General features: G+C 37.6%; 64 protein-coding genes (2 of these 64 only partly in view). 22 read left to right on the forward strand and 42 right to left on the reverse strand.

Annotated elements, in window-relative coordinates:
- From AC106K_RS21640 to AC106K_RS21680, 9 genes are all read right to left on the reverse strand, one after another.
- Window positions 1–689, reverse strand: the 5' portion of a protein-coding gene (locus tag AC106K_RS21640; protein WP_482447514.1) for an ATP-grasp domain-containing protein. 46 nt of this gene lie to the left of the window's left edge; the window shows 689 of its 735 coding nt (coding positions 1–689); the start codon lies at window positions 687–689; its stop codon lies off the left edge, out of view.
- A gap of 12 nt (window positions 690–701) precedes the next feature.
- Entirely contained in the window at window positions 702–2,105 is a 1,404-nt protein-coding gene (locus tag AC106K_RS21645; RefSeq protein ID WP_482447515.1) for a nucleoside recognition domain-containing protein, read from the reverse strand.
- Window positions 2,106–2,617: 512 nt separating this feature from the next.
- Entirely contained in the window at window positions 2,618–3,127 is a 510-nt protein-coding gene (locus AC106K_RS21650) for a DUF6973 domain-containing protein (RefSeq protein ID WP_482447516.1), read from the reverse strand.
- Between the two features lie 54 nt (window positions 3,128–3,181).
- Window positions 3,182–4,036: an acetyl-CoA carboxylase, carboxyltransferase subunit beta gene (accD, locus tag AC106K_RS21655; protein WP_047095043.1), complete on the reverse strand. Its 855-nt coding sequence runs from the start codon at window positions 4,034–4,036 to the stop codon at window positions 3,182–3,184.
- 103 nt (window positions 4,037–4,139) lie between these two features.
- Window positions 4,140–5,210 (reverse strand): class II fructose-bisphosphate aldolase, encoded by a 1,071-nt coding sequence (gene fbaA, locus AC106K_RS21660; RefSeq protein WP_482447518.1) that lies wholly within the window; start codon window positions 5,208–5,210, stop codon window positions 4,140–4,142.
- A 70-nt stretch (window positions 5,211–5,280) separates the two neighbouring features.
- On the reverse strand, window positions 5,281–6,147 hold the full coding sequence (locus AC106K_RS21665; RefSeq protein WP_047095041.1) for an NAD kinase: 867 nt from the start codon (window positions 6,145–6,147) through the stop codon (window positions 5,281–5,283).
- A gap of 1 nt (window position 6,148) precedes the next feature.
- Window positions 6,149–6,802: a CBS domain-containing protein gene (locus AC106K_RS21670; RefSeq protein WP_482447520.1), complete on the reverse strand. Its 654-nt coding sequence runs from the start codon at window positions 6,800–6,802 to the stop codon at window positions 6,149–6,151.
- Window positions 6,803–6,989: 187 nt separating this feature from the next.
- Window positions 6,990–7,520 carry an RNA methyltransferase gene (locus tag AC106K_RS21675; RefSeq protein WP_482447521.1) on the reverse strand — a complete coding sequence of 177 codons (531 nt, stop codon included), beginning with the start codon at window positions 7,518–7,520 and terminating at the stop codon, window positions 6,990–6,992.
- Between the two features lie 5 nt (window positions 7,521–7,525).
- Window positions 7,526–8,146, reverse strand: coding sequence for a toxin-antitoxin system YwqK family antitoxin (locus AC106K_RS21680; RefSeq protein WP_482447522.1), 621 nt, complete (start codon window positions 8,144–8,146; stop codon window positions 7,526–7,528).
- Between the two features lie 55 nt (window positions 8,147–8,201).
- On the opposite strand from AC106K_RS21680, the gene AC106K_RS21685 reads away from it, so the two are divergent.
- Entirely contained in the window at window positions 8,202–8,801 is a 600-nt protein-coding gene (locus tag AC106K_RS21685) for a hypothetical protein (protein WP_482447523.1), read from the forward strand.
- 12 nt (window positions 8,802–8,813) lie between these two features.
- Here AC106K_RS21685 and AC106K_RS21690 read toward each other — a convergent pair whose 3' ends face one another.
- Window positions 8,814–9,692 carry a bestrophin family protein gene (locus AC106K_RS21690; protein WP_482447524.1) on the reverse strand — a complete coding sequence of 293 codons (879 nt, stop codon included), beginning with the start codon at window positions 9,690–9,692 and terminating at the stop codon, window positions 8,814–8,816.
- A gap of 247 nt (window positions 9,693–9,939) precedes the next feature.
- Between AC106K_RS21690 and AC106K_RS21695 the strand changes: the two genes are divergently transcribed.
- A complete protein-coding gene (locus AC106K_RS21695) occupies window positions 9,940–10,815 on the forward strand; it encodes a cupin-like domain-containing protein (protein WP_482447525.1) in 876 nt (291 codons plus the stop codon).
- 233 nt (window positions 10,816–11,048) lie between these two features.
- On the opposite strand, the gene AC106K_RS21700 is transcribed toward AC106K_RS21695, so the two are convergent.
- The gene (locus tag AC106K_RS21700; RefSeq protein ID WP_482447526.1) at window positions 11,049–11,579 is read right to left on the reverse strand and encodes a GNAT family N-acetyltransferase; all 531 of its coding nucleotides are present in this window, start codon (window positions 11,577–11,579) and stop codon (window positions 11,049–11,051) included.
- A gap of 126 nt (window positions 11,580–11,705) precedes the next feature.
- Here AC106K_RS21700 and mutS point away from each other — a divergent pair, with 126 nt between their 5' ends.
- The gene (gene mutS / locus AC106K_RS21705) at window positions 11,706–14,294 is read left to right on the forward strand and encodes a DNA mismatch repair protein MutS (RefSeq protein ID WP_482447527.1); all 2,589 of its coding nucleotides are present in this window, start codon (window positions 11,706–11,708) and stop codon (window positions 14,292–14,294) included.
- Between the two features lie 36 nt (window positions 14,295–14,330).
- Here mutS and AC106K_RS21710 read toward each other — a convergent pair whose 3' ends face one another.
- Genes AC106K_RS21710 through AC106K_RS21720 form a run of 3 tightly spaced genes read right to left on the reverse strand, consistent with a single transcriptional unit; the run spans window position 14,331 to window position 14,899 of the window.
- Window positions 14,331–14,489 carry a hypothetical protein gene (locus AC106K_RS21710; protein ID WP_482447528.1) on the reverse strand — a complete coding sequence of 53 codons (159 nt, stop codon included), beginning with the start codon at window positions 14,487–14,489 and terminating at the stop codon, window positions 14,331–14,333.
- Between the two features lie 31 nt (window positions 14,490–14,520).
- The gene (locus AC106K_RS21715) at window positions 14,521–14,685 is read right to left on the reverse strand and encodes a bacteriocin (RefSeq protein WP_482447529.1); all 165 of its coding nucleotides are present in this window, start codon (window positions 14,683–14,685) and stop codon (window positions 14,521–14,523) included.
- Between the two features lie 49 nt (window positions 14,686–14,734).
- On the reverse strand, window positions 14,735–14,899 hold the full coding sequence (locus AC106K_RS21720) for a hypothetical protein (RefSeq protein ID WP_482447531.1): 165 nt from the start codon (window positions 14,897–14,899) through the stop codon (window positions 14,735–14,737).
- A 139-nt stretch (window positions 14,900–15,038) separates the two neighbouring features.
- On the opposite strand from AC106K_RS21720, the gene AC106K_RS21725 reads away from it, so the two are divergent.
- The 5 genes from AC106K_RS21725 to AC106K_RS21745 all read left to right on the forward strand — a co-directional run bounded on the left by AC106K_RS21725 (window position 15,039) and on the right by AC106K_RS21745 (window position 18,132).
- Entirely contained in the window at window positions 15,039–15,527 is a 489-nt protein-coding gene (locus AC106K_RS21725; protein WP_482447532.1) for a TlpA family protein disulfide reductase, read from the forward strand.
- A gap of 10 nt (window positions 15,528–15,537) precedes the next feature.
- A complete protein-coding gene (locus AC106K_RS21730) occupies window positions 15,538–16,191 on the forward strand; it encodes a thioredoxin family protein (protein ID WP_482447533.1) in 654 nt (217 codons plus the stop codon).
- Between the two features lie 222 nt (window positions 16,192–16,413).
- Window positions 16,414–16,590 carry a bacteriocin-like protein gene (locus tag AC106K_RS21735; protein WP_156172950.1) on the forward strand — a complete coding sequence of 59 codons (177 nt, stop codon included), beginning with the start codon at window positions 16,414–16,416 and terminating at the stop codon, window positions 16,588–16,590.
- A gap of 78 nt (window positions 16,591–16,668) precedes the next feature.
- Window positions 16,669–17,520, forward strand: coding sequence for a GLPGLI family protein (locus AC106K_RS21740; protein WP_482447534.1), 852 nt, complete (start codon window positions 16,669–16,671; stop codon window positions 17,518–17,520).
- Window positions 17,521–17,730: 210 nt separating this feature from the next.
- Window positions 17,731–18,132, forward strand: coding sequence for a ribosomal maturation YjgA family protein (locus AC106K_RS21745; protein ID WP_482447535.1), 402 nt, complete (start codon window positions 17,731–17,733; stop codon window positions 18,130–18,132).
- A gap of 10 nt (window positions 18,133–18,142) precedes the next feature.
- Here AC106K_RS21745 and AC106K_RS21750 read toward each other — a convergent pair whose 3' ends face one another.
- The 5 genes from AC106K_RS21750 to AC106K_RS21770 are packed head-to-tail and all read right to left on the reverse strand — an operon-like array spanning window position 18,143 to window position 21,774.
- A complete protein-coding gene (locus AC106K_RS21750; RefSeq protein ID WP_482447536.1) occupies window positions 18,143–19,063 on the reverse strand; it encodes a YARHG domain-containing protein in 921 nt (306 codons plus the stop codon).
- Window positions 19,060–19,698 carry a DUF2306 domain-containing protein gene (locus AC106K_RS21755; protein WP_482447537.1) on the reverse strand — a complete coding sequence of 213 codons (639 nt, stop codon included), beginning with the start codon at window positions 19,696–19,698 and terminating at the stop codon, window positions 19,060–19,062. Before AC106K_RS21755 ends, AC106K_RS21750 begins: the two co-directional genes overlap by 4 nt.
- A gap of 3 nt (window positions 19,699–19,701) precedes the next feature.
- Window positions 19,702–20,115 (reverse strand): hypothetical protein, encoded by a 414-nt coding sequence (locus AC106K_RS21760; RefSeq protein ID WP_482447538.1) that lies wholly within the window; start codon window positions 20,113–20,115, stop codon window positions 19,702–19,704.
- A 13-nt stretch (window positions 20,116–20,128) separates the two neighbouring features.
- Window positions 20,129–20,542: an energy transducer TonB gene (locus tag AC106K_RS21765; RefSeq protein ID WP_482447539.1), complete on the reverse strand. Its 414-nt coding sequence runs from the start codon at window positions 20,540–20,542 to the stop codon at window positions 20,129–20,131.
- 29 nt (window positions 20,543–20,571) lie between these two features.
- On the reverse strand, window positions 20,572–21,774 hold the full coding sequence (locus AC106K_RS21770; protein ID WP_482447540.1) for a BaiN/RdsA family NAD(P)/FAD-dependent oxidoreductase: 1,203 nt from the start codon (window positions 21,772–21,774) through the stop codon (window positions 20,572–20,574).
- A 114-nt stretch (window positions 21,775–21,888) separates the two neighbouring features.
- Between AC106K_RS21770 and AC106K_RS21775 the strand changes: the two genes are divergently transcribed.
- The 5 genes from AC106K_RS21775 (at window position 21,889) to AC106K_RS21795 (ending at window position 26,845) form a co-directional block, all read left to right on the forward strand.
- On the forward strand, window positions 21,889–22,383 hold the full coding sequence (locus AC106K_RS21775; protein ID WP_047098130.1) for an acyl-CoA thioesterase: 495 nt from the start codon (window positions 21,889–21,891) through the stop codon (window positions 22,381–22,383).
- A gap of 88 nt (window positions 22,384–22,471) precedes the next feature.
- A complete protein-coding gene (gene thiL / locus AC106K_RS21780; RefSeq protein ID WP_482447541.1) occupies window positions 22,472–23,524 on the forward strand; it encodes a thiamine-phosphate kinase in 1,053 nt (350 codons plus the stop codon).
- 98 nt (window positions 23,525–23,622) lie between these two features.
- The gene (locus tag AC106K_RS21785; protein WP_482447542.1) at window positions 23,623–24,444 is read left to right on the forward strand and encodes a helix-turn-helix domain-containing protein; all 822 of its coding nucleotides are present in this window, start codon (window positions 23,623–23,625) and stop codon (window positions 24,442–24,444) included.
- A 167-nt stretch (window positions 24,445–24,611) separates the two neighbouring features.
- The gene (locus AC106K_RS21790; protein WP_482447543.1) at window positions 24,612–25,823 is read left to right on the forward strand and encodes a multidrug effflux MFS transporter; all 1,212 of its coding nucleotides are present in this window, start codon (window positions 24,612–24,614) and stop codon (window positions 25,821–25,823) included.
- Window positions 25,824–25,936: 113 nt separating this feature from the next.
- The gene (locus AC106K_RS21795; protein ID WP_482447544.1) at window positions 25,937–26,845 is read left to right on the forward strand and encodes a DUF6268 family outer membrane beta-barrel protein; all 909 of its coding nucleotides are present in this window, start codon (window positions 25,937–25,939) and stop codon (window positions 26,843–26,845) included.
- An 87-nt stretch (window positions 26,846–26,932) separates the two neighbouring features.
- Here the strand turns inward: AC106K_RS21795 and AC106K_RS21800 are convergent, their stop codons facing one another.
- The 9 genes from AC106K_RS21800 to AC106K_RS21840 form a co-directional block, all read right to left on the reverse strand.
- A complete protein-coding gene (locus AC106K_RS21800) occupies window positions 26,933–27,667 on the reverse strand; it encodes a LytR/AlgR family response regulator transcription factor (RefSeq protein WP_482447545.1) in 735 nt (244 codons plus the stop codon).
- A complete protein-coding gene (locus AC106K_RS21805) occupies window positions 27,648–28,712 on the reverse strand; it encodes a sensor histidine kinase (protein ID WP_482447546.1) in 1,065 nt (354 codons plus the stop codon). The genes AC106K_RS21800 and AC106K_RS21805 overlap by 20 nt, the downstream gene beginning before the upstream one ends.
- Before the next feature lie 79 nt (window positions 28,713–28,791).
- A complete protein-coding gene (locus AC106K_RS21810) occupies window positions 28,792–29,388 on the reverse strand; it encodes a porin family protein (RefSeq protein ID WP_482447547.1) in 597 nt (198 codons plus the stop codon).
- 159 nt (window positions 29,389–29,547) lie between these two features.
- The gene (locus AC106K_RS21815) at window positions 29,548–29,790 is read right to left on the reverse strand and encodes a hypothetical protein (protein ID WP_156172948.1); all 243 of its coding nucleotides are present in this window, start codon (window positions 29,788–29,790) and stop codon (window positions 29,548–29,550) included.
- Between the two features lie 187 nt (window positions 29,791–29,977).
- Entirely contained in the window at window positions 29,978–30,544 is a 567-nt protein-coding gene (locus AC106K_RS21820) for an energy transducer TonB (protein ID WP_185290000.1), read from the reverse strand.
- A gap of 2 nt (window positions 30,545–30,546) precedes the next feature.
- Complete coding sequence (gene pepT, locus AC106K_RS21825) at window positions 30,547–31,794, reverse strand: peptidase T (protein ID WP_482447548.1); 1,248 nt, start codon at window positions 31,792–31,794, stop codon at window positions 30,547–30,549.
- A 171-nt stretch (window positions 31,795–31,965) separates the two neighbouring features.
- On the reverse strand, window positions 31,966–32,898 hold the full coding sequence (locus tag AC106K_RS21830; protein ID WP_482447549.1) for a hypothetical protein: 933 nt from the start codon (window positions 32,896–32,898) through the stop codon (window positions 31,966–31,968).
- Between the two features lie 115 nt (window positions 32,899–33,013).
- Window positions 33,014–33,670, reverse strand: a complete 657-nt coding sequence (locus tag AC106K_RS21835) for a hypothetical protein (protein WP_482447551.1) — start codon at window positions 33,668–33,670, stop codon at window positions 33,014–33,016.
- Window positions 33,671–33,855: 185 nt separating this feature from the next.
- Window positions 33,856–34,788 (reverse strand): hypothetical protein, encoded by a 933-nt coding sequence (locus AC106K_RS21840; RefSeq protein ID WP_482447552.1) that lies wholly within the window; start codon window positions 34,786–34,788, stop codon window positions 33,856–33,858.
- A gap of 276 nt (window positions 34,789–35,064) precedes the next feature.
- Here AC106K_RS21840 and AC106K_RS21845 point away from each other — a divergent pair, with 276 nt between their 5' ends.
- Together AC106K_RS21845 and AC106K_RS21850 are read left to right on the forward strand one after the other, a co-directional pair.
- Entirely contained in the window at window positions 35,065–35,913 is an 849-nt protein-coding gene (locus AC106K_RS21845) for a hydroxymethylglutaryl-CoA lyase (protein WP_482447553.1), read from the forward strand.
- 157 nt (window positions 35,914–36,070) lie between these two features.
- Entirely contained in the window at window positions 36,071–36,904 is an 834-nt protein-coding gene (locus AC106K_RS21850; RefSeq protein ID WP_482447554.1) for a sulfurtransferase, read from the forward strand.
- 72 nt (window positions 36,905–36,976) lie between these two features.
- Here AC106K_RS21850 and AC106K_RS21855 read toward each other — a convergent pair whose 3' ends face one another.
- The 5 genes from AC106K_RS21855 to AC106K_RS21875 are packed head-to-tail and all read right to left on the reverse strand — an operon-like array spanning window position 36,977 to window position 39,046.
- Complete coding sequence (locus tag AC106K_RS21855; protein WP_482447555.1) at window positions 36,977–37,129, reverse strand: hypothetical protein; 153 nt, start codon at window positions 37,127–37,129, stop codon at window positions 36,977–36,979.
- A gap of 13 nt (window positions 37,130–37,142) precedes the next feature.
- Window positions 37,143–37,469, reverse strand: coding sequence for an SUF system Fe-S cluster assembly protein (locus AC106K_RS21860; protein ID WP_047098097.1), 327 nt, complete (start codon window positions 37,467–37,469; stop codon window positions 37,143–37,145).
- A gap of 3 nt (window positions 37,470–37,472) precedes the next feature.
- Complete coding sequence (locus AC106K_RS21865; protein WP_482447556.1) at window positions 37,473–38,174, reverse strand: 3'-5' exonuclease; 702 nt, start codon at window positions 38,172–38,174, stop codon at window positions 37,473–37,475.
- A gap of 18 nt (window positions 38,175–38,192) precedes the next feature.
- On the reverse strand, window positions 38,193–38,540 hold the full coding sequence (locus AC106K_RS21870) for a tRNA-binding protein (protein WP_482447557.1): 348 nt from the start codon (window positions 38,538–38,540) through the stop codon (window positions 38,193–38,195).
- Window positions 38,537–39,046, reverse strand: a complete 510-nt coding sequence (locus AC106K_RS21875; RefSeq protein WP_482447558.1) for a hypothetical protein — start codon at window positions 39,044–39,046, stop codon at window positions 38,537–38,539. The genes AC106K_RS21870 and AC106K_RS21875 overlap by 4 nt, the downstream gene beginning before the upstream one ends.
- A gap of 282 nt (window positions 39,047–39,328) precedes the next feature.
- On the opposite strand from AC106K_RS21875, the gene AC106K_RS21880 reads away from it, so the two are divergent.
- Window positions 39,329–39,628 (forward strand): hypothetical protein, encoded by a 300-nt coding sequence (locus tag AC106K_RS21880; protein ID WP_482447559.1) that lies wholly within the window; start codon window positions 39,329–39,331, stop codon window positions 39,626–39,628.
- Between the two features lie 101 nt (window positions 39,629–39,729).
- On the forward strand, window positions 39,730–40,068 hold the full coding sequence (locus tag AC106K_RS21885) for a hypothetical protein (protein ID WP_482447560.1): 339 nt from the start codon (window positions 39,730–39,732) through the stop codon (window positions 40,066–40,068).
- A 77-nt stretch (window positions 40,069–40,145) separates the two neighbouring features.
- Here the strand turns inward: AC106K_RS21885 and AC106K_RS21890 are convergent, their stop codons facing one another.
- From AC106K_RS21890 to AC106K_RS21915, 6 genes are all read right to left on the reverse strand, one after another.
- A complete protein-coding gene (locus AC106K_RS21890) occupies window positions 40,146–41,156 on the reverse strand; it encodes a trypsin-like serine peptidase (RefSeq protein WP_482447562.1) in 1,011 nt (336 codons plus the stop codon).
- Between the two features lie 69 nt (window positions 41,157–41,225).
- A complete protein-coding gene (locus AC106K_RS21895) occupies window positions 41,226–42,071 on the reverse strand; it encodes a caspase family protein (RefSeq protein WP_482447564.1) in 846 nt (281 codons plus the stop codon).
- Between the two features lie 781 nt (window positions 42,072–42,852).
- Entirely contained in the window at window positions 42,853–43,497 is a 645-nt protein-coding gene (locus AC106K_RS21900) for a response regulator transcription factor (protein WP_482447565.1), read from the reverse strand.
- On the reverse strand, window positions 43,494–44,264 hold the full coding sequence (locus AC106K_RS21905) for a sensor histidine kinase (protein ID WP_482447567.1): 771 nt from the start codon (window positions 44,262–44,264) through the stop codon (window positions 43,494–43,496). The genes AC106K_RS21900 and AC106K_RS21905 overlap by 4 nt, the downstream gene beginning before the upstream one ends.
- Window positions 44,265–44,277: 13 nt before the next feature.
- Window positions 44,278–44,922 carry a hypothetical protein gene (locus AC106K_RS21910; RefSeq protein ID WP_482447568.1) on the reverse strand — a complete coding sequence of 215 codons (645 nt, stop codon included), beginning with the start codon at window positions 44,920–44,922 and terminating at the stop codon, window positions 44,278–44,280.
- An 11-nt stretch (window positions 44,923–44,933) separates the two neighbouring features.
- Complete coding sequence (locus AC106K_RS21915; protein WP_482447570.1) at window positions 44,934–45,497, reverse strand: hypothetical protein; 564 nt, start codon at window positions 45,495–45,497, stop codon at window positions 44,934–44,936.
- A 324-nt stretch (window positions 45,498–45,821) separates the two neighbouring features.
- Here AC106K_RS21915 and AC106K_RS21920 point away from each other — a divergent pair, with 324 nt between their 5' ends.
- A complete protein-coding gene (locus AC106K_RS21920) occupies window positions 45,822–46,691 on the forward strand; it encodes an ATP-grasp domain-containing protein (protein WP_482447571.1) in 870 nt (289 codons plus the stop codon).
- 68 nt (window positions 46,692–46,759) lie between these two features.
- Here AC106K_RS21920 and AC106K_RS21925 read toward each other — a convergent pair whose 3' ends face one another.
- Together AC106K_RS21925 and AC106K_RS21930 are read right to left on the reverse strand one after the other, a co-directional pair.
- The gene (locus AC106K_RS21925; RefSeq protein ID WP_482447572.1) at window positions 46,760–47,242 is read right to left on the reverse strand and encodes a hypothetical protein; all 483 of its coding nucleotides are present in this window, start codon (window positions 47,240–47,242) and stop codon (window positions 46,760–46,762) included.
- Window positions 47,243–47,439: 197 nt separating this feature from the next.
- Window positions 47,440–48,264 carry a universal stress protein gene (locus AC106K_RS21930; protein ID WP_482447573.1) on the reverse strand — a complete coding sequence of 275 codons (825 nt, stop codon included), beginning with the start codon at window positions 48,262–48,264 and terminating at the stop codon, window positions 47,440–47,442.
- 230 nt (window positions 48,265–48,494) lie between these two features.
- On the opposite strand from AC106K_RS21930, the gene AC106K_RS21935 reads away from it, so the two are divergent.
- Window positions 48,495–49,613: a sensor histidine kinase gene (locus AC106K_RS21935; protein ID WP_482447574.1), complete on the forward strand. Its 1,119-nt coding sequence runs from the start codon at window positions 48,495–48,497 to the stop codon at window positions 49,611–49,613.
- Window positions 49,610–50,374 carry a LytR/AlgR family response regulator transcription factor gene (locus AC106K_RS21940; protein ID WP_482447575.1) on the forward strand — a complete coding sequence of 255 codons (765 nt, stop codon included), beginning with the start codon at window positions 49,610–49,612 and terminating at the stop codon, window positions 50,372–50,374. The genes AC106K_RS21935 and AC106K_RS21940 overlap by 4 nt, the downstream gene beginning before the upstream one ends.
- 237 nt (window positions 50,375–50,611) lie before the next feature.
- On the opposite strand, the gene AC106K_RS21945 is transcribed toward AC106K_RS21940, so the two are convergent.
- Window positions 50,612–51,205 (reverse strand): porin family protein, encoded by a 594-nt coding sequence (locus tag AC106K_RS21945; protein ID WP_482447577.1) that lies wholly within the window; start codon window positions 51,203–51,205, stop codon window positions 50,612–50,614.
- Between the two features lie 305 nt (window positions 51,206–51,510).
- Between AC106K_RS21945 and AC106K_RS21950 the strand changes: the two genes are divergently transcribed.
- Both AC106K_RS21950 and AC106K_RS21955 read left to right on the forward strand, forming a co-directional pair.
- Entirely contained in the window at window positions 51,511–52,629 is a 1,119-nt protein-coding gene (locus tag AC106K_RS21950) for an efflux RND transporter periplasmic adaptor subunit (RefSeq protein ID WP_482447578.1), read from the forward strand.
- 29 nt (window positions 52,630–52,658) lie between these two features.
- Window positions 52,659–55,389, forward strand: the 5' portion of a protein-coding gene (locus AC106K_RS21955; protein ID WP_185289968.1) for an efflux RND transporter permease subunit. 428 nt of this gene lie beyond the right edge of the window; 2,731 of the gene's 3,159 nt are visible here — the first part of the coding sequence; its start codon is at window positions 52,659–52,661; the stop codon falls past the right edge of the window.

Genomic DNA, 55,389 nt, shown 5'->3' on the forward strand with positions numbered 1-55,389 from the left:
GCAGAAAGGAATTTAGCATAATGAGAAGAAGAAATCCCATAGGTGCCCAGAGAGTGCCCATCATTGACTTCTACCAATAGGGTTTCTCCTTTTTCATTCACTCCGAAATCCAGAGCATAAGCCTGTGGTTGGGAATGAAATGCAGAGATCGCATCCTGAACTGTTTTCAGGTCTATTTTCGTATCCCAGTCTCCTTTATATCTTCTGATGTCCAGAATTTCTTTATAACGGATAAAACACCTCCATTCCGTTTTGAAGTCAACCAGGTCAGAACACCAGATGCTGATGTCGTTTCCCGGATCAATCAACCCGATGAAATCCATTTCGTTTTTGATTACTTTCCCAGCAAAAAGTTTGGTTTCTGTTTGTGGCTTTATGAAGATATTCCAGTTTCTGTTGTGGTATGTTTCATTGATGGTGGAGCTCCAGATTTTTCTTTTCAGGAAAGGGGTCAATTCTTCAGGATAATCAATTTCTTTAGAATTCCGGATGATATTCAGGTTTTGTAACCGCTTTCTGACATTCAAAATGCCACCTACGACAATATGTTCCGGATTTGTATCCGTAATCTCATCGGCATCGGTAAATTTTTGAATTTCAAATCCAAAATTTTTAAAACCTTCATAGGCTATAAAAGCGTTGACATTGTAAAATTCTCCGTTTTGGTCTGTCTGGATGTAAGCTTTCATGGGGTTCAAAAATTATGCAAAAAACAGGTACGCTAATGCAATTGAAGTTATAATACCTACTAAATCAGCCAGAAGCATTGCTACTACTGTATATCTTGTGTTCTTTATGGCTACGGCTCCAAAGTATACCGCAATTACGTAGAAGGTTGTATCTGAGCTTCCCTGAAGAACGGCTGCCAGTTTACCCTGGAAGCTGTCTGCTCCAAAGGTCGCCATTGTGTCTACCATCATTCCTCTTGCTCCGGAACCTGATAAAGGCTTGATCAGTGCTGTAGGAAGTCCGTCCACAAATCTAGGATCAAGGCTCGCTGCATTGGCCACCCATTTCATTCCGTCTATGATCACATCGAAAACCCCTGAAGTTCTTAGCAAAGAAATAGCGATCAGCATTCCAACCAGATAGGGAATAATCTTGACACAGGTGGTGAACCCTTCTTTTGCGCCTTCAATAAAGGCATCAAAAACGTTGATCTTTTTATAAACAGCTCCAAGTACGATGGCGAGGAAAATAAAGAGAATAAGGCCGTTGCTTAATACTTTGCTGAAATCATCAAGTTCATCCTTGCTCAATTGTACAAGATAGACCACCAATAACCCGATAATAGCTGAAATTCCACCTACATAAGCAATAACTACCGGGCGAAGAAGATTGATCTTTTGGTATAAAGAAACAATGATCATGGCCGCCAGAGTAGCCGCAAAAGTAGCAATCATACAAGGCAGGAATATATCAGTAGGAGTTTTGGATCCCATCGAAGCCCTGATGGCAATGATTGATACGGGAATCAGTGTCATTCCTCCGGCGTGGAGGCACAGAAACATGATCTGTGAATTGCTGGCTGTATCTTTATTGGGGTTTAAGGTCTGTAAACTTTCCATGGCTTTCAACCCGAAAGGAGTAGCTGCATTGTCCAGGCCAAGCAAATTGGCACTGAAATTCATCAGCATATGCCCGAATGCCGGGTGGTTTTTAGGAATGTCCGGAAACAGTTTTGAGAAAAAAGGCTGAATGAAACGGCTCAGAAGGTTGATTCCGCCCGCTTTTTCAGCAATACTCATGAATCCCATAAAGAGGGTCATGATTCCAATTAATCCAATACATATCTTTACCGCAGTTTCTGAGGTTCCGATGACACCGTCAGCTTCCTGAACACGGTAAACCTTTACATTCTGTTTTAAAGAATCTGTTTTATAATGAATTCTGCCATCTGCAAAATCATTTTTCTTCATCAGGCTGTCCTTGATAACGGGAGAGAGTGTATTCATAGGTTGAGAGACCACTTTCACTGTATCACCTCCTTTTCCTACCACCATATCATTGAAAATGGTTTTGTAGTTGCTTGATGAAATGTATTTTATACTGGCAATGGCAATGGCAATGATAATGAAAGCCGACCAAATTCTGCTGAGGACCATCTGATTGATTTAATTGTTTAAACTTATCAAAAATACTTTAAACCACAAAAGTCTCAAAAGAATTAAGCATTTAAGTTTTCAAAAACTAATATGATATTGTTGAAATTTGGATTTAAGTTTTTGATAATCATTCTGTTTAACGCTACGCTCGCTAGGATTTTTCTTGAAAGCTTTAAATTTTACGTTCGCAATGGCGTTATCACTTAGCAGAGGGTGCTGATTATATTCTTTTGCTGAATGAAATGTCTTTGCCATCAAAGCTCAGCATCATGTTTGTATAAATTCTTTGCGTATTCCTTGCGTTTGAAAATAGAAAATAACATGTTTTTTCACGCTATGCTCGCTAAGGTTTTTCTTGAAAACTTTAAATTTTACGTTCGCAATGGCGTTATCACTTAGCAGAGGTCGCTGATTGTGGCCTTTTGCTGAATGAAATGCCTTTGTGACCAAAAAATCTGCATTATGTTTGTATAATCTCTTTGCGTATTCCTTGCGTTTGAAATAGAATATACTTAGTCTTCCAGATAAACGAGGTGCCCATCAAAATCGTCATCCAGGTTTCTCAGGACTTTAGCATCTTCCATTTTTTTCACCAATCCATCAACGAAGAAGCTCTTTTCGAAGAATTGACGATGGATTCCGGGTAATAGTTCCATGAAATAATCCATTCCGAATTTGTTGTTATGGAGGTCCATCTTAGTTTCCAGAGGTTGATTGGGAAACAATTCTTCGTGCATGTCGGTCATTCTTTTACAGAAATCCAGTGCTTTTTTGGGGGAAGAGACCTTACAGCAATACATCATGATAAAACAACACCAAAGGGCATGTCTGAAAGCATTTCCTATACCATTATTGGAGGCTGTTTCAGGGAATTTTGTCTGTGCAATAGTAAAAGCCTTTACCGTAGCGTGAAAACTCAATAGGGCAAAAAGAGGATGGGGAAGGAGAAGTGATAAAAGACGCATAATCTTTTTAAAACTCATACTTCTGATGGTGTCGAAAAATATCTTAAAAGTCCTCATAAATAAAAATCTCTCCCTAATTAGAGAGAGATTGTATTGTTTTTGTTACAGATACTATGCTTTTACAGCTAATAAATTTACTGTTTTGGCAACTGTATCCTGAATTTCAGTTCTTTTTACGATGAAATCTACAAATCCTTTTTCCTGTAAGAATTCTGATGTCTGGAATCCTTCCGGTAGATCTCTACCAATAGTTTCACGGATTACTCTTGGTCCTGCAAAACCGATTAGTGCTCCCGGTTCAGCCATAATAATATCCGCAGTCATAGCGAAAGAAGCAGTGATTCCTCCAAAAGTAGGGTCGCAAAGGTAAGCGATATACAAAAGTCCAGCTTCTGAAAGCTGAGCCAATTTAGCCTGTACCTTAGCCAATTGCATCAAAGAGTAAGTTGCTTCCTGCATTCTTGCACCTCCGGACTGACAGATAATCATATACGGAAGTTTGTGCTTGATACAGTAGTCTACTGCTCTTCTGATCTTTTCACCCATTACAGAACCTAAAGATCCACCAATGAAAGCAAAGTCCATACAAGAAACCACCATTTCAGTTCCTTTTACAGTTCCTACAGCATTTCTGATAGAATCTGTAAGCTTGGTCTTAGCTTTTACTTCTTTTAAACGGTCTTTATAAGGTTTTGTATCTTTAAAGTTTAAGATGTCAATACTTTCCACATTGGCATCCAGTTCGGTAAATTTACCGCCGTCAAAAAGGATGTCAAAAAATTCCGCACTTCCTATTCTTACATGAAATCCGTCTTCAGGAGAAACGTAGTTATTCCTCTTTAGTTCATCATGTTCCACAACTTTTCCTGATGGAGTCTGATGCCATAGGCCTTTGGGAACGTCCTTTTTTTCATCAGTAGAGGTGGTAATGTTTTTTGCTTTTCTTTTAAACCAGTCGAATGCCATTTATGAAATTTTATTTTAAATTTTGGATCTTGAATCTTAGATTTTGGATGTCAGAATCCGGTACAAACCGATAATTCAAAATCCAAAATTTATCATTCAAAATTTATTTAAGTGTATTTACGTTATTTAAATCTTCAAATGCCTGAACTAATCTTGTAGAGAAAGTTTCCTCACCTTTTCTTACCCAAACTCTCGGGTCGTAGAATTTCTTGTTAGGTTTTTCTTCTCCTTCAGGGTTACCGATCTGAGCTCTTAAATAATCGATATTGTTTACCATATAATCTCTAACGCCTTCTGTGTATGCAAACTGAAGGTCAGTATCGATATTCATTTTGATTACTCCGTAGTCGATTGCTTCTCTGATTTCTTCTAACGTAGACCCTGAACCTCCGTGGAATACGAAGTTGATCGGCTTATCAGCAGTTCCGAATTTCTCCTGAACGTATTTCTGAGAGTTGTCAAGGATTTTTGGTGTAAGAACCACGTTTCCTGGCTTGTAAACTCCGTGTACGTTACCAAATGCAGCTGCAATAGTAAAGTTGTCAGAAATTGCTTTTAATTTTTCGTAGGTATAAGCTACATCTTCAGGCTGAGTATATAGTTTAGAGTTATCAACATCTGAGTTGTCAACACCATCTTCTTCACCACCGGTTACCCCGATTTCTACTTCAAGAGTCATCTGAAGTTTTGCCATTCTTTCGAAATATTGAGCTGAAATCTCAAGGTTTTCTTCTAAAGATTCTTCAGAAAGGTCCAGCATGTGAGAAGAGTAAAGAGATTTTCCTGTCTGCTTGAAGAATTCTTCGTTAGCATCCATCAATCCGTCGATCCAAGGAAGTAATTTCTTAGCACAGTGGTCTGTGTGTAAAATTACAGTTGCTCCGTATGCTTCAGCAAGCGTGTGAATGTGTTTCGCACCTGCGATAGCACCTAAGATTGCAGACTTCTGTCCGTCATTGCTTAATCCTTTCCCTGCGTTGAAAGCAGCTCCACCATTTGAAAACTGGATAATTACAGGAGAATTCAGTTTCGCTGCAGTTTCCATTGTAGCGTTTACGTTGCTTGATCCAATTACATTTACTGCAGGTAATGCAAATTTGTTTTCTTTAGCATACTGAAATATATCAGTAACTAACTGACCTGTGGCAACTCCTGCCGGAAAAATTCTGCTCATGTTTTACTTTTTATTATAAATTTATTAGGTGTTTTAATTTCGTGTAAAGGTAATCATTTTTAAGAAATTACTAATTTCTTTTGTCTCGTCCCCAAAGTAGCTTCTGACGGATGGTTTCGTAAAAGCTCAGACTGTTGGGTTGTACCAGAAGAAGCTGGAAAGATGCCTTTCTGATGATGATTTCCTTGTCTGTTTCGATATGGATCAATCGGGAGTCTAAAGAAAGGGAGTATTGTGGTACACGGCTTTCCACTCTGAATTTTATTTCCACTTTATCATTCACTACCAAAGGTCTCACGTTCAGATTGTGAGGAGCAATAGGAGTGATTACAAAATTTTCGTTGTTCGGAGAAATGATGGGTCCGCCACAGCTCAGAGAGTAAGCGGTAGAACCGGTGGGAGTGGAGATAATAACTCCGTCACCCCAGAATACGTTCAGAAACTCATCATTGATATAAGAATCTACAGTAATCATGGAGGTTGTCTCTTTTCTGGAAACCGTAACGTCATTCAATGCATAGGGGAAAAACCCTTCCAACTTTGGAGATACCACTTCTATTACAGAACGGCGGCTCGTTTTTACATCTCCTTTTAAAATAGAATCAAGTTCCTTGAATGCTTCTTCTTTAGTAAAGAACGCCAGGAATCCTAATCTTCCTGTATTGACTCCTACTACGGGAATCTCAAGATCTTCGATAAAGGTTAAAGAATTTACGATCGTTCCGTCCCCACCAAAGGTGAAGAACAGATCTACTTCTTTATCCAGAAGGTCCTGTTTGCTGTTGAAGGTCTCAAATATTTTTGAAAACTGAAGCGCTTCGGCCATTTCATCATACAGAACAGATTTTACACCTCTGGTTTCAAGTTCAGAGATAAACTTGCTTAAATATAAAAAAGTATCAAGATCCTTTTTCTGTGAATATATGGCTGCCTTCATGTTATATTTCTATGAATTTTTGGAAAAAACCGAATCGGTCTTTAAACAGATCGCTTTTCTCATCAGAATAGTATTTTTCTACAATTCTGTAATCGTACCGATCAAAAGTGGAGTCTATCGAAGCCAGATTTTCGTTGCTGATTTTGATGGTAATATGAATCACCTCATCAGACATAAAGCTTATGAAGCCTCCATAAAATTTTGAGTTGTTGCTTTCTACAATATTTGCAATCTCCGTCATCGAGTATTTTCGGGCAGGCGTTTCTATCGTAAGGATAGCGCCTGTTTCTGAAAATAAGGGGTAGCGTGACAGATCCTGAAAAATATCTTCACAGGTGATATACCCAAGATATTTCTCATTTTTGTTGATCACTGGGATCACATTGGAACTGAACGTATAAAACAGACGGATACTGTCCATAATATTGTTGTCTTCCAGAATAGCAAAACGTTCGATCTGATGTTCAAGGTCCTTCAACGTTCCACCATCTTCTTCATAAAGAAAGTCTTTGGCAAGTGCGCCATAGAAATGATGGGATTTTTTGATGAAAATATGGGAATATCCAAAGTCCTCAATTATATTTCTGGCTGATTCTATGGAATCAGACAGGCTAAAACATGGGAAATCTTTTGAGATATAGTCCTTGATAAACATTGTGCTAATTTATAAAAAATTAAATGAAACTTTTTCTGAAAACCACACTTTTTTTGAACTCAAATAAAAAAAGTGATCTTAAAATTTGTTTGTAAGGAAAAAAAAGGTACCTTTGTCGCCTTTCATTTTTACTTTTTATTAGATTTATTTCAAACTGCACTGTCTGTTAACGACATATGCAGTTTTTTTATTTTAGGGCTTTTGCAAATTCCCACATCACAATTCCGCCGCATACACTTACATTCAGAGAATGCTTGGTTCCAAGCTGTGGAATTTCCAGGAATACATCAATATTCGGCAGAACTTCATCACTGATTCCTTCTACTTCGTTGCCTAATATTAAAGCATATTTTTTTGAACGGTCAATTGAGAAATCAGTAATAAGCTGGCTGTCGGTGGTCTGCTCAATTCCTATAATTTCATATTCTTTACTTTTCAGATCTGCAATAGCATTGTTGGTTTCCTCTTCATGAGCCCAGTCTACACTTTCCGTAGCGCCCAATGCCGCTTTGTGTATTTCACGGTGAGGAGGTTGTGGGGTAATCCCGCAAAGGATTATTTTTTCAATCAGAAAAGCATCTGCCGTTCTGAATGCTGCACCTACATTGTGCATGCTTCTGATATTGTCTAAAATGATGACTAATGGAATTTTTTCAGTCTGCTTAAATGTTTCTACATCTATCCTGTTCAGTTCTTCCAGTTTTAGTTTCTGTACCAATTGTATTATTTTGTTGAGATTAATTTTCCGTCTTTGTAGACCTCTGTTTTTTCTATGCTTCCGTCTTCACGGTAATGAACTCTTGTTCCGTTCCATTTGTCATTGGCAAATTCCGTTTCACGCTGTACTTTTCCTGATGGGTAAAGTGCTTTCCATTTCCCGGTAGCAACTCCATTTTCATACTGACCCATCTGCTTTACAGATTTTCCGTCCTCATGAAATGTCTTGGTCTCGCCATGCAATTTATCAAATTTATAATTGGAAATCTCAGTTATCTTTCCGGCAGGAGAGTAAAAGGTGGCGGTAAGACTATTGTCATAGACATTTTTTTCACCGTTTCTGAAAGCTTCTTTAGAGGTAAGGACTCCGTTTTTATCATAATAAGCCCATTCTTTCACTTTGAATCCTTTCTTATATTCTCCTTTTGACTGTACTTTTCCATTATCATAATAAAAAACAGCGTCTCCGTCCCATTTTCCTTTTTTCCATTCCACTACATTTTTTACCTGGCCGTTATCATAAAACTCTTTACATGCACCTTCCTGCAGTCCATCCTTAAATCCACAAGGTTTTTGCGCCCAAACTAAGGAAGAAGCTGAAATAAATAATAGAAAAATGTATTTCATAGCTGTTTTTATTTCAAAAATAGTAAAATACTTATATTTGATTCAAAAATATACTATGAAAAAAATATTCACTTTTTTGATACTCATGCTTGCTTTTATGTATATGGAGGCTCAGAACACCTATTATCCACAGGTTTTTTTCGATAAAAAACTGGCCAGAGAGAGGCTAGGATTCGGAAATTCCACGATTGAGGGAGTCGCTTCAACAAAACAAAAGACTTCTCTGGGAATAAAACCCTTACTCGGAGAGCGGCATTATGCAAAAGAAGGTACTGTAGTGATGCTTTTTCCGGTAACTCCTTACTTCGAGGAGTTTTACGATATGAGAAAGAAATATGAAAACAAAAAAACGACAGTCTATATGTCTGAGGAAGCTTTTAAATACAGAGTGGAAGCATTAACGGATAACCGTGGCAGATTTAAGTTTGAAAAATTAAAGCCAGGGAAATATTATCTTGAAACCATTGTAAACTTTACGGCAACGGCAAGCTATCAAAAGCAGACCGGAACTTCAGATGCCTATAACGGCTATGGAAACTATCTGTATTCTACTCCTATATACAATACATTTTTCTATGGCTATGATGCTGCGAATAGAGAAAGTAAGTTTGTAGAAATCAAACAGGACGGAGAATTAAAAGAAATCAAGCTTTAGAAGCTTGATTTTTTATTTTCTGTTCATAATCTGATGCACGTTTTTCTCAATGTTCTGAGCTAATGTCTCCATTGGAATGTCATTTTCATCATTGTTGAACGGGTCTTCAATTTCTTCAGCAATCAGTTCAAGGCTCATCAGTACATAATATACAAAAACGGTAAGCGGAATCATAAAAAGGCCAATCGTAATAACATAAGCGATAGGAAGGGCAAAAACATAGAGAATGATAAATTTCTTGATGAAGGATGAATAGGAATAAGGAATGGGTGTGTTTTTAATTCTCTCACATCCTCCACATACATCCAGGAACCCGGAAAGCTGAGTATCTAAGTACAGCATTTCGATTTCTGAGATCTTGCCTTCTTTTTTAAGCATATTCAGTTTATGATTCAAAAGGATGATCATTTCACTTGGCCCATGATTGGTCAGTGATTTTTCAATTTCAGAATAATCTTCATCCAATGCCAGTCTTGTAGATTCTTTAGAAAGATGTTTGGCTAAAAAGTGTGGGAAAAATTTTAAATATCTGGCAATCTGTTCTGCATCCTGGCGGTTGTCTCCAAGGATTGTATTGATCTTGATCGCAAAGTTTCTGGTATCATTCACCAGTTTTCCCCAAAGCTTTCGGCCTTCCCACCATCTGTCATAGGCTGTATTGGTCCTGAAAACCAAAAGAAGGGAAAGAACAAATCCCAATAAAGAATGGATCATTCCTACATTGCTGATTCCTGACTTTGAAGTGAGGTGAAGGTATTCTACTTCTAAATATTGAATTCCCCATGAATATAATCCCACCAAAAGCATACTTGGAAAAAGAATTTTTAAGGTATCGCTTTTGTGTAAGCTGAAAAGGATTTTAAGGAAATGTTTGGTATTGTAGACTCTCATAAATTCGCTTATTACTACAAATATAAATTTTTCAGAATAAAGTTGGAAGTCTGAAGCCTGAAGAGGAAGTTATCGAAGCTGAAGGGTAAATTTAGGCTTTCCATTAAAATTTTTTGTAGAATGATGCATAGGGGTTTACAGACAGATAGTAACTTCCAGCATCTCTCTTCCATCTTCCAGCCTTTTATCTTAATTTTCTCAATTTTCAAAAAAACACTATTTTTATTTCGCCTTAAATACAAAATACATGATCCTCGAAAACGTAGATGTTGTCAATGACATCAGTAAAGATGATTTTCAGAAGAATTATTTCAAGAAGCAAAAACCTCTTTTGATTAAGAATTTTGCCAGTCGCTGGGATGCTTTTGACCAATGGAATCTGGCTTATATCCGTGAAAAAGCGGGAGATCAGGAAGTGCCGTTGTATGATAATAAGCCTGCTGATGCAGCAAAAAGTTCTGATGCTCCCGTGACGCATATGAAAATGAAGGATTATATTGATACGATAAAATCTAGACCTTCTGATCTGCGTATTTTTTTCTATATCATTACAGACAGACTTCCGGAATTGCTGAAAAACTTTACCTATCCTGATCTGGGAATAAAATTTTTTAAAAGGCTTCCAACCTTATTCTTCGGAGGAAGTGAAGCCCATGTATTGATGCATTACGATGTAGATCTGGGTGATTTTATGCATATTCATTTTGAAGGAAAGAAGAGAATCCTGTTGTTTGATCAGAAGCAGTCTCCTTTTTTATATAAAGTTCCGTTATCGGTTCATACCATTTATGATGTGGATTATGAAAATCCGGATTATGAAAAATTTCCTGCCTTGAAATATGCCAAAGGATATGAGATTTTCATGGAACATGGCGATGCTCTGTTTATTCCGGGCGCATTCTGGCATTTCAACCGCTATTTAGAGCCTGGATTTTCTCTTTCACTGAGAGCGCTTCCCAATAAACCGAATGTTTTTGCGAATATGCTGTATCATGTATTCATTATGAGATATACCGATAAGCTGATGCGTAAACTTTTTAAAGCTAAGTGGGTGAATTACAAGCAGAAGTGGGCGCATGAGAAAAGCTCCGAGGCATTGGAAAAACATTTGAGAACAAGGTAAAATGGAAGATGGGAGCGGGAAGATGGAAGTTATTTTTGCCGAAAATCAATTTAATCCATTTCTAAAAAAGATTTGATCCTTATATTCAATATTGTGTCGTTGCCATTGACTACGTCGAATCTTCGATTTCTGACAAAGGAAGAATCTCTTATATGCTTATATAGGTAGAGAAGTCTTCTGCCAAATAGTCACTTCCAGCTTCATTCCTCTAGCTTCCAGCCTTAAAATGTATTCTATCTATTAATCAGTCCGAAGATTGTCGCATCCACAAATTTTCCCTTTTCAAAAAAGTAATCTTTTAATGTTCCTTCTTTGCTGAATTGTAAAGACGTTAAAAGCTTTTCAGAAGAGATATTGGATGGATCAATGAAAGCGTCTATCCGGTGCAGTCTCATGGTTTCAAAACCATATGTCAGGATGGGAAGTACTGCTTCCTTCATATAGGCCTGCCTCCAGAAAAGAGGATTGAGTTCATAACCTATTTCTGCCCTGAAGTGTTCCCTGTACCAGTTATGATAACCACATGTGCCGATCACTTTTTTTTCGGATTTTAATTCCAGGGCCCAGCGGAATCCTTTTCCTTTTTCAAACTCATTGTTGAAGTGCTGAATGATCTTTTGCGAATCCGCCAATGTTTTAAAGGGGGCAAGATCATAATATTCCATCACCTGCTCCTGAGAAAAATATTCGAACAGGTCTTCAGTGTCATTAAGGGTAAGCTTCCGTAAAATAAGTCTTTCAGTCTCTAAAACAGGAAATTCCATGGATGATGTGATTTTATGGTGAAAATACGATTAATTACTGATAAGGAAAAGACTATTCAAGATAAACCATCAAACAATTCACTCGCCCTGAATTTATTTTTTTAAATTTGGGGCTCATTTTTTACTATGGCGAAATCGAAGAAGGAAACTCCGTTAATGACTCAGTACAATACCATCAAGGGAAAATACCCTGATGCACTTTTACTTTTCAGAGTAGGGGATTTTTATGAAACTTTTGGGCAGGATGCTGTGAAGACATCCCAGATTCTGGGTATTGTTCTTACCAAAAGAAATAACGGGGAAGGGAGTGTAGAACTGGCAGGTTTTCCGCATCATTCCATAGATTCCTATCTTCCGAAACTGGTAAGAGCAGGAATGAGGGTCGCTATCTGTGATCAGCTGGAAGACCCGAAAATGGTGAAGGGAATTGTAAAAAGAGGCGTGACAGAACTGGTTACCCCCGGAGTTACTTTCAATGATCAGGTATTAAATTCAAAAAAGAATAATTTCCTGCTTTCTTTACACAAAGAAAAGGAGAAATACGGAATTGCTCTGGTTGATATTTCCACCGGAGAATTTCTGGTAAGTGAGGGAAATCTGGAGAAACTGTTACATATTGTGAATACTTTCGATCCGAGTGAGATCATTTTCCAGCGAAGTGTACAGATTCCGGAACAGTTTAAAAATAAAAATGCTTTTAAGCTTGAAGACTGGGCTTTCCAGTATAATTTTGCCTACGAAAAATTAACCAATCATTTTAAAACCAACTCTTTAAAAGGGTTTGGGGTTGAGAACCTTCCTTTAGCTATTACCGCAGCAGGAGCCATTTTTGCTTACCTGGTAGAAGATACACATCATAATTTACTTTCTCATATTACCAGGCTTCAGGTTATTCCGCAGGAAGATTACCTGATGATGGATAATTTTACCCTGAGGAATCTGGAAATCGTTTATCCAAGCAATCCACAAGGGAAATCACTGCTGGATATTATTGATAAGACTTCTACACCGATGGGGGGAAGATTATTGAGAAGAAGAATTATTCTTCCTTTGAAATCAGTAGATGAAATCATGAGAAGACTTTCCCTGATTGATTTCCTGAATGAAAATGATCAGCTGAAATACGAAATTGCACAACTGCTGAAATCCATTTCAGATTTAGACCGATTGATGGGAAAACTGGCTGCAGAAAAAATTTCACCAAAAGAATTGGGGTATCTGCGTCAAAGTTTGATTAATATTCATAAGATCAAAGCGTTATTGCATGCTCATGCAGATGTGCTGGCGTGGCTGGAACCATTATTTGACCTTGAAGAACTGATCAAATTCCTGCAAAATTACCTGAATGAAGAACTTCCGGTAAGTATTGCCAAAGGAAATGTGATCAAAGAAGGGGTTTCTGAAGAACTGGACAGACTGAGAAATTTACAAAGCAAAGGCCGTGGATTTCTGGATGAAATGTGCCAGAGAGAAATTGAAAGAACAGGTATTACAAGTCTTAAAATCGATTTTAATAACGTTTTCGGATATTATATCGAGGTTAGGAATACGCATAAAGATAAAGTTCCTGATGACTGGGTAAGAAAGCAGACCTTAGTCAATGCGGAAAGATATATTACTGAAGAACTTAAGGAATATGAAAACCAGATTCTGGGTGCGGAAGAAAAAATAGGAGTACTGGAAACTTCGCTGTACAGAAATGTATGTGCGGAGACAATGGTTTATATTGACCAGATTCAGGGGAATTCCAACATTATTGCCCAGCTTGATGTGGCTGCCGGACTATCCGAATTGGCCGTTTCAGAAAGCTATACAAAACCGATTTTGAATGACGGATATGCAATCGACTTAAAAGAGGCCAGACACCCGATCATTGAAAATGCTCTTCCATTGGGAGAAAAATATATTCCGAATGATATTTTCCTGGATAAAGATTCTCAACAGATCATCATGGTAACCGGGCCAAACATGGCCGGTAAATCAGCAATCCTGCGTCAGACAGCTATTGTGTGTCTATTGGCTCAGATCGGAAGCTTTGTGCCTGCCAAACATGCCGAAATAGGGATGTTGGATAAGATCTTTACAAGGGTAGGAGCTACTGATAATATTTCAGCAGGTGAATCCACTTTCATGGTTGAAATGAATGAAGCTGCCAATATTCTGAATAATATTTCGGAACGAAGCCTTATCTTATTGGACGAAATTGGACGTGGAACTTCTACGTACGACGGGGTTTCCATTGCATGGGCAATTGCAGAATACCTGCATCAACACCCTACACAGTCGAAAACGCTATTTGCTACGCATTACCATGAGTTGAATGAGATGACGGTAAATTTTGAAAGGGTGAAGAATTTCCACGTATCCATTCAGGAGAACAAAGGAAATATTATATTCCTGAGAAAACTGGTTCCCGGAGGAAGTGAGCACAGCTTCGGTATTCATGTGGCAAAACTGGCCGGAATGCCTGCAAAAGTGGTCAACAGGGCGAATGAGATCCTTAAAACACTTGAAGCCAGCAGAACCCAGGGAAGCAGCTCATCCGAAAGCATCAAAAGAGTGACGGAAGAAAATATGCAGCTCTCTTTCTTCCAGCTGGATGATCCTGTTCTGGAGAATATCCGTGAGGAATTGACCAAGATCGATATTAATACTTTGACACCGATTGAAGCTTTAATGAAGCTCAACGCCATAAAAAAAATGATTGGAGGTTAATTCCAATCATTTTTATTTTAAAGTATTTAAACTGAATTAGCAATAGTATCCATCTTTGCCTCTGGGGCCAATAATAAGGAAGTGACTTACTCCTCTTAGTTTGCAAAGTCCTTCTGCACAGGCAGCTGCTCCACCGTTGATTTCTTTCAACTCTGTTTTGGAAAGTTTTCTTTTCTGAAGGTTTGATTTTTTCATATTTCCTTTATTTACAGGTTATAAACAGGGCTTAACAACAAAATCCATCCTGCATACCAGGAACTCCATACCTTTCGTCTCCGGTACGAGGGTCGGTACAGCTTATTACTCTTGGGCAGACAGGTCTGAATCCGCCACTGATCTCTTTCAGCTCATTTTTGCTGAGCCTTCTTTTAGGATTGCTTGACTTTTTCATGATTGCTTAAATTAAATGGGTTTATGCTTTAGTTTTTAATGCAATTGAATTAACAGCAGTATCCACCTTTCCCAACAGTACCGCGAATGGCATCGTCAATGGTTCCTCCCTTAGGAATGCAAAGGCCTGCGGGACAGATAAGGAGTGCTCCGCCATTTACGTCTTTCAATTCAGATTTTGTAAGTTTTGTTTTCTGGATGTTTGATTTTTTCATGATATTTTTATTTGATGATAAGCTAATTTACATTTTATTTCAAATAATAGTGAAGTAAATTATGGTAATTTTGAGATTTATTAACAAAGTTTAACAGTTTGATAATCATTGAGAAAGATTGCAATTGTTAATTTTGAATATGAAGAATTTAATACAACTATTAGCTGTATGTTTATGCTTTAGTTTTTTCAAGGCTCAGCAGACTGGTTTTTCTGTGGTGAAATATGAAGATCTGGAGCAACGCATTCAGCAAGAGAAAGATAAGCTTCTTGTAGTTAACTTCTGGTCGACAACCTGTGCCCCTTGTGTGAAAGAGCTCCCTCATTTCATGGAAGTGAATAATAAGTATGCGAACAATTCAAAGTTTAAAATGATTCTGGTTTCATTAGACCGGCTTGCAGATCAGGAAAGAGTCTCAAAATTTATCAAAAACAAAAATCTCACGGCTGAGGTGATTCTACTGGATGATATTAAAAGAATGAACACCTGGATTCCAAAGTTTGAAAAAGACTGGGATGGAAATATTCCGGTAACCCTGTTTTATAAAAACGGAACGAAATTCCATTTTAACGATGGAGAAATGAGTAAAGAAGACCTTGAAAAATCAATTAATGAAAATCTACAATAAATAATCTGTTATGAAAAATATGAAAATTGTAATGATGGCATTCATTGCTACCCTTGGACTGTTGAGTTTTACAAAACCAGACCATGATAATATCCTTCAGAAAGAAATTGTTTCTTCTAAAAAAGGCTATGAGGTAGGGGATGAAGCGACTGATTTTAAGCTTAAAAATATTGATGGCAAAATGGTTTCTCTGAGTGATTTTAAAAGCGCCAAAGGGTTCATCGTCATATTTACCTGTAATCATTGCCCGTACGCAAAGAAGTATGAAGACCGTATCATTGAGCTTGATAAAAAATATAAAGCGCAGGGGTATCCGGTGATCGCAATCAATCCTAATGATCCCAATGTACAACCAGAGGACGGTTACCAGCAGATGATCGAAAGAGCCAAACAGAAAGGATTTACATTCCCGTATCTGGTAGATGAAGGACAAAAGATTTACCCTCAGTATGGAGCTACCAAAACACCTCATGTTTTTGTACTGCAGAAAGAAAACGGCAAGAATATCGTAAAGTATATAGGAGCGATTGACAATAATTACGATAACCCGAATGACGTATCCGAATATTATGCTCAGGATGCTGTAAACGCTCTCATTAAAGGAGAGCCGGTGAAGATGACAAAAACAGTTGCCATTGGATGTACAGTCAAAGTAAAGAAATAAAAGGAAGGGGAAAGGCATTAAAATGACAATGATTCACTTTTTTTGCTTAAACTCTCTGTACAAAATATAGAAAATTGATTAGGTTTTACCATAAGAAAATTATTAGACAAAATAATAAAAAAACGGTATAAACACCGTCGTAGAAGTTAACATAATAAAATTTCTTCACCGTATGTGGATTTATTGTTTATATTTACCACACAATTATTAAATAATATTTTTATGAAAAATTTAAAAAAGCTAACTAGAAATGCATTAAGTAAAGTTGCTGGAGGAGAAGGATGTGTTAATATCTATCATGTAACAAGTTGTGGCGTAAGCGCTGTAACATGTCAAAGCGGCTGGTCTGGTCCAAGAATGATGGAATGGGCATATGCACTTGAAGCAGCTAACTGTTAATGATTTATTTATAAAGCATTTGTCGCACTTGCAGCAAATTCGCAGCAAGTGCGACTTTTATTATTTATAGAAGAGTGTATGAATATTTATAAAAAAAAATTACTATTTCTATTATTTTTCCTGTCTCTTTTATCTTATGCTCAAGACAATAAAAGAGATACACTGATTGCTGACTTTACCTATTTACTAAAAGCAAAACTGTATAAATCTACCCCTGATTATACCCACGAGGAATTTTTTTCTTTACAAGTTTTAAATGACCGTGCATTTTTTATCAGTGAGAAGGCCTTAAAGTTTGATTCTATATTTCAAAGCGAGTTTCAAAAAGCGACTATAGGAGGCAGTACAACAATGGTTGATTTTAGAGGAAAATCTTTTCCAAAAACAAAATTTCCCTATACAATTATCCAGTCCAATCAGAATACTCAATATTTTGAAAGAGTGGGGATGACATTACTCACCTATAAAGAACCCACAATAAACAACTGGAAACTTATTGATGAGTCAAAAACAATAAATACAATCAATTGTAAAAGAGCTGAAATCAATTATAAAGGAAGAAACTGGATTGCCTGGTATTCTACGGATATTCCTATTCCTTATGGTCCATATAAATTTAATGGACTGCCAGGATTGATTATTAAAATAACAGACGACAAAGGAGACTATGATTTTGAACTTGTAAAATCTGTGTCGAGGAATCATTTAAAAGGAAAAGTTTCCAGTGTTAGTACACTTAGATACGAAAATGCTAAAGAAACTACCACAGCCCGTTTACAGGAAATAAAAAAGAATTCCATTAATAACCTGGTTGGGACACTTGCCAGTATGGAAACCAGTATAGCACCGGAATCCAGAGAAACTGTGAGAAATATACAAAAACAGAAACAACAAAATCTGATAGATGAAAATTCTATAGAAATCAACTGAATTGATTCTTCATTATTTGAATTTCCCGGCAGCCTGTAAAGGCTGTTTTTTTATTGATATAGATAGAGAATGAATTAATATGTATAATTTTACACTTGGTAGATCTTATCATAAATGTACTGTATAATCGCATTTCGTGAACCGATCTCATATAAAAATGAGACAGATATGTGTGAAATACTGGTTTTTATATCTTAAATCCTATTTGAAATGAAATTACAATTCAGCCTGAAATACCTTCTTCTGACCCTTTTTATTTTTCTGACAGAAGTACTCATTGCGACTAAACTGAAAGATATTTTCTTTGTGAGAGCCTATCTGGGGGATGTCATTGTGGTAATGCTTCTTTATACCTTTGTCAAAAGTTTTGTCAAAATGAATGATCAGAAACTGATTGGCGGAATTTTGATTTTTTCCTGTCTTGTAGAACTGGCTCAGTATTTCAATATTGCAGAAAAACTAGGCTTCCGGGAGGGAAGCCTGATGTATATTGTGATCGGGAATTCATTCTCATGGATTGATATTCTCTGTTATGCCGCAGGTTGTCTGCTGCTCTATCTTTTTGTAAAACTGACAAAAAACGGAGAGATAACCCAGGCTTCAAATCTCTGATTGCTGTTGCCTATCTGCCAAAACTATCATACTTGTCTTCAGCATACTTGGTAAAGCGGTTCAGCAATGCTACATTCTCTTTTTCCATAGGAGTGAGCTCATTGTCTACATTGCCGGAAACAGGAATATACCAGTCTGTCTGTTCAAAGAAATTTCTGTAGGTCTCTTTTTTAAAGGAGTATCCGTGTCTTGCAAATACGGAGTTTTTGATGATTTCAAGATCCAGTTTTCTTAAATTTTTAAGATCTTTCTCCGTCAGTTTTTGTTTGGAGGCATTCAGTTTGAAAACCGCATCTGAAGCCACTCTGTTTTTGGACGTAGTATAGCTTTCCGTCTTACCGGTATCGGCATCCGTATATTTTTCGACAAAATCTTTAGGATTGGACCAGTCGACGAGATTAGAATCTTTATCCAGCATAAAATTCGGATTGTAGACAAACTCTTTCTTGGTTAGTTTAAGGGTCTTTAAAGGAGATTTTACCGCAGATTTATTGAAAGCATTCCATTTTCCGGTTAAGCTGTCACCATTCAGTTTTACTTCAAATCTGCCATCTGTTTTGTCATTTCCGGGTTCATCCAATACAAAAGATTTTGAAGCCTCATTGAAAATTCCTCTGATAGGGCGCTGGTTACCATTAACGATACTTTGCCCGTATACGCTGTCTTTGGTAATTCTGTTGATCTTTAAAGAAATTCTCTTGTAAACATTGGCATCGAACTCTGAACCATCAGACTCATCCGTAAACTTTTCCATTCCGGCAAAATCGCCTGTATAAATGCCATAATATTCTTTGTGAACCTCAGGAATTACCACAGAATCTTTTTTTGCGGTTAAAGAATCTTTCCCGGATTCATTGACCTTTCCGTCTTTTTTACAGCCTATTAAAGAAACTGTAAGCAAAGAAATAAGCGTGTAATTTACAATTTTCATATCTGTTTTTTTGTGATTAAATATTCAATTAAAAGCATATTGGGAATCCAGCCCAGCCATGCAATGATCTGATAAACATCCATAGGATTGGGATGAAATAAATATACGATAATAACTTTCCACATACGTAATGTGATGGCTGATAATGTAAAAGCAAAACTTCTCCACATCCATTGCTTGTGTTCTTTAAACTTTTTCTGCCTGGCAAGCTGATAAGCTCTGAAGGTTGAAACCCACCATACAATACCCAGAATAACGAATGAAATTTTTGAAAACAAACCTCCATTGGCAAAGATTCCCATATAAAACCCTGACGGGGCCGCGAAAATCAGAATCAGAATAATATAAAGCTTCCCTATATTCCGGTGAAAATTTTTCCATCCGAAATTCCTTCTGAGAATGGCCAGAAATCCAGAAAGAAGTACAAAAATGCTGGTATAAACATGGGTGTAAAAAAAGTAAAGGTATTCCGGTCTTTCCGTTACTTCTGTTTGCTTGATCATCAGAAAGCTGACATTGGGATTGATAGGAATATATTCCAGTGTGATTTTTAACATCAGCCAAAAGAAATACCCGAATCCTATGATGAAAAGGATTTTAAAGAAAACAGCGGTATTTCTTTTGGCGGAGAGCATTTTTTACTCAAAATTCATGATGAAAGGAAGATTGTACCAGCTTAGTACTGGATTTCCCTTGTATTCTTCCGGTTTCCACTTCTTATGCATAGAGGTAAGAACTCTTTCGATTTCTTTATTAAAGACCTCGTTATCTCCTGTTACAGAAACCTTTTCTATTTCGCCGGCAATATTCACTGCAAACCTTGCGTTGGCTTTTATCTTTCCTTTTGCCCCTTTTATTTTGCTAGTTTTTATTTTTCCTGCAGCTTCCTGCATAAATGCGCTTATTCCGCCAGGATATTCTGCCGGTTTACGAGCTTCCGGGACAAAACGATCTCTGGAATGATCGTGTGTAGGAGGTGTTTCTGTTTCCTTTGTCTGAGAGAAAACAAGCCCAAACCCGAGAGATAGCATCAATACTAATATTTTTTTCATAATGTGTGATATTTTAAATTTCCCAGCCTAATGGCATTCTAAATTTAAACTTAATGGGTTGTCCGTTTTTAGTAGCAGGAATCCATTTTGTTTTTAATTTCTTCATAACACGACTCACTTCCTCATTGAAAGCAGGGCTATTTCCTGTTGTAGAAACTGAGCTTATACTTCCGTCAGGATTTACATCAAAGGTAGTTACTGACCTGTAAGTTCCGGGAGTGTCCGAAAATTTAGACGTCTTAATTTCTTTCGCTATATAACTTCTGAGCGCAGATACTCCGCCAGGAAATTCTGCAGGAATATATAGAGTATCATTTACTTTTGCTTCGGATAATAATTGAGCCGGCTTCTGCTCTTCTTGTTGTAAGGTTTGAGAAAAGGTAAGCTGAGCTCCTAAGAATAAAATGAGTATCGATATTTTTTTCATGTTTATAGTTTACAGTAAAAATAATGATTTTATAAGGTATTGAGATCCTGTGCAATCAACCAGCCCTGACTCCAGCATGCCTGAAAATTGAATCCGCCTGTTACGGCATCTATATTTAAAACCTCTCCGGCAATATAAAAATTAGGCAGCAGTTTTGAAGCCATGTTTTTAAAGTTAATTTCCTTTAAATCAATACCTCCTGCCGTTACAAACTCTTCCTTAAATGTAGATTTTCCGGTCACCTGGAATTTCTTTTTACATAAATTTTCCAATATTTTCTGCATTTCCTTTCCTGAAATATTGGCCACCTGCTTGTTGAGGTCAACCTTTGAAATCTCTAATATTTTCTGCCAGAATCTGTTGGTAATATCAAAAATTTTAGACTGTCCGATGCTCTTTTTAGGATTATTTTGCTTGAAGTCCTGAAAAGTTTCTTCTGCATCCTCCATTGGGATAGAAACAAAATTCACCTCAATTTCAAAATTATATTTCAGCTGAGCCAGGCTGATCGCTTCCCATGCAGAAATCTTCAGGACAGCCGGTCCGGAAAGTCCCCAGTGGGTAATCAATAAAGGGCCGCTTTCTTCTGTTTTCAGCTTAGGAATTGAGATTCCTGCGTTTTCAAAGCTGGTTCCGGGAAGATCTTTCAGTAATTCATCTTTAATATTGAATGTAAAAAGAGACGGAACAAGAGGAACAATTTTGTGACCGAGACTTTCAACAATTTTTAAGGATTTTGGAGAACTTCCGGTTGTATAAACAATATAATCTGCTTCAAAATCTCCGGAATTGGTTCTTACAATATACTTTTCACCCTGTTTTTCAATCTCTTTTACCGTACATTTTGTGTTTACCGTTACATTTTTCTTCTGGGTTTCATTCAAAAAAGTATTGATGATGGTTTGCGAAGAATTACTTTCAGGAAAAGTTCTGTTGTCGTTTTCTATTTTCAAGGGAACGTTGCGCTGATCAAACCATTCCATGGTATCTCCCGGCTGGAATTTGGTGAAGACACTCAGTAATTCTTTATTCCCACGGGGATAGAACTGTACCAGCTCTCTAGGGTCAAAGCAGGCGTGAGTCACATTACAACGTCCGCCTCCGGAAATTTTAACTTTCTGAAGGACATCCGAGTTCTGTTCTAAAATCGTAATACTGTATTTTTTTTCGTCAAGGTTGGATGCGCAGAAAAAGCCTGCAGCACCGCCTCCGATTATGATGATCTGTTTCATGTATATGTAATCCTATGCTGAAGATTATTTTTTCAAAAGTACAATTTTTATAAACCATCTTATTTGAGTATTTTTGAAGATTATAATTTTAATTATATCAAAAACGATTTTCATATGATTTTCTACCATAAATTTGAAGTGCGATGGAGCGATCTTGATGCCAACAAGCACTTAGCCAATTCATCCTATGTACAATATTGTGCGCAAGCCAGAATGGCTTTTATGACCAAAGAGAAAATGGGGGTTACCCAATTGAGCAGATGGGGAATCGGTCCGGTGATCCTGCATGAGAGATATTCTTTCTTTAAGGAGATCTATGCTGATCAGACGGTGATTGTAAGTGTAGAGATAGACGGATGTTCTGATGACTCTTCCATCTACCGTTTCGTACACAAGTTCTATACTCCGGATGGGGTACACTGTGCAACTGCTGAGGCTACAGGGGTGTGGATCGATATGATGCTTAGAAAAATGACGACTCCACCGGATGACGTAGTGGAAGCGATGAATAAATATAAAAGCCCGGAAACGGTGGTATTATCCAAAGAAGACTTCAAAAAGCTTCCTTTCCACCCGCACAATATTGATCCGGCAGAATTTACAAAGTAATTCAACGTTTAAAGTTCAGGGTTGAATGCTATAAATTTTAAAGCCTTATTGCATTTTACAGTTGAACATTTACAAAAAAAGAAATTTTATGTTTGAAGATAAATCACAGGAGCTGACGCCCATTTCGAAACTAGGAGAATTTGGTCTTATCAAGCATCTGACTGAATATTTCCCTTTATCCAATGAATCTTCGGAACTTGGGGTAGGAGATGATGCGGCGGTTATTAATCCTGACAATAAAAAAGTAGTGCTTACGACAGACGTTCTGGCGGAAGGAGTACATTTTAATCTGGGCTATGTTCCATTAAAGCATTTAGGCTATAAAGCCGTGGTGGTAAACCTGAGTGATATTGCTGCGATGAATGCAACGCCGACACAGATTTTAGTTTCTCTGGCGGTTTCCAATCGTTTTCCTGTAGAAGCTCTGGAAGAAATCTATTCAGGAATTCAGGCAGCCTGCACAAGATATAAAGTAGACCTTATCGGCGGAGATACTACCAGTTCAAATTCAGGATTGGTGATGAGTATTACCGCTGTAGGAATTGAAAATGAAGAAAACATTGTCAAAAGAAGCGGAGCAAAGCCTAATGATCTTCTTGTAGTATCAGGAGATTTGGGAGGTGCCTATATGGGACTTCAGATCTTGGAAAGAGAGCATGCCGTTTATCTTGCGAATCCTGATATGCAGCCGGAAATGGAAGGGTATGACTACATCCTGGAAAGACAGTTGAAGCCTGAAGCAAGAACAGACGTTAAAAAGATTTTGGAAGAACTGGATATTAAACCAACTTCTATGATCGATATTTCTGACGGTCTGGCTTCCGAGATTCTTCACCTTTCCGATCAGTCAAAAGTAGGATTCAGACTGTATGAAGAAAAAGTACCGTTAGATAATCTGACGATCTCTACTGCAGATGAAATGAATTTAAATCCTGTAATGACTGCACTAAGCGGAGGAGAAGATTATGAACTGCTGTTCACGATTTCACCAAACGATTTTGATAAAATCAGAAACCATCCGGATTTTACCATTATAGGACATGCTGTAGAAAAAGAAGAAGGAAACTTTATGGTGGCCAGAGGGTCTAACCAGTTGGTAGCACTTACCGCTCAGGGATGGGATGCTTTTTTAAGCAAATAAAACCGAAAAATTATATTTAATTTTAAATATTGTAGAAAGCCGCAGCATCTTTTTTGCTGTGGTTTTTGTTTATGATCAACCTACTTTAAAATACACTGATGATTACACCAGAAAAAGAAATCCCGGTTCACCATCTTACTTCTGAAAAATTTCAGATGAGCACTCTGAGGGCGGCGGGTCCGGAGAATTTTCATGATGTGCACAGGCATAATTTTTTTGAAATTATCTGGTTCAGGGAGGTGTATGAAAGCAGTTATTTAGAGTTGGATTTTGAAAGCTACAAACTGGAAAACAATCAGATCTGCATCATTGCACCGGGGCAGGTTTTCAATATGAAAATAAACGGTGAGGATGGATATGCAATGGCTATAAGCCGGGAAATTTTCAATGAAGTCTGCGATATAGAACCGGTACTCACAGGAGGAATGCTTCCCTTTTATTTAAATCCCAAAAGTGAAAAAAACTGTAGTGCAATCATAGCACTGATGGAGGAGGAGTATAAAGGTGCATCCAGAACCGAGCTTCTAAAGGCTTATCTGAAAGCATTTTGTATCATCATCGGGGAACAGATTACCCCTCAGGAACCTTTACTGAATGACCGTCAGCGCATCCAGGAGCTGGTGGGACTTATTGAGAAACATTATATAATGCATAAAGAAACAGGTTTCTACGCTGAAAAACTGAAGATAAGCACGCATCATCTTAATGATATTGTACGTCTTTTGAGGGGGACAACCGTAAAAAAAATGATTTCCCAGCGTCTTATCCTCGAAGCCAAAAGAGAGCTCAGTTTTGGAGCTCTTACCATAAAAGAAATTGCTTTCAAGCTCGGTTTTAACGATACTTCATATTTTTCAAGGTTTTTCAAGAAACATACCGGTCAGAATCCCGACTATTTTAAGAATAATGAAAAAAGATAATCTTCAATATTTACAATGTTTGTGGGTTTAAATAAGCTTTTTTCATTTATTTTCATGTTTTAATCTTCACTTTGTCCTATACTTCCTTCAGTTCTTTTATTGTAATCTTTTGCTTTTTAAGGCAATTTTGCACACTGAAAATAAACGCCTGTGAAGGCTTGAAATTTATGAAGAAGTTAAATATTATAGTGTTTATTTTAGCACTGCTCAACACGTTAGAATCCTTAAGTATAGACCTTTATCTCCCTGCTTTCCCAAGCATGGCAGAAATTTTTAATACAGATATTGGGCATATCCAAATATCAATTTCGGTATTCTTTGCCGGATTTGCTTTCGGGCAATTGTTATGGGGACCTTTATCTGATAAGAAAGGACGTAAGCCGATGCTGTATTGTGGGTTGCTGCTTTTCATTATCGGAGCTACGGCCATTTATTTTACCTCAGATATTTATGTTTTATGGGCCATGCGATTTTTACAGGCGTTCGGAGGAAGTGCGGGAATTGTGATCGGAAGAGCCATTATTATCGACCTTTATGACAAACAAAAGTCTGTTACTATTTTCTCCCAACAATCCCAGATCAGCGGTATTGCGCCTATTGTTGCACCCCTGATTGGAAGCGTGTTTCTCAAGTACTGGGGCTGGAACAGTTCATTTGCTTTCTTATGCATTATGGGACTTATTACCTTCTTTATGGTTTACAAATATGTTCCGGAAACCAATGCAAGAATCAGTCTTCCTGATCATGAACTTCAGGATGAAAAAGGGTTGAAAGATCAGCTTAAAATGATCATTTCCAATAGAGATTTCATCAACAGTACAATGGTAGGAAGTATCGCTTTTGCTTCCCTTATCATTTATATTTCCAATGCGCCGTTCTTATTTATGGAACTTCACGGGTTTTCCAGCGGGACCTTCAGTTTTATCTTTGCATTCAATTCACTGGCCTTGATTACTGCGGCTTATATTACTCCGAAACTGATCAAAAGAATAAGCAATTCCAGTCTTCTATTCATTGCCACGATTGTATTATTGGTGGTGTGTACCCTTCATATTCTGATTGCTGCAGAGAACCTTTCTGTAGCCCTTGAAATTGCGATGCTGTATCTGTCGTTGCTGGCTATCGGTATATTGTTTCCCATTACTTCAGCGCATGCTTTATCCCCTTTTAAAGAAGGGCGTGGTACCGCTGCAGCATTGCTTGGATTTATGCAGCTGATGGTGACCTTTTTGATGTCCGGGCTTATTGGTCTATTGGAAGCTGATTCTATCATCCCGATGGTGGTGACACGTGCCGGAATGGCATTAATCGCTGTATGGTTCGGATACCAGATTTTTAAAGCTCAAAAAATATCCTTTAAAGAATCTGTGGTTTCTTAGGCCGGCTATTTATTATCCTTTCATTTGATCCTGTTGTCATACAATCCCGGCACTTAATCAAGTAATTTTTGAAAAAAATACCCAAAGGGTTCTCTTTGCATAAAATTTAAAATATGAAAAAGAACCTTTTGACGGCTTTTTGCTGTCTGCTGCCTTTAGGGTACTGGGTGAACGCACAGACAGGAATCTCTGCAGAACTTAAAACAGAGTATATTCCTTCTTCCAATTACATTCGCCCGGAAGATAGTGTAAAAACCGATTCTAAAAGTGATTTTAAAAGAGCAAGCCTGAATCTGAGCATTCCGTTATCTGTAAAAAAAGACAGTGGGGGCAGGGTAAGAGCATGGTCTATGCTGCTCAGCGGATCTTATGCGAAAATGTCACACAAAAATTATGAAACCCAGCTATTTCCGGATCAGATGCTGAATGCCCAGGTTGGATTACAACACATAAGGCCCTTAGGAAAAAAATGGAGTATGATGATGATGGGATCTGTGGGGCTGTATACCGATATGGAGCACATCAACTTTGATGATGTGTTGGGACAAGGGGGAATCCTGTTTATCAGACATTTTAATCCCAATGTTGCTTTAGGAGTAGGGCCTGTCCTTACCACAGCATTTGGGCCACCAATGGTAATGCCGTGGATTTATTTCGACTGGAAAACGAATGGAAGAGTCAAGTTTAAACTCAATTTTCCGGAAGGAGCAGAAGCAGGATATGAATTCTCAGACGTTATTACTCTAAAAGCAGTCGTGAATCTCAGCGGAATGTTGGTAGAAAGAAATAAGGACGGAAAATCCACGATGTTTGGTTATCAGCAGATCACGGCAGGTCTCAGACCGGAGTTCAGAATCAATGATAAACTCAGCTTAGGAGTGACGGGAGGATCTACGCTGGTACGAAGTTTCAGTGAAAGTGAACGAAAAATCAAAAGTATTTTCAAAGAGAAAAAGATGGCAGATCCAAGGTTTGCCAGTACATTCTATGTTGCTGTGGCATTGCGCTGGAATTTACCTTAAACAATGAGAGGAAAGAAGCTGGAGTATCTCTGATATGTTTTTAACGTTAGGAGTTTTCCCCACCCATATGACTCCGGCTTCCCTCTTTTATTTACTGATCAGCTTCTTGTATACCACCTGATTGAGCAGTTCTTCTTTTCGGGTACGGGATATAGGAAGCTCTATCTTGTTGATAAACAGTCGTCCACCTGAGATCATGTCAATATGGGTAATGTTGATCAGAAAGGATTTATGAATTCTGAAAAAATGTTCTGAAGGCAACGATTCTTCGATGGCCTTCATGGTCTGATGAATGACCAGAGCCTTATCCTTAAAATGCAGCTTGGTATAGTTCTGCATACTTTCAATATATAAAATATCTACCCAGGAAACCTTGATAAAGGAGTCAGACTGCCTTACATACAAAAACGGATCATCCAGAGGGGTGTTCTTCCTTAGTTTCTCATTGATGATAAATTGTTGCTGCGCCTTATTCACCGCCTGATAAAAACGGTTAAAAGCAATAGGTTTCAAAAGGTAATCCACTACCTGAAGCCGGAATCCTTCCAGGGCATATTCTGAATAAGCCGTTGTGAAAATACACAATGGCGGATTTTCAAGCTGTTCCAGAAAATCAATGCCGGTCAGATAAGGCATATTAATATCCAGAAAAAGGAGATCTATTTCAGTTTCCTTTACTTTGGCATCTGCTTCCAATGCTGTGGCGCAGGTTCCTTCTACGGATAAAAAATCGATCTGATCAGCCAGTTCTTTCAGGTGGAATCTTGCCAAAGGTTCATCATCTATGATCAGGCATTTCATTTTAGGAAGAGTACTGCTCATTTTTTTCAGAGAGTTTTAAGGTTAAACTTACTTTGTAGATCAGGTTATCAGATTCAATTTTCAGGTCATAAGCTCCCGGATATTGTAATTTAAGACGTTTTTTTACATTTTGAAGACCAATTCCGCTGTCTTTCTTTTTATGAACGGCCATTTCTGAATATGAATTTTCAACATAAAAGGAGAGGTTATTGTTTTCCTCTTTGCAGAAAATCTTGACATATCCGGTTTGCCCGGGAAGCCTGCAGACATATTTGAAGGCATTTTCAATAAAAGGAACCAGTAATAGTGGGACGATAAGAATATTTTTATTGGTGATTTCAAGAGTAGATTTTACATCCAGTTCATTTCCCCATCTTAGTTTTTCTACCTCAATAAGGTTTTGAAGATATTCTATTTCTTTGTCCAGAGGGACCATATTTTGATTGCAGTGATACAGTTGATACCGCAGAATATCCGAAAACTTCATCAGCAAATAATCTGCGAGCTGTGTATCATGTTTCATCAGAATATGGATGTGGTTCAGAATATTAAATATAACATGTGGATTGATCTGATCCTGAAGCAATTTGAGCTGGTTTTCCAGATGAGCCTGCTGAAGTAGGATATGATCCCGTTCTATTCTTCCGTGTTCTTTGTAGAACTTGATGCCGCAGGCCGTACCATTGATCAGAAATGAGGCTGGTAAAGACATATAAAAACCCCGCCATAAAAATGGAAGATGATCCCTGAAATCGGGTGGAAGCTGGTTTTTGGGGCCTGCTTCAAAATAAGTGAAGATGATGGAGAAAATGATACTCAAAATAAAAATAACCATGATCGCCTGAATCAGAAACTGCTTCATCTTTTTGGCCTGTAAAGCCTTTGGAAGAAGTCTACTGGTCAGAAAATGAGTAAATGTAAAGGAGCTGACAGCGACAATGACTGCCTGTATCATTGCTAAATATTTCTCTGTATCCGTCTGGAAGTTGCACCACAATACAATGGTAAGAACAAGCCAGAAAATAAAAGAGAAAATATATTCTTTTAAAACAAAAGGTTTTGTCATAGTGATCCGAAGAGAGTTTATAAAAAATTAGAAACTGCAGGGTCACAGTTTCTAATCAGTCAAAGATAATTTAAGTTTTTTAGAACAGGAAATAACCGATTCCAAGACTAAAGCTGTGGGGTTTGGATTTAAATTCCTTACTGATATTGGATAAACCATGTTCATATCTGAGATCTACCGTAAAGTTTTTATAGTCTATTCCTATCCCGCCCGTAATTCCGATGTTGGATTTGTCAAACTTATTAAAGCCTTCCTTGATGGATTCGGAGGTTGATAGTTTATTGTTAAATGCATAGCTGTAAACACCGCCGGCGAATGCCCTTAGATTGAAATCATCAGTTTTAACGATTTTATATCCTATCACTACAGGAATATCAATGGCATTCCATGTAAGTTTGGCGGAACCACCAGATTTTTCTTCGTAAGATGCTTTTCTTTTGTTGAGCAATGCTTCTCCTTGTACATACAGGCTTCCAATATCTACTCTTGTCATCACACCTGCCTGATAGCCGAAACCGTATTTCCCTTCCAAGGAAGAGGATTCCGTTGAGGTTTTTGTAAAATTTGCACCTCCTTTGATTCCAAAGTGAACAGCCGGTTTTTGTTGTGCCTGGGTTTCTACAGAGCAGGTAATGCATAATAGCAAAGCGCTGAATGCTAAAAATTGTTGTTTCATAATTTAATTATTGTTAGAAATTTGATGCAAAACAACAAATCAGAGAGCAGCACAGAAACTTTATTTGATGAATGGCAGAGATGCTTTGACAAGAGTCTGATTTTGGATGAAAATAAAAATCGGAAGCGATACTGGCTTCCGATAGATTGTTGTTTGATTCTAATAAGGCTGTTCTGTACAGTCGTTTGGTGGCTGACATCCTCCGCTACCTCCACCACCTGGGTTTCCGCCTCCGCTGCCGACACATCTTCCGGGATTTCCATCATCATCCAGCTGACAGGCTTTTCCGAAGGTGCATTCACAGTCTGTCCAGCAGCTGGCAGAATCTCCGTTCATGTGACAGGTATCGATCATTCCACTTCCGATAATGGCAGATAGATCTTTTCTCAAAAGTTTTTTCATTTTTTTCATAATAGAATTTGATGTTTAAAAGTTAATAGCCTTGTTGATAGGTATTAGTAAATATAACAAAAAAATGAATCGGTTTTGTATTTAAGTATCCGAAAATGAATTAGATATGAGGGTGTTGAGAATGCAGGCAAAACAAACAGGAAAAATAAAACCCGCTAAGAAAAGCGGGTTTATATATTTATTTTTTGAAGGTAAGCATCAAAGGAACAGATACCGTAGAAGATACCGGTTTCCCTTTGTCTTCTGCAGGTTTCCACTTGCCTTTATCTTTGATCCGATAAAAAGCAGCTTCAATGAATGCATTGACATCTTCATTATTCCCTTTTACCTGAGCATCAAGGGCATTTCCTTTAGAATCTACCACAAAGGTCATGGTAGCTTTATAAGAGTCTGATGAAAAGTTTAAAAAATCAAGATCAACAGCCTCGTATAAAAATTTCTGAAAAGAGGCTTTTCCCTGATCATACTCAGCTTCTTTAGTCACCTTTGATTTCGTAGGCGGATCCAAAGCGATCATTTTTTGTCCTTCAGCAGAAGCTTTATCCAAAGCATCTTTGTAGGCAGCTATTTTATCTTCCGTCAGAAGCCATTCTTTCTTGGTTCTTAGATCATTAGGCTTCGGATATTTGTTGTACAGAGCCTTTTTCTTTCTTTCATACCGGGAATCTGCTCTCTGAAATTCAGAGATCTGGGCACTCCCGAAAACAAATGTGAAAATACATGCTAATGCCAGGAGTTTTTTCATAATTAAGCTTTTACAATGTTAATGATTACTTCAGTTGCTTTTTCCATACTTTCCAAAGCTACATATTCGTAAGGTCCGTGGAAGTTGATTCCTCCAGCGAAGATATTCGGGCATGGAAGTCCCATATAAGAAAGCTGTGCACCATCCGTACCTCCTCTGATCGCTTTGATCTTTGGCTCGATACCTGCTTCAGTCATTGCCTTTGCTGCAAGATCTACGATGTGCATTTTGCCTTCAAACTGCTGTTTCATGTTTCTGTACTGCTCTTTAATTTCTACTTCAGCAGTTCCTTCGCCATGTTTTTGGTTGAATTCCGCAACTTTTTCTTCTAAGAATTTCTTTCTTGCTTCAAATTTATCAGCATCGTGATCACGGATGATGTATTGCAGTTTAGCTTCAGAAATATCAGCAGTAATGTCCATTAAGTGATAGAATCCATCAAAACCTTTAGTGGTTGCAGGGGTTTCATTTGCGGGTAACGTTTGAGCAAACTCAGCCGCTAATAAAGCCGCATTGATCATTTTACCATAAGCATACCCAGGGTGTACGCTCAGTCCGTGGATTTTCACTACGGCTCCGGCAGCGTTAAAGTTCTCATATTCAAGTTCTCCAACTTCTCCGCCATCCATCGTGTAAGCCCATTCTGCACCGAATTTAGCCACATCAAACTTGTGTGCACCTCTTCCAATCTCTTCATCAGGAGTAAATCCTACGGCGATTCTTCCGTGCTTGATTTCAGGGTGAGCGATAAGATATTCTGCAGCAGTTACAATCTCTGCACAACCTGCTTTATCATCAGCACCAAGAAGCGTAGTTCCGTCAGTAGTAATTACAGTCTGACCAATATATTTTTTTAAGCTTTCAAATCTTGAAGGCGATAAAGTGAATCCTGTAGTCTGGTTCAGCAGAAGGTCGTTTCCATCATAATTTTCCCAAACCTGAGGTTTTACATTTTCCCCGCTGAAATCAGGTGATGTATCGTAGTGTGAAATGAATCCTATCGTAGGCCTGTCATCATTTTCAAGGTTAGAAGGAACATAGCCCATAATATAACCGTGCTCATCAATTGAAACATCTTCTAAACCGATTGTTTTCAACTCTTCGGTAATATAATTGGCAATATTCCACTGGCGCTCTGTAGAAGGTGTAGACTCACTTTCTGCATCACTCGTTGAATATATTTTTACATAACTAAGAAAACGGTTCAGTAACTTTTCTTTCCACAATGGGCTGAATTCTATTGTACTCATTATTAGCATTAAATTTCAACAAATATACGACGTAATTTGTATATAGCGGGTGGAAACCGCTTGGTAAATCATGACTTATATGTCATATAACATACTATTGAAAAGATAAGCTAAAAAGTGGAGAATAGATTTTCGTCATTCAACAGACTTTAGTATTCAACAGTATTCATTTTAGTATATAGGATCTTCTTGTTCAATGCTTATGATTTTATTAGTTTCTGCATCAATACTGATCATCCAGGTAGTGCGGGTGGCTCCGGGGTTTTCAGGAAAGATCAAAAAATACACAGGAGCATTATTTTCATTGTAGATTTTATTAATTCTCATCTTTCTATAAAAATCATTTTTAGTTTCTAGTGCAGTCTTTAATTTCTCCTTAATCAACTGTACTTTTTCTTTTGCAGACTTTTCAATTTCACTCACGGATAACTTCATTTGACTGTTATCAGGATTTTCTTTTTGTTTCTTGATCATATAATCTAATGCGGTAGTATAAAAATTACCCGGGAGTTGTTTTAACATTTGTGCTTTACTTACCTTGAAATCTTTTTGATAGTTTTTTTCCAATACTAATTTGTCATTAACAAATTCCTGGTAAAGCGTGATGTCCTGTTTCTTGGGGTCGTATTTGTCTTGAATGAAATGATAGAGGAGTATTTTATCATTGTCAAAATCATAGCTTGCGTCTATTCCATCAGGAAAATTAATCACTCTATGTACTTTGTTATCTTTCTTTATCAAGGTTACCTCCTCAATTAGATTTCCTCTGATTGTAGTATAAATTTGCAGATTCTGTCCTTCATCTTTTATAAAAAACTCTTGATCTCCCTCTTTCAAAATAAATGTAGAGTTTGAATGTAAAGGATCAATCCACTCTCCATTTCTCTTTTGTTTCTCCTGTTCATAGGAGGCTTTATTAAAATAGACCCCATCTTCATTGATAAGGTTTTGCTTATCTTTTTCTACCAAAGAATAATACTTGTCTTTTAAATTCTGATATTTTTTGGAAATTGTTTCGGGGTCTAAATATTTTTTATCATTTCTATTCTGCTGGCTATTGCAGAGAATCGAAAACAATACTAACAAAATGCTTAATCCTTTCATGGTTTTGTTTTTAGTTTAAAATGGATAATGGATGATAACTTGTTGAATCAAATGCTTCATATTAGATTAGAAACCAGGAGCTAATACTTTATTTTTATTAATATTCGCATCAATATTAATCATGTTTGAAAAGTTTATATAGATCCTCCTGATATTTTTTCGAACTCAGAAAAAAGCTTTGAAAACTATAAAATTCATCTTTTTTTAACTCACGTAGGACTTTCCCCGTTTTATCATTAATTATAATTATTTTAGGTTCTACAGGCTCATCCTGAACTCCATTTAAATTGATTTGCCAGTAAGAATTTTTATTATCAAAATATCTTGCTATTGTTATGGAGGAATAACCATAGGAATCTGCAATCTGAGCGATTTCATAGTAGGTCATTTTAAAATGTTTTTCATGATCAATATGCTGTAATAAGTTTCCGGCTTCATCATATACATACCAATTTCCAGCATTGAAGTACCCATTGGGAGTATTAATGGTTTGCTTTATTATATGAATCTTGCTATCGGGATAAAAATAAACGAAGGTTTGTGCGTATTGTTCAAATTTTTGTCCACTTCTTCTTATTGAATTAAGTTCGGGGGTATTATCTTCTGTTATTTTACCTAATAATGTTATTTTACCATCCTTATAACTCCCTATAAATCCATTTTTTTCAAAAGTCAGTTCTTTTGAATCATTTTTACTTTTAAGATTTTCTTGAATAAAATCACTTAATCCTAATATTTCTATGTCATTTTTTGTGATGTTGGGTATTTCCATTGTATGATGTTTTTTAGACATTTTGTTGGCGGATTGTCTTTTTTGTGCGGGACAGTTAATAAATGCCAGGAAAGACATTAATATGATGATTAAGTTTTTCATAAATGATCGGATAACAGCGTTTTTGAAAAAAATGGAAGCTTAAATACCTAAGTCTTTGATGAGGTATTTAATTTGTATTTATTCTAGTCAATTGGAATTACCTGTTCAATGCTTATTATTTTATTGGTTTTTCCATCTATATTTATTATCCAGTAAACACTAGTGATTGTAGGGTCTTCAGGAATGTTCAAATGATATATAGGAGCATTATTTTCACTGTACATTTTATAAATGCGAATCTCTCTATAAAACTCATTTTTATTTTCTAATGCGGTTTTTAACCTATTTTTAATAGGCTGTATACGTTCTTTCATTTCTTTTTCGATTTCATTGGTTGACACCTCCATTTTCCTTTGTCCAAGCCATATTTTGCGTTTTTTTACTAAATGATCTATTGCACTATAATAAAAATTACTCGGCAGTTCTTTTAGCATTTGCTCTTTACTGATTTTGAAATCTTTTTTATAATTTTTTTCCTGAATCAATTGGTTGTTCACAAATTCCTGGTAAAGCATGAGATCCCCTTTATAAGAGTCATATTTGTCTTCAATAAAATGAGTGATATAGGTTTTACCATTGTCATAATCATATTTTGCACCTATACCTTCTACAAAATTATTTACAATAGCCACTTTGTTTTCTTTCTTTATAAAGGTTGCCTGCTCAACCAAATTTCCTCTGATTGTAGTATAAATTTGTAAATTCTGTCCTTCATCTTTTATAAAAAATTCTTGATTTCCCTCTTTCAAAATAAATGTAGATTTTGAATGTAAAGGATGAATCCACTCTCCATTTTTCTTTTGCTTCTCCTGTTCATAGGAGGCTTTATTAAAATAGACTCCATATTCATTGATAAGGTTTTGCTTGTTTTTTTCTACCAAAGAATAATACTTGTCTTTTAAATTCTGATATTTTTTGGAAATTGTTTCGGGGTCTAAATATTTTTTATCATTTCTATTCTGCTGGCTATTGCAGAAAATAGAAACTAATAGTAGCAAGAGGCTTACAGTTTTCATGGTTTTTTTAGTTTAAATAGGGTAATGAATGAAGAATGTATTTAACCTTCTGCATTACCGGTCATATTTATTAGTTTGGGAGCTTCAATCAAATATATAAAAATACTTGTCAAGCGGGTTAAATCTGTTTTCTAATAGTTTATCGGCAATGGAATATCAGTTATTGAAATTATAAATCAGATATAAATCTTTGAAAATCAAAAAAATGATAGATTTGTATGTACAGTATACTAAATAGTTTAGTTTTATTATATTTGAGAAAATCAAAAAGTAAAAATGTTTCTTACCGAATGTCCTAGAGATGCAATGCAGGGATGGGGAGAGTTTATCCCTACTGATAAAAAGATAGATTATATCAACTCCTTAATGGATGTTGGTTTTGATGTGTTGGATTGTCTGAGCTTTGTTTCTCCAAAAGCAATTCCCCAAATGGCCGACTCTGATGAGGTGGCTGAAAATATTGATAAATCCCGTTCCAGGACTAAAGTTTCTGCGATTATCGGAAACTACAGAGGTGCTGAAAAAGCATTAAAACATCAGTCTGTGGATATTCTGGGATTTCCATTCTCTATTTCTGAAACATTTCAGCATAGAAATACCAATAAGAGCCAGGAAGAAGCTTTTGAAGAAATCATCAGAATGCTTGAGCTGGTAAAAAGCGAAGGAAAGCAGCTGAATATTTATTTTTCAATGGCTTTTGGAAACCCGTATGGCGAAATGTGGAAGTGGGAAGATGTAGACCAATGGGCACAAAGATTCTCAGACATCGGAGTTAAAGATATTCTTCTTTCTGATACCACTGGGGTAGCAACACCTGAAACAATCGCACTTTTGTTTGAAAAAATTCCGGCTAAATATCCGGAAATCAACTTCGGTGGGCATTTCCACAACCGTTACGAAGATTCTTATTCCAAACTGAAAGCTGCGTATGACCAAGGTTGCCGCAGATTCGACAGTGCCATCAAAGGTATCGGAGGATGCCCTATGGCTAAGGATGATCTGGTAGGAAATATGCCTACAGAGCAGGTGATCAACTTTATGAGTGTTGAAAAAGCAGAGCATAAACTGAACCTTTTAAACTTTGAAAGTTCTTACAATAAGGCGAAGGATATTTTTCATTTTTAAAATGAATTAACCCATCGCAGGCTTTAGAGAGTAGACCGATTCTCTTCCTGCGAAGAATAAATACATCAATAGGAGCGGGCTTTAGCCCGCTTTATTATATTGAAATACATCAGGCTTTAGCCGAAACTTAAATAAATTAAACCCAAAAATCAACAAAATGTCTCCAATCATTTCACCATCCGAATTCAGAAACCTTCCGGCAGAAAACATCATTATCCTCGATGCAAGAACCGGAAAGGATATAAAGCAAACTTATCTTGAAAAACACATCAAAGGAGCAAGATTCATCGATCTGGATAAAGATCTGGCTGAGATTGGAGAAAATGCCGCTTTTGGAGGCAGGCATCCGCTTCCTGCTTTAGAAAAATTTGCAGAAACACTTTCAGATCTGGGCATTGCTGAAGGCGCTCATATCATTGTTTATGACGATAAAAACGGGTCGAATGCTGCGGCAAGAGCATGGTGGATGTTGAAAGCATTCGGATTAAAGGTACAGGTTCTGGATGGAGGAATGCAGTCGGCAGAAAAAGATGGAGTGGAGTTTTCATCAGGTGAAGAGATGTTTGATAAAGCGACGTTGATCAGAAAAGAGCATTGGGGGCTTCCTGTTTCAAGCCTGGAAACAGTTGAAAATGAGTTGGAAAATGAAAATTCTACAGTTGTTGATGTCAGAGATGCTTACCGATACAGAGGAGAATCTGAACCCATTGATCTGGTTGCGGGGCATATTCCGGGAGCGATCAATATTCCTTTTTCTGAGAACCTTGATGAAAATGGTAATTTTCTGAAACCGGAGATTTTAAAAGAAAAGTACAGCAGATTATTAGAAAACAAACCTGAACATCTGATTATCCACTGCGGTTCCGGAGTTACAGCATGTCATACCATTTTAGCTCTGGATTATGCCGGTTTTCCACTTCCGGATCTGTATGTAGGTTCCTGGAGTGAATGGAGCAGGAGAGAGGGCAAAGAAATTGCAAAAGAAGTTTAAAATCAAAGTGATATAAAATACAAAAAAGGATGTCTGATCAGGCATCCTTCTTTTTTATGGTATCGTAGTGTTCTATGCTGCTTCTTTTTTACTTAAGTGAAACAAAGAAATAATGATAAAGCCTATTCCTGTAATAAAAGGAGGCTGGGCCTTCATCTCAGCGCCCATATAAAGCATGTATATTCCAAGGAAAGCAAGGAGGATTGCTCCGATTTTCTTTATCATTTTTTGAGTCATTTTATAGCATTCCCAATTCGAACTTCGCCTCTTCGCTCATCATATCCTTGTTCCAGCTCGGTTCAAAAGTAAGTTCCAGATCAACACTTTTTACATTTTCTACTTCAGCGACCTTATCTTTTACCTCTTGTGGAAGGGTTTCAGCGACAGGGCAGTTCGGAGTAGTAAGGGTCATTATAATTTTTACATCAGCGTCATCGGAGATCTGTACATCATAAATGAGCCCTAATTCGTAAATATCTACCGGAATTTCGGGATCGTATACGGTTTTAAGCACGTTGATGATTTCTTCACCAATGTCAGCAATTTGATCGTCTGTAAATTTCATTTTTTAATCTAAATTGATATTCCTTTTCAACAAATCTTCCTGACGCATACGCCGGAAAATATTTGCCAAAGTTAAGACATCTTTTTCACAATAATCAACAATTCGCTGCAAGTCTTTTTCTATGTAGTAAATTGATGAAACCATTGAGCCGTCAATATCATCCTTTGGAGTGGGAATACCAAAGACATGAGCCAGTAATTCCAGGGATACAAAACTTTTATAATCCCCAAACTTCCACAGTTCCATAGTGTCTATATGAGGAATTTCCCAGGGCTTTTTCCCAAACATCTGGAAGGGTACAGGGGGCTGCATTCCATTGATCAGATAGCGTCTGGCAATCCAGGGAAAATCAAATTCTTTTCCGTTATGGGCACAGAGAATGACATTATGAAGCCTTGGACTGTTGAATAAAGTACCAAACTCCTGAAGTAATTTTTTCTCATCATGTCCGGAGAAGCTTTTTATTCTTAGCGTCTCATTCTTTTCAATCATTCCGATGGTAATGCAGATGATTTTTCCAAATTCAGCCATAATACCGGCTCTGTCATAAAATTCTTCCGCAGAAACATCGTCTTTTCTCTGGAACTTTGTTTTCTTATCCCAGAGATGTTGGTCTGTTTCGGATAATTCATCCCAGGAACCTGCCTGAGGAACGGTTTCAATATCAAGAAATAATACCCGTTCTATTGGTATGTTCTGTATCATAGGTGTTTTTTTGTTTTCTTATCCTACCTGCATTCCATTCTTTGTAGGTAATGAAGGAGTCAAAAGCGTGACATCATTTTTGTCTTCACCGTATAATCCTAAAACAAGACATTCGCTGAAGAAGTTGGCAATCTGTTTTTTGGGGAAGTTCACTACGGCCAGAATTTGTTTCCCTACCAATTCTTCTTTCTGGTAAAGAGAAGTGATCTGTGCTGATGATTTTCTGATTCCAAGATCTCCGAAGTCTATTTCCAATTGATAGGAAGGGTTTCTTGCTTTTTCAAAATCATTTACAGAGATGATGGTTCCGCATCGGATGTCTATCTTTTCAAAATCTGCCCAAGTGATGTCTGGTTTTACGGTCATGGTAATTCGTTGATTAAATGTTCTACTTCTGTTTTCTGTTCTGCATATTTCTGTTGTAATTCTGAACCTTCACCCATTCTTTTATAATACTCCAGAGCTTTTCCGCCAAAGAATTTTTTATGAAAATCCGAAACTTCCGGTACCTGGGGAAATACTTTATGGAAAAGCATCTCATAATAGGCCTGGAACTCCCGTTCATTTTTATCTTCGATCACTTGCCCGGGAGCTTTCTGTCTTACATGAAGCATTTCATGGGCTACCATATTCAGGACCAGGTTCAGGTCAAAATCAAATAAATTTCTGGGGATCATTACAGTCTGCGGCCCTCCCAGTTCGCCTTCAGCGGTAAGAAGCATCGATGTGGGAGAAAGCTCTTCCCTGAAACCAAATCCTGCAAAGTTCTCATGTTCCAGATTAAAAGAATGGATCAGATATTTCGCTGCATCCAGAATCTGATTGTGCTCTTTATACGCCTCAAGGTGTAGGTTGACCTGCTCGAAATTCATTCGGAATATGTTTTATAACAAATGTATTAAAATATTGAGAATACTAAGGTGGGTTGTACATGTATATTAATAAAAGATGATGATGTTATAATTCTAAATCCATCTTTTCCACCAAAAGAAATCAACACAATTAGAAAATTGGCAGAGAAATATCTTATCTTTCTTTTTTATCCTTGGATTATAAAAAATATATTGAATATAAAACCAGAGAAAAATAAACAAGATTTTGTTATTTTAATGAGATGATACTCAACTTAAATCTCTATTTAAAAATCTAATATAATGTCATACAGCATCATAGCCAAAGCAAAAAATGGATCAATAATCGAAATTCCGATTTCTACCCATGAATTTTTTTATGAATATTGGTTGCCTTTATTTGCAAAATATCAAATGGTTCATTTATCTAATTGGGAGTTTCCTCATGATTTTGAAGAAGCTGAATTAAAAGAAACCGTCAAAGAATGGGAAAAGCTTTTGCCCTATATACAAGGAGATTGGGAAAATGAAAGAGCCCGTTTTATTATCAGCCAATTAAAGGAAATACAATTCGAGGATTATGAATATGTGAATTTCGGGTGATTTTTAATCTTCTTCAAGACAGCTTTTCTTTTTAAATTTAGATTCGTTTTTAGATTAAAAAATAAATAGAGCTCGCGCAATAGCAACAATTAAAATCAGATATGTTAACAGACAACGAAATGCTTGCCATAGCAGAACGCTTTTTAAAAAAAATGGGCGAAGGAGGTAAAGATATTGAGGTGGTCATAGATAAAATTATTAAAAAACCATATGGGAATGTTTACTCTTATGACGCTAAAGAGTATCTTTTAACAGGGAACTTTAATAAATCATTGGTAGGAAGCGCTCCTTTTTTAGTAGAGAATAAAGGAGGAAGAGTTGTCGCTTTTAGTACTGTAGGTCATTTGGAAGATCAATTAAAATCATACGAAAATGACACCTTAGGAAAAAGTCTAACCCGATATTGGTACCCGGATGAAGATCGATTTGATTATAAATAATCTTTCTGTTATTGAGATTGTTCAATATATAAAACCCACCTTGAAAGGCAGGCTTTATATTGAAACTAAAAAATAAATTAAGGATGTTCATTTCTTGCTTTGATAACCAGATCTACTAAATCTGATCCGCCGCTTGCAAAATTATCACTTGGATTATGAGCGCTTTGGGTAGCCACAGCATAAGGAGCACCATCCCAGTAGCCCCAGAATGGGCCTCCGCTTTGCCCAGGCCATATATCTGCTTTGTGGCTCATACTTTCATTATCATCAGCACTCCAGAAATCACCATCCAGGGCAATTCCGGTTTGATAAGTAGGCCTTTGAGTTCCTGTAAGATCTCCGGGATACCCGGCATGAGTCCAGTAAGCACCTCCGTCCCACGAATCAGAATATGATTTGGCTCCCAGCCATCCTGTACTGTTTCCTATAGGTCTGTCTAAGACAATAACGACATAGTCATACTGTATTTCTGTCGAGTCAATACTAGGTCCCGCTACTTTATACTTGTAGTAGGTTAGTGTACCCCAGGCAGTTCCGTAAGGTGCGCTTCCGTTATAATACATTGGAGTGAATTTTAACCAGCCGGTTGTATTATTAGGCTGCCAGTCTACAATATGGGAGCAAGTAAGAAGGTGTCTTGGGCCAATCATGACACCGCTTCCTGAACCTAGAGAGCTTTCCACTCTGCCCACGCATCGCCATGGATATGCAGTAGAATTATAAACCTTTCTCTGATCAGCTCCGAATATGGTTCTTGCATTTTCCGAAGTCAGAAAAGAATCTCTGTCTATGAATTTTGGCTTACGGTCTTTTTTAAGTTCCAGCTTTGGACTGTATTCAAAATCAGAATGAGTAGGATAAAAATGATCAGTTTCAATGGATCTGTTTTCTGCTTTTTTTTCATCCATAGGCATCCCTATTGTTTTCATCCCTTTAGGAAAAGTTCTTCCGTTCATGGTTTCCATGGCAGGAGCCTGGCTGAATAATTTTTCAATAGCTGAAGATTTTTCAGCCGATTTTGCTTTCACAGAGCGAAGTCTTGAAACTTCTTCTGCTGTCATTGGGTTAGTGTTTTCGATTTTAGACATGATTATTAAGTTTTAGTCTATCTTTTCCTACTCTTTTGATGGCTTTTCGGATTCCGCCATTGGTGGTGATTAGGTAAATATTTTTTGAGAGAATTCTGAACGGATGCTTTCCGTCTGGTTGATCTGGGCAGCTCCCATAGCAGACAATGCCACAGCAACTTGTTTGTCAAGTGTTTTTCTAATGATATTCCCGTTGGTGGCCCGCAATACTTTACAGAAATGATAAGTGAAATAGCCTCTTACCTGTCCGCCTAAATTTCCTTCCATAGATACCTGATTGTCTTTAGCTGCAGCCCATAAAGTATGGTTCATGCCAACAACCGGAACCAGAGCTTTGGTAAGTTCTGCTGCCTTTTTCGTATTTTTCGAAGATTCTATTTCACTGGCATAGGTCAGGTAAAATTCATCCTCAAGCATGGGAGGAATATAACGGGCGGTTTCATTAAGCAGGTCTGCCTCCAGTCCAAGATCCAGCTTTCTTGTTCCTGTTCCCGAATAGCAGCAGTCGAGGATCACTTCCATATTGACACCCGCTTTTAGCGTACTGAGAACTGTTTTAAAATCATCATCACGGATTACACCGGCATTTGCATAATCGTGGGGACAGATTGCCTCGTCCAGGCCATCAATCTCCAGATCCGATCCGATATTGGCAACTCTGGTTCCGTGTCCTGAATAATAGAAAACAAGAGAGTCTCCTTTTACGCTTGTACTGATCAATGATTTCAGATAGTTGAGTATATTGGCTCTTGTTGCATTTTGATTAGTCAGAATTTTAATCTTTGCAGGACTAAAGCCGCAAATGACCAGCGTATTTGCCATATCCCTTGCGTCATTTATACAGCCGTTGAGGTCCGGACCGCCGGATCCAACAGGAGCATAATCGTTAATTCCTACGATGAGTGCTTTTTTCATGGTATTGGTTTTAAAAATAATCCCTACTCTGTTTCGGCTTTTCGGGTTCTGCCTGTCTGTTTTTTTCTATGACAAAATTCCATTATTCCAGAAGACCAAAACAGAGGATAAAACCGCATTTTAGAGAAGGGAAAAACCTTTTATTGAAATTATTTTCTTTGATAATGTCGGATCAGTACCAAAAGTTGTGGACCCAGCAAAAAATTGAGTTCATCTGAATAGAAAAAATGTTATGTTCTTTACCAATTAGAATCAACAGTTGTGGAGATAGGGTTTCACGTAAAGCTTCATGTTTGCGTATGTTTTATTTAAGTGAGCTAAGAAGGGGTCTATTTTTCAATCGATCTGAAGAAGCGACCGCATAGTCACAAAGCTTCATCAGCGACGAAGTTGCATTACTTAGCTTCCTAAAGTAAAGTATTCGAATCACTAATTCTTTGTGTCTATAAATTTTAGAATAATCAATCGGTATTCAATTGTTTTACCATAGCTTTTGAGCATGATCCATAATGTCTTTATTAACAGGAGGTGTTATAATGAAAAACCGGCATGCTGCTCAGCTGCCGGATGAGAATATAGAATGTAAAAAAGGATTGTTGATATGAATCTTGACTAAGAAAATTAAAAGTAGAAAGGGGTAGGAGTTATTAGGAGATTCGTTTTAAAAAATTTCATAAAATCTGATTAAGAAATGATAAAAAAACTAATAAAAATACATGAAAATTCTGCCCCATACCTTAAAACTTTAAGCTTCTGATATCCGGGACATGTTCACGATAGATCAGCACAGATCATGTTTTAAAGCAAAAAGGACCAGGCCAGCCCTGTTCTTGATGTCCAGTTTTACAAAAACCGAATCTCTGTAGCCATCAATCGTTTTAGGGCTCAGGCACATTTTATCAGCTATTTCCTTGTAGGTAAGCTCACTGCAGGCCCATTTTATAAACTCTTTTTCTCTGTCTCTCAGTTCAGAAAGGAGCGATGCATTTTTGGCCTCTTCTGTTTTTACTTTTAATAATTTCTGAGCCACAAAATCAGTATAAAAACTGCCTTTCTCAAATACCGTCTCTATAGCCTGAAAGAGGATGGCGGGTTGCATATCTTTCAGCAAATACCCCTTTGCTCCTGCTTTTAGCATTTTGATGAGTATTTTTTCGTCATCATCCATAGTCAGGGCAATGACCTTGATGTCTGGGTAATGTTCAGTAAGCCATTCTGTGGTTTCTATACCGTTTTTATAAGGCATGTTGACATCCATGAGGACTACGGCAGGCAGTTCGGTAGCCTTTTCCAGCCCTGCAATAAATTCTTCCCCATTGGGATGATTCATAATCACTTTATATTGAGTGTTTTCCATGATCATATTCTCCAGTGCTTTAGAGATTAAAGTATGATCATCAACAATGGCTATGGGAATCGTTTTCATAATAAATTTTTATGGTAGGTTATCAAAGTTTGTGTCCCTTTATTGAGTTCTGACTGTATAGACAGCTCTGCATGAATCAGCTTGGCTCTCAGTTCCATGTTTTTCAATCCCGAGCCGTCCTGAATCTGGCTGGTATCAAAACCTTTTCCGTTGTCAGAAATGCTGATATGTAGTGTCTTACAGTCATCTTCCATCTGTATGGAAACATTTTTGGCTCTGGAGTGTTTCAGAATGTTGTTGATGCTTTCTTGGATGATCCTGAAAAGAATCAAACCATGTTTGGGCGAAATATCAATATCCTGTTTTTGCGTGATGAATTCTATTTTTAATAATTTCAGTTTTTTGATCCTGAGAACTTCTCTTTCTATGGATTCTGCCAGCCCGAAATGAATGATCTGCTCTGTGATCAGTGTTTTGGAAAGATTTCTTATATCCTGTATACATTCTCCCAATAGCTCATTCAGCTCGATGAGGTCCTCTTTTTCAGTATTTTTTAGTTTGGCAATCAGTTGATTATGCCGCAGCCTGACAACAGAAAGCTTTTGCCCCAGGTCATCATGCAATTCCTGCCCAATATAATTGAGCGTCTGTTCCTTGATCTCGACCTGCGAGGTGGCAAGCTCTTTTTCAAAACGCAGATCTTTTTCTTTTTGGGCGATCAGCAGCGTGGTTTTTTTCTTGATGAACACCACATAGATGAAGATCATTGTCAGAACAATGATGAATAGAGTAACTGTAAAGATGATCACCAAATTATTCTCTTCCATATCTACGAAGTATTTATCTGATTTTGTCCTGTTTGTTCCAGACCAACCCGAATATAAGGATCCCGTTACTGATCAGATTCAACATAAATAAAATGAAGAAATAAATACTCTCCGAAACCGTAGCTCTGAAAAATAAGATCGGAATGCTTCCGATAAAAAAGATCAGTAAAGCCACTGAAATCCAGAAAGGTAAATAATTGTTGATTCCCAGTATCTTATCCGAATTAAAAGTCTGATACAGAAACAGAATGATTGAAAATAACAGCAAAAGAATATCTACATATAGCATCGTAAAAGAAAAATGATGAAGCAGATCATCTTCCTGGTACAGCATGACAGCAATATTGAGTATAAAAAGAGCTAAGATGATGAGTTGTATCTTCTTGAGCACCGGAACGTACAGCAATTGATAATAATACAGTAGATACAAAAAAAATACAATCATTAAAAAGCCAATTACATAGAATATATCCGTAGGTAAACCCGTCAGCATGAAGTAGAAATAGCAAAAAATATCAATAAGAGAGGACAACAGATACCCTATGATAAAAAATAGATTCTCCTTCCCGGTCTTTCTATACTTTATGATCATTAAAACCATGACTACAATGGATATGACCATAGTTAGCTGTTTCCCTATTTCAATATTCCAGTTCATAGCTTTGTTTTTTATTGCATCCCTGTAGTCGCTGAAGCTTTTGGTGGCGGAGCCAGATTGGTCATATTCATAGGATCTATAGATTCCACGTTCGTATTTTCTTCCGGTGCTGCAGTTCTGGACATCGTTTTTACATTATCTTTTTTCCTTTTTTGTGAAGTAGGGACCAGAAATATAGTCTGATAGCCTGCATACTCCGGTTTTGCCATCTTGTTTTTGGGATGGTTGACAGGATATTTTCCCATGTAGATCCTGATTCCTACATTTTTCAGATTCTGTTTTTTTGAATTTTCCTTTACGTACTTGATGTAGCCTTCCATCTCTTCCAGTGAAAACCAATACCATCGTGAATCAGGCTCTCCGTTCCGGTATTTGGTCAGGATCATATTATTGGTTCTGGAATATTCATCATAAAGGACCCGGGCTTCATCATAAGTGATCAGTTTCTTTTTATAACTGTCGTTTACGGGTTCTTTAGGAGGTTCAGAGCATCGGGTGCAGCTTAGCAGGCAAAAAAAGAGAATCAATGCTGTGCAAAGAAGACCTGCAGTTTTGGTGAAAAAGTAAGTTTTCATTTTTATGGTTTTTAATTTTATTGAACAAAATTAGCTAATGGCTCAACTATAAAAAAGGGTGAAAACACTGTTTTTATCCTATATTAAAATTACGACTTTTTGATATTCAGAAGGATAGAAATCATACTTTTTATAAATACCCACAGACAGCGTATGGTTTCCTGAATGGTGAATAGGAAATATAAAGGAGGATTACTCCATAAGAATTGCTGTATTACAAATAAAAATTTAGCAATTGTATCCTATAAAATAAAAGAATCTGTGTCTGTATCCGTTCTCTGTTTTTTCCGAAATTTACCTCACTGATCATTTTAAAACATTAGTATGAAAATCGCATTAGCAGGGTATAAAAAAGAAGCGAGACTTTCTCAGGGAGTGACTCATGATGAAGATGCCGAACTTATCAGTTTCTTACTTAATAAAGGACTCAACATTGTTCCCACGATCTGGAATGATCCGGAGACAGACTGGAACAGCTTTGAGGTGGTCATTATCAAGTCTCCCTGGGATTACCACAACCACCTTGGTGAATTTCTGAACTGGCTGGAACATCTTGAAGAACTGGGAGTGAAAGTATTAAACCCTGTTGAAATTATCAGATGGAATTCCGATAAACATTATCTGAAAAACATCACTGAAAAAGGACTTCCGGTAATTCCTGCTGAGTATCTCGAAAAAGGCTCTGTATTTAATGATCGTTTTTTTGATCATTTTGGTTCCGATAAATTAGTCGTGAAACCTTGCGTAAGTGCAGGTGCACAGAATACCATTACAGTCAATAGAAATAACTATAATGAACGCTTAGGTGATATTGAGCAGCTTTTGCAAGAGCAGGATTATATGGTACAGCCTTTTGTGGATGAAATTAAAAACGGAGAATGGTCATTCCTGTTTTTCAACGGAAAATATAGTCATTGCTCATTGAAAACTCCTAAGCAGGGAGATTTCAGAGTACAGCACTACCACGGAGGAAGCATCAGTTACCCCATTCCGGATCCTTTACACATCGGACAGGCCGGAGCTTATTTGAAAAGTTTACCTCAGCCTGTATTGTATGCGAGAGTAGACGGTGTTTTGATCAACAATGCATTTCATCTGATGGAACTGGAGCTGATCGAACCTTATTTATTCCTCAATGGAGAGGATGAATTACAAGAAAATTATTATCAGGCATTGATAACTTTGATGTCCTGATGAGATTTATATTTATTAAGGATGATCTTCTACGTTTTCAAACGTAGAAGATTTTTTTGTTATAAAGATTATTCTAAGATCTCATATTTTGAAATAGAAGCAACAGCAGTATCCTCCGGAGAGTCAGTGGTATTTGAAAAAGTAAGCCCTTTCTGAGTGGCTTTCAGAATAAAACCGCTATTGGTAACCTTACTTTTAGGATTGTCATTTTTGACCAGATACATGATCTGTCCCGAGGTCATGTCTTCGTTCATCTCACATTTGATTTCCTTAATGGTAAAATCTGTGATCTTTCTGTCTGATTTATTAGGGATCTGAACAATCGTTCTGATATTGAAATGGGCAGGGTCGATGATGATTTCAGATTGAATAGGATGCTCAAGCTGATCCAATGTTAATATGATCTTATCAGAAAACAGTTTCATTTTTTGCTGGCAATATTTCGTGCCTTCTTTAGGGGGATTCGTTGTTTGGGCAATCAATGAAATACTTCCGGAAAACAACAGACAGATCATGAGATACTTGCAGAAGACAGAAATATGGGTTATCATAGTTTTTTTATTGGAATGAATGGGATAAAAATACAACTAATATTGAGATAAAATACCAGATTTATTGAAGGATTGGTTCTGAAATAAAAACAGGACCGAAAAGGGAAATTCGGTCCTGTTAAACAAGATTAAGTGTAAAATTTAACCGTTAAAGGCAAAAAGGATCATTCAAAATATGTTCAGATTTTTATTGATTCTTAATCTATGTTTAGGGGGATTGATAGCAATGGTACTTTATTTTTATAAGCCATAATAGCTGTTTTACTTCGGTGGAAAAGAGATTCCACAAGATTGTAACGGTAAGGGATCACGGTCAGGAGATCGGCATTGGTGAGCTTTACTTCTTCCTCAATGGCTTTTACAATTTCCATAGACTGGATCATTTTAAAACTGTATTTAATGTCATCCATATCATATCCGGAATTCAGATCAATATCCTGGATAACCTCTGCAAAATCGTCTATACTTTCACTCACATTGAAGACCTCGATCTCAGAACTGAATTCATTGATGAAATAATAAATGTCATTCATCGCAGACCAGCTCATACATTTATGAGTATCATAGGCAAATAGCATTTTTCGGATGCCTGTATATTCTATATGCCCCGGAATGATCAGAATCGGTTTTTTGATCCGGTGGATGGCTTTTATGACGGTATTCCCGAGCAATCTCTGTTCAAGGGTCTTTTCTGCCATTCCCATGATGATGAAATCACAGCCGGAAGCCTGGATACATTGATTGAGCTCTTCAATGAAATTGCCGGATGCCAGATAATATTCCGTTTCTATCGCATATAATGTGGTGATTTCAGTAGCTTTATCAGCTAGCTTTTTTTGATTTTTAAGCGTTTGTTCATAGAAAAAATCAGCAGATGCCTGGGCATTCAATGCATGGATGGAAATACTCTGTAAGTTGAACAGCACCATCTTATATTGGTTTTCCTTGGCGAGAGAAGCAGCATAATGAGTGGCATTTTCAGCTTCCCGGGAAAAATCTGTGCAGACAATTATTGTTTTCATTGTACCTGATTTTGATAAGACAAAACTAGGGTAGGAAACTGTCGCATGACCATAAAAATAGGGTGACATTGCATAAAATGATGATGAAATGTCTTTTTCAGGTGATGAAACGTTGGCTTCCATTTTAAGCCTCCTATTTTACGGTTCAGGTCTTGTTTTGGCGGTCTCGTCCAAAATAGGACAGAGGCATATAAAATCTATTTCTATATTTACACTCACAAAGTCCCGATATGAATAGGATTGCTTCCATCAGGAAAAATATAATACGGAATAAGAAGATTCTTTCAGCCATGAAGAGAAGGCTGGTAATCTGGGCGGTAGCAGTCGTGACCTTTTGTGGTTTTTCCTATCTTATAGATCCCTTTGATCCGGTCTGGCAGGGATACCTTAATACCCCATTGCAGATGATCATTGAAGATACCCTGTGGGTTCTTCTCTTTTCAGTCATCATTTCAGAAGTAAGTATCCTGATCGACATGACGCTCAATAAGTTGCTTCCATGGAGAGACAGGACGATAAAAAGATTGCTTATTCAGGGATTTCTTCAGATTGTGGGAAGTGTTCTGATCGTTATAATTATCAACGCTATTGTTGATGGTACCACAGACAATTTACCGGAAATGGATTACCGGAAAGAATATACCTTATTGGGGCAGTGGATTGCAACGAATATTGTAATATCGCTTATTATCAGCGCATTTAATACCGTGGATTATTTATTAGAGAACTGGAAAAAAACAGCTGTGGAAGCAGCACAGCACAAGCTGAGAGCCTCCAAACACAAGCAGGCGGCTATGGCAGCAGAACTTCAGGCACTTAAGCTGCAGATTGATCCGCATTTTATCTTTAATAACCTGAGTGTCTTGTCTGAGCTTATTCTCGAAGATCAGCAGCTGGGCTATGAATATTCAGAAAAATTTGCCAGAGTATACCGGTATCTATTAGTCAATTCCAGGAAAGATATTATTGCTGTAGAAGAAGAGTTGAAGTTTTTAGATTCTTACATTTTTCTGATTGAAAAAAGAATCGGGGAGGGCGTCCTATTCAAAATTGATGTTCAGGAAGAATACAGATCAATGTATACATTACCGTTATCCCTGCAGTTATTGGTTGAAAATGCCATCAAGCATAACCAGACTTCAAAAAATAATCCTTTGGAAATACAGGTCTTTACCAATTCAGAAGGCGAGCTGGTCGTTTCCAACACCTTTTTACCGCTGATCAATAAGCCGGATTCCTCAGGAGTCGGGCTTACCAACATTATTTCACGCTATGAGATCCTGGGATATGCAAAACCGATAATAGAAAAAACCGAAGATAAATTTACTGTAAAACTTCCATTGATATGAAGATTAATAAAATTTTAATAGTTGAGGATGAAAAGCCCAATGCAGACAGACTGAAAAGATTGCTGCTCAAGCTCAGACCCCATATTGAAATCCTTTCCGTAGAAGATTCGATCACCTCAACGGTACATTGGCTGGAAAATAATATCGTTCCGGATATCATTATGATGGATGTACGCCTTGCAGATGGGCTGAGCTTCGAAATTTTCAACAAACATGAAGTCAAAAGTGCGGTCATATTCACCACGGCATATGATGAATATGCGGTGCAGGCATTCAAATACAACAGTATCGATTATCTTCTGAAACCCATTGAAGAAGAAGAACTTGAGGCCGCTTTGAAACGCTATGAAACCTTTATGGAAGCTGTTCCGGTTGTGGGAACGGCTATTGAGGGGCTTCTTAATTATATACAGCCGAAAGATTACAGAAAACGGTTCCTGATTGTGCATAGAGACGGCTATAAAACAGTTTTGGCTGAAGATATATTATATTTTTATACCGAATTGGGAATCAGTAAAGCCATGCTGAGCACCGGTGTCGTTGAAAATGTACCGCAAACTTTGGAAGAACTCGAAAAACAACTGGATCCCAAATTCTTTTTCAGGGCCAACAGACAGTTTATCATCCACATTGATTCTGTAAAACAGATCTTTAATCACTTTAACGGAAAACTAAAACTTGAGTTGAGAAAACAACCTGAAATGGAAGTGATCGTAAGCAGAGAAAAAGCTTCCATATTCAAATCCTGGATGGATTATTAATGAAAGGGAGATGGAGGCTGGAAGAAGGAAGTTGTTGGGGGCATAGAAGAAATGATCGTCCGCTTTAATTCATCCTTTTAATGAACTTTAAAATTCTTTAAGATCATTAGAAGTTTTTTTGCACAATACTAACTTCCAGCCTCCCTCTTCAAGCTTCCAACCTTCTACACACCAAAATCCCCTCACGAATTGCTCATGAAGGGATACTGATATAGAGAAAAAGCTATGAGTTATAGACTATAAAGGAATTGCATATCCTAAAGAAATAGCGAAGCCTCTGTTTTTTACATCCAGTCCTTTTTCATCAGAGATATTGCTTAACCCTAAATTATATCTTCCGTCTACAATTATTTTTCCGGGACCTGCAGGAAGTGCTACACCAGCTCCCATCTGTAATCCGAAATCTACCGATTTGGTTTTACCATAAGCGGCTTTGATCCTGTCATTCTTTCCCATAAGGAATCCGATGGAAGGACCAGCATTCACATATACCGGACCAAAGCTGTACTTGGCCAATACCGGGATTTCTATATAATTGAAATTATAAGTATGATTTCCGAAGCTATTTTTAAACTTTGTTCCCTTGCTTATAAAATTAACCTCCGGTTGTACAGAAAAATTCTTTACACCCGTCTGTATATTAACCCCCAAGCCTGCCTGGAAAGACGTTTTGGATTTTTCTCCGTTCACATTTTTGATCGACTGATTGGCAATATTGATCCCTGCTTTAGGAATCAGTTCTATTCCGGAGTCTTTTTTTGTTTCTTTTGTCTGCTGTGCCTGTACTCCCAAACCTAATACAAGGGCCGTGATCGCTAAAAACTTTTTCATTTGATAAAATTTTAAATTATTGACTGATTTTTTAATGTTTCGATACTGCGAAATTATGCCGGTAAATAATCTCCACAGAGCGTTTTAAAAGTGAACCGTATAAATTGGAAGTCCAACCGTATTTTTTTAATATCCAGCCGAAAAAGTCCTTTTTTTATCGATTTTAAAGGTCGAAATAGAAGTTTTCCTTTCATTTTTGGTATCATACGTTTCACCTGCGATTAACTACGCTTCACCAGATTTCTGTATGAATATCCCTATTATATGAATTTATTTTGCTGCTGTAAAATTTAAAGACCAATGTTATGAATTACAGAAAAGGATATATGGCACTTTCACTTATAGCAGCAGTGACACTCTATTCCTGCGGCTCAGGAAATGCTCAGGAAAATGCAGCACAGATGCAGCAGGCATTGCCTACCGACTTCATTCAGGTAAAATCTGGAGATGCAGATATTTCTACAGGATACCCGGGAAGTATAGAAGGGCAGGATAACGTAGACATTAAAGCACAGGTAACAGGTTACCTGGAAGCAGTATATATCAAAGAAGGACAATATGTTAGTAAAGGGCAGACCTTATTCAGAATTAACCCATCTGTGTACAATGAGCAGGTTAATACCAATGAAGCGGCTCTGAAAGCCGCTTTGGCTGCCCAGGAAACCGCAAGGCTGGAAGTGGAAAAACTAAAACCTCTGGTAGAAGGAAAAGTAGTTTCCGATATGCAGTTGAAAACAGCACAGGCAAGTTATAAAGCAGCCTCCGCACAGGTTGCCCAGGCTCAGTCATCATTGGGGTCTTCAAAGATCAATGCCAATTTTACCTATATCAAAGCTCCGGTGAGCGGTTATATAGGAAGAATCCCGAACAGGGTAGGAAACCTGATCAGCCCTTCAGATCCGTCACCATTGACAACGCTTTCCAATATTAATACGGTGAATGTATATTTCTCTATGAATGAAGCCGATTTTATTGCTCACAGCAGAGCAGCGGCAGGAAACAATGCAGAAAATGTAGAATTGATTCTGGCAGACGGTTCAACCTATTCTTTCAAAGGAAGACTTGAAAATGCCAGCGGAAACTTCGACAGAAATACAGGAAGCATCCAGATGAAGGCCGTTTTCCAGAATCCGGATAAATTATTACGCGCAGGAGGTACTGCCAGAGTAATGATCTATAACGCTTTGAATAGTGTGGTTACCCTTCCGAAAACTTCCGTAAAAGATATTCAGGATAAATTTTTTGTTTATAAACTTGATGGGAAAGATAAAGTGAAAATGACCCAGATTCAGGTGTCAGGAGGTACCTCTCAGGATTACTTTGTAAAAGAAGGAGTAAATGCAGGTGATAAAGTGGCTGTCAACAGAATAGATGCTCTTACAGACGGAGCTAAAGTAGTGGCCAAAGTGACTCCTTCAAAATAATTATATAATCATTCTTAGAACATTCGAAAATGCTAAAAAAGATAATAGACCGTCCGGTACTGGCGACGGTAATATCCCTTATCATTGTCATTTTAGGGATTATAGGACTCAATCAGCTGGCGGTGACAAGGTTCCCCGATATTTCTCCGCCTACCATTACTGTTTCAGGATCTTATCCGGGAGGGAACAGTGAAACAGTGATCCGTTCCGTAGTAACACCTTTGGAAGAACAGATCAATGGGGTAGAAGATATGAGCTACATGAAGTCTACGGCAAGTAATGACGGTACATTTACCATTTCTGTAATCTTCAAACAGGGCGTGAATGCCGATCAGGCTGCCGTCAACGTGCAGAACAGAGTACAGCAGGCCACACCGATCCTTCCGCAGGAAGTGGTGAGGATGGGGTTGACCACTTCCAAGCAGCAGAACAGTATGGTATTGATCTTCAATATTTATACAGAAGACAATAAGCAGTATGATGAAACCTTCCTTCAGAACTATGCCAATATCAACCTTATTCCACAGATCAAAAGGGTGAAAGGAGTAGGACAGGCGCAGATCTTCGGGATCAAAGATTACTCTATGAGAATCTGGCTGAATCCTCAGAAAATGTCCTCTTATGGATTAGAGCCTTCAGATATTTCCAATGCCATTGCAGACCACAGTTTAGAATCTGCACCAGGTAAATTGGGAGAAGAATCCAATGCCGCACTGGAATACGTAATCAGATACAAAGGAAAAAAGAATAAACCGGAACAGTATGAAAACATCGTCGTTAAAAATGACGGAACCAATGTAATCAGGCTTAAAGATGTGGCCCGTGTAGAATTCGGGTCGATCAACAATACCGGCGATAACCTTTCCAATGGTAAGAATGCCGTTACTGTAGCCATTATGCAGACTACCGGCTCCAATGCCAACGAAATTGAAATTGGAGTTAATAAAGCCATTGATCAGCTGTCAAAATCATTCCCTCCGGGTATCAAATATACCAAGGTAATGAGTACAAAAGAAAGGCTGGATGAAGCGACAGGACAGGTGAAATCTACACTGATAGAAGCTTTTATACTGGTATTTATTGTGGTATTCATCTTCTTACAGGACTTCAGGTCTACGATTATTCCGGCGATTGCCGTTCCGGTAGCGATTATCGGTACGTTTTTCTTCCTTCTTGTATTAGGATTTACGATCAACGTATTGACACTTTTCGCCCTTGTACTGGCCATCGGGATTGTTGTCGATGATGCTATTGTCGTTGTAGAAGCTGTACACAGTAATATGGAAGGAACAGACCTTTCAGGAAGAGATGCCACTCATAAGGCGATGGGAGAAATTACAGGAGCGGTTATCTCCATTACCCTGGTTATGTCTGCGGTATTTATTCCGATCGGATTTATGTCAGGTTCTGCAGGATTATTCTATAAGCAGTTTGCCTATACACTGGCTATTGCGATTATTATTTCTGCTGTGAACGCTCTTACGTTGACGCCGGCTTTGTGTGCTGTGTTTTTGAAAAACCATCATGCAGAAGAAGGAGGAAAACCGAAAGGTTTCGGACAAAGATTTGCGGTAGCCTTTAATGCAGGTTTCAATAATATGACCAACCGTTATGCAAAAGGAGTAAAATTTTTAATTGGAAAAAAATGGATCGCAGCAGGATTGGTAGCCGGAATTATAGGTCTGTCTGCCTGGTTGATGACAAGTACCACCAAGAGTTTTGTTCCTATGGAAGATGACGGATTCTTCATCTACTCATTAAGCATGCCACCGGGAACTGGACTTACCAAAACAACAGAAGTTTCCAATAAGATCAATGCGATCTTAAAAACAGTAGATGCCGTTCAGGAAAATACATCCATTACAGGATTTAACCTTTTAAGTAACAGTGCCGGACCAGCTTATGCAATGGGATTTGTGAAATTAAAGCCTAAAAAAGAAAGAGGAGCTGTTCAGAATATCGATGAGATCATGAACATTGTGAATGAAAAACTGTCTGTGATCAAGGAAGGAAGTGTAATGAGCTTCAGAATGCCACCGGTAGAAGGATATGGAGTAACCAATGATGCTGAAGTAGTGCTTCAGGACCGTATGGCGAGAGATCCACAGGCTCTTAAAGCGAAGGCAGATGATGTAATTGGACAGCTGATGCAGGTTCCTGAAGTAGCATATGCTTATACCATGTTCAGAGCAGATTACCCGCAGCTGGAACTTGAAGTGAATGAAGATAAAGCAAAACAGCTGGGAGTAAGTATTGCTAATTTATTAGGAACCGTCCAGACTTATTTCTCCGGAGACCAATCCCAGAACTTCTCAAGATTCGGTAAGTTCTATAGAGTCAACATCAAAGCTGACGGGGTCTTCAGAATGGATGAGCAGGCGTTTAACGATATTTTTGTGAAAAATAACAAAGGCGATATGGTTCCTGCCAATACATTGATCACTTTGAAAAAAGTATACGGCCCGGAATCTGTACAGCGATACAACCTTTACAACTCATTAAACATCAATGTGGTACCAAAACCAGGAATCAGTAATGGAGCTTTGATGGATAAAATTGAACCTACATTGAACAAACTGCCTTCTGATTACAGTTATGAATGGACAGGATTAAGTTTAGAAGAAAAATCAGCAGGAAACCAGACAGTGGTCATCCTTGGGCTTTGTTTACTTTTCGTATATCTGCTTCTGGCAGCACAATATGAAAGTTATATTCTTCCACTGGCCGTAATGCTTTCCATCCCGACAGGAGTTGTAGGCG

The organism is Chryseobacterium sp. FR048 (assembly GCF_056844665.1).

What these genes read in the sequence shown, in the direction of transcription:
- AC106K_RS21645 (WP_482447515.1), bottom strand. Translation starts at nt 2,105, where the DNA reads ATGGTCCTCAGCAGAATTTGGTCGGCTTTCATTATCATTGCCATTGCC.
- AC106K_RS21650 (WP_482447516.1), bottom strand. Translation starts at nt 3,127, where the DNA reads ATGAGGACTTTTAAGATATTTTTCGACACCATCAGAAGTATGAGTTTT.
- accD (WP_047095043.1), bottom strand. Translation starts at nt 4,036, where the DNA reads ATGGCATTCGACTGGTTTAAAAGAAAAGCAAAAAACATTACCACCTCT.
- fbaA (WP_482447518.1), bottom strand. Translation starts at nt 5,210, where the DNA reads ATGAGCAGAATTTTTCCGGCAGGAGTTGCCACAGGTCAGTTAGTTACT.
- AC106K_RS21665 (WP_047095041.1), bottom strand. Translation starts at nt 6,147, where the DNA reads ATGAAGGCAGCCATATATTCACAGAAAAAGGATCTTGATACTTTTTTA.
- AC106K_RS21670 (WP_482447520.1), bottom strand. Translation starts at nt 6,802, where the DNA reads ATGTTTATCAAGGACTATATCTCAAAAGATTTCCCATGTTTTAGCCTG.
- AC106K_RS21680 (WP_482447522.1), bottom strand. Translation starts at nt 8,146, where the DNA reads ATGAAATACATTTTTCTATTATTTATTTCAGCTTCTTCCTTAGTTTGG.
- AC106K_RS21685 (WP_482447523.1), top strand. Translation starts at nt 8,202, where the DNA reads ATGAAAAAAATATTCACTTTTTTGATACTCATGCTTGCTTTTATGTAT.
- AC106K_RS21690 (WP_482447524.1), bottom strand. Translation starts at nt 9,692, where the DNA reads ATGAGAGTCTACAATACCAAACATTTCCTTAAAATCCTTTTCAGCTTA.
- AC106K_RS21695 (WP_482447525.1), top strand. Translation starts at nt 9,940, where the DNA reads ATGATCCTCGAAAACGTAGATGTTGTCAATGACATCAGTAAAGATGAT.
- AC106K_RS21700 (WP_482447526.1), bottom strand. Translation starts at nt 11,579, where the DNA reads ATGGAATTTCCTGTTTTAGAGACTGAAAGACTTATTTTACGGAAGCTT.
- mutS (WP_482447527.1), top strand. Translation starts at nt 11,706, where the DNA reads ATGGCGAAATCGAAGAAGGAAACTCCGTTAATGACTCAGTACAATACC.
- AC106K_RS21710 (WP_482447528.1), bottom strand. Translation starts at nt 14,489, where the DNA reads ATGAAAAAATCAAACCTTCAGAAAAGAAAACTTTCCAAAACAGAGTTG.
- AC106K_RS21715 (WP_482447529.1), bottom strand. Translation starts at nt 14,685, where the DNA reads ATGAAAAAGTCAAGCAATCCTAAAAGAAGGCTCAGCAAAAATGAGCTG.
- AC106K_RS21720 (WP_482447531.1), bottom strand. Translation starts at nt 14,899, where the DNA reads ATGAAAAAATCAAACATCCAGAAAACAAAACTTACAAAATCTGAATTG.
- AC106K_RS21725 (WP_482447532.1), top strand. Translation starts at nt 15,039, where the DNA reads ATGAAGAATTTAATACAACTATTAGCTGTATGTTTATGCTTTAGTTTT.
- AC106K_RS21730 (WP_482447533.1), top strand. Translation starts at nt 15,538, where the DNA reads ATGAAAAATATGAAAATTGTAATGATGGCATTCATTGCTACCCTTGGA.
- AC106K_RS21735 (WP_156172950.1), top strand. Translation starts at nt 16,414, where the DNA reads ATGAAAAATTTAAAAAAGCTAACTAGAAATGCATTAAGTAAAGTTGCT.
- AC106K_RS21740 (WP_482447534.1), top strand. Translation starts at nt 16,669, where the DNA reads ATGAATATTTATAAAAAAAAATTACTATTTCTATTATTTTTCCTGTCT.
- AC106K_RS21745 (WP_482447535.1), top strand. Translation starts at nt 17,731, where the DNA reads ATGAAATTACAATTCAGCCTGAAATACCTTCTTCTGACCCTTTTTATT.
- AC106K_RS21750 (WP_482447536.1), bottom strand. Translation starts at nt 19,063, where the DNA reads ATGAAAATTGTAAATTACACGCTTATTTCTTTGCTTACAGTTTCTTTA.
- AC106K_RS21755 (WP_482447537.1), bottom strand. Translation starts at nt 19,698, where the DNA reads ATGCTCTCCGCCAAAAGAAATACCGCTGTTTTCTTTAAAATCCTTTTC.
- AC106K_RS21760 (WP_482447538.1), bottom strand. Translation starts at nt 20,115, where the DNA reads ATGAAAAAAATATTAGTATTGATGCTATCTCTCGGGTTTGGGCTTGTT.
- AC106K_RS21765 (WP_482447539.1), bottom strand. Translation starts at nt 20,542, where the DNA reads ATGAAAAAAATATCGATACTCATTTTATTCTTAGGAGCTCAGCTTACC.
- AC106K_RS21770 (WP_482447540.1), bottom strand. Translation starts at nt 21,774, where the DNA reads ATGAAACAGATCATCATAATCGGAGGCGGTGCTGCAGGCTTTTTCTGC.
- AC106K_RS21775 (WP_047098130.1), top strand. Translation starts at nt 21,889, where the DNA reads ATGATTTTCTACCATAAATTTGAAGTGCGATGGAGCGATCTTGATGCC.
- thiL (WP_482447541.1), top strand. Translation starts at nt 22,472, where the DNA reads ATGTTTGAAGATAAATCACAGGAGCTGACGCCCATTTCGAAACTAGGA.
- AC106K_RS21785 (WP_482447542.1), top strand. Translation starts at nt 23,623, where the DNA reads ATGATTACACCAGAAAAAGAAATCCCGGTTCACCATCTTACTTCTGAA.
- AC106K_RS21790 (WP_482447543.1), top strand. Translation starts at nt 24,612, where the DNA reads ATGAAGAAGTTAAATATTATAGTGTTTATTTTAGCACTGCTCAACACG.
- AC106K_RS21795 (WP_482447544.1), top strand. Translation starts at nt 25,937, where the DNA reads ATGAAAAAGAACCTTTTGACGGCTTTTTGCTGTCTGCTGCCTTTAGGG.
- AC106K_RS21800 (WP_482447545.1), bottom strand. Translation starts at nt 27,667, where the DNA reads ATGAGCAGTACTCTTCCTAAAATGAAATGCCTGATCATAGATGATGAA.
- AC106K_RS21805 (WP_482447546.1), bottom strand. Translation starts at nt 28,712, where the DNA reads ATGACAAAACCTTTTGTTTTAAAAGAATATATTTTCTCTTTTATTTTC.
- AC106K_RS21810 (WP_482447547.1), bottom strand. Translation starts at nt 29,388, where the DNA reads ATGAAACAACAATTTTTAGCATTCAGCGCTTTGCTATTATGCATTACC.
- AC106K_RS21815 (WP_156172948.1), bottom strand. Translation starts at nt 29,790, where the DNA reads ATGAAAAAACTTTTGAGAAAAGATCTATCTGCCATTATCGGAAGTGGA.
- AC106K_RS21820 (WP_185290000.1), bottom strand. Translation starts at nt 30,544, where the DNA reads ATGAAAAAACTCCTGGCATTAGCATGTATTTTCACATTTGTTTTCGGG.
- pepT (WP_482447548.1), bottom strand. Translation starts at nt 31,794, where the DNA reads ATGAGTACAATAGAATTCAGCCCATTGTGGAAAGAAAAGTTACTGAAC.
- AC106K_RS21830 (WP_482447549.1), bottom strand. Translation starts at nt 32,898, where the DNA reads ATGAAAGGATTAAGCATTTTGTTAGTATTGTTTTCGATTCTCTGCAAT.
- AC106K_RS21835 (WP_482447551.1), bottom strand. Translation starts at nt 33,670, where the DNA reads ATGGAAATACCCAACATCACAAAAAATGACATAGAAATATTAGGATTA.
- AC106K_RS21840 (WP_482447552.1), bottom strand. Translation starts at nt 34,788, where the DNA reads ATGAAAACTGTAAGCCTCTTGCTACTATTAGTTTCTATTTTCTGCAAT.
- AC106K_RS21845 (WP_482447553.1), top strand. Translation starts at nt 35,065, where the DNA reads ATGTTTCTTACCGAATGTCCTAGAGATGCAATGCAGGGATGGGGAGAG.
- AC106K_RS21850 (WP_482447554.1), top strand. Translation starts at nt 36,071, where the DNA reads ATGTCTCCAATCATTTCACCATCCGAATTCAGAAACCTTCCGGCAGAA.
- AC106K_RS21855 (WP_482447555.1), bottom strand. Translation starts at nt 37,129, where the DNA reads ATGATAAAGAAAATCGGAGCAATCCTCCTTGCTTTCCTTGGAATATAC.
- AC106K_RS21860 (WP_047098097.1), bottom strand. Translation starts at nt 37,469, where the DNA reads ATGAAATTTACAGACGATCAAATTGCTGACATTGGTGAAGAAATCATC.
- AC106K_RS21865 (WP_482447556.1), bottom strand. Translation starts at nt 38,174, where the DNA reads ATGATACAGAACATACCAATAGAACGGGTATTATTTCTTGATATTGAA.
- AC106K_RS21870 (WP_482447557.1), bottom strand. Translation starts at nt 38,540, where the DNA reads ATGACCGTAAAACCAGACATCACTTGGGCAGATTTTGAAAAGATAGAC.
- AC106K_RS21875 (WP_482447558.1), bottom strand. Translation starts at nt 39,046, where the DNA reads ATGAATTTCGAGCAGGTCAACCTACACCTTGAGGCGTATAAAGAGCAC.
- AC106K_RS21880 (WP_482447559.1), top strand. Translation starts at nt 39,329, where the DNA reads ATGTCATACAGCATCATAGCCAAAGCAAAAAATGGATCAATAATCGAA.
- AC106K_RS21885 (WP_482447560.1), top strand. Translation starts at nt 39,730, where the DNA reads ATGTTAACAGACAACGAAATGCTTGCCATAGCAGAACGCTTTTTAAAA.
- AC106K_RS21890 (WP_482447562.1), bottom strand. Translation starts at nt 41,156, where the DNA reads ATGTCTAAAATCGAAAACACTAACCCAATGACAGCAGAAGAAGTTTCA.
- AC106K_RS21895 (WP_482447564.1), bottom strand. Translation starts at nt 42,071, where the DNA reads ATGAAAAAAGCACTCATCGTAGGAATTAACGATTATGCTCCTGTTGGA.
- AC106K_RS21900 (WP_482447565.1), bottom strand. Translation starts at nt 43,497, where the DNA reads ATGAAAACGATTCCCATAGCCATTGTTGATGATCATACTTTAATCTCT.
- AC106K_RS21905 (WP_482447567.1), bottom strand. Translation starts at nt 44,264, where the DNA reads ATGGAAGAGAATAATTTGGTGATCATCTTTACAGTTACTCTATTCATC.
- AC106K_RS21910 (WP_482447568.1), bottom strand. Translation starts at nt 44,922, where the DNA reads ATGAACTGGAATATTGAAATAGGGAAACAGCTAACTATGGTCATATCC.
- AC106K_RS21915 (WP_482447570.1), bottom strand. Translation starts at nt 45,497, where the DNA reads ATGAAAACTTACTTTTTCACCAAAACTGCAGGTCTTCTTTGCACAGCA.
- AC106K_RS21920 (WP_482447571.1), top strand. Translation starts at nt 45,822, where the DNA reads ATGAAAATCGCATTAGCAGGGTATAAAAAAGAAGCGAGACTTTCTCAG.
- AC106K_RS21925 (WP_482447572.1), bottom strand. Translation starts at nt 47,242, where the DNA reads ATGATAACCCATATTTCTGTCTTCTGCAAGTATCTCATGATCTGTCTG.
- AC106K_RS21930 (WP_482447573.1), bottom strand. Translation starts at nt 48,264, where the DNA reads ATGAAAACAATAATTGTCTGCACAGATTTTTCCCGGGAAGCTGAAAAT.
- AC106K_RS21935 (WP_482447574.1), top strand. Translation starts at nt 48,495, where the DNA reads ATGAATAGGATTGCTTCCATCAGGAAAAATATAATACGGAATAAGAAG.
- AC106K_RS21940 (WP_482447575.1), top strand. Translation starts at nt 49,610, where the DNA reads ATGAAGATTAATAAAATTTTAATAGTTGAGGATGAAAAGCCCAATGCA.
- AC106K_RS21945 (WP_482447577.1), bottom strand. Translation starts at nt 51,205, where the DNA reads ATGAAAAAGTTTTTAGCGATCACGGCCCTTGTATTAGGTTTGGGAGTA.
- AC106K_RS21950 (WP_482447578.1), top strand. Translation starts at nt 51,511, where the DNA reads ATGAATTACAGAAAAGGATATATGGCACTTTCACTTATAGCAGCAGTG.